Raw genomic sequence first — 57,671 nt, forward strand, 5'->3', positions numbered from 1 at the left:
TCACTAATCTACCCCCTCCTTTTACTCCAAAACCCTCAAAAAACATCCCACATCTCTTTCGTTGCGGGTTGCAAAGGTATGTAAATTCACCATACTACACAACAGTTAACATGAATTAATTCGTCATATTTAGGTAAGTCGCTGGTAACTAAAGACAAAATTATTTAAAGCTGATTCAATACGATCCAATATCAAGTATTCCCGTATTTTTGGATCAATTATGAGCAGCAAACTTCCACCGGCATTTATCCGGTCTTTAATAGAACATTATAATATAGAAGAGGAGGAGTTTATCTCATCCCATGAAAGTGGCGAACAGCTAACTTCGGTCAGAATAAATCCCTTTAAACCGGCGAATCTGTTTAAATCAGATGAACAGGTGCCCTGGTGCGAAAATGGAAGGTATTTAAAAGAAAGGCCATCATTTACTGCTGATCCGCTTTTTCATGCAGGCTGCTATTATGTTCAGGAAGCTTCTTCTATGTTCCTAGAGCAGGTACTGAAACATTCTGCAGATCTTTCTGAAAACCTCAGAGTCCTCGATTTATGTGCTGCTCCGGGAGGAAAAAGTACCCTGATCAGTTCATTACTGAACAAAAACAGTTTATTACTCGCCAATGAGATCATCAAAACACGGGTACCTGTGCTTTGTGATAACCTGAGCAAATGGGGTCCTGAAAATACTTATGTCAGCAATAATGATCCTAAGGACTTTAAACGGCTGGAGGGTTATTTCGATGTAATCGTAGCTGATGCACCCTGCTCAGGCTCCGGAATGTTCAGAAAAGATCCGGCAGCAATTAATGAATGGTCGGAAAGTGCTGTAGAACTATGCAGCCAGAGACAGAAGCGGATACTGGCGGATGTTTATCCCGCATTAAAACAAAACGGAACACTGATCTATTCAACCTGTTCCTATTCAAAACAGGAAAACGAAGAAATATCTGACTGGCTTTGTGAAGAATTTGATCTTTCGCCGATTCAAATTCCGCTAAAACCTGAATGGGGTATTATTGAAACTCTGTCAGATAAGCATAAATGCTTCGGCTACCGTTTTTATCCTCACAAAGTTAAAGGAGAAGGTTTCTTCATTGCAGCATTCCGTAAAAATCAGGTAACAGCATCTCCGCATATTAAAAGAGCAAAAGAAAATTCTGTCAACGCAAAAAGTGAAGACCTGATCAGAAGATGGCTTAAACACACTGAGGATATCAGAATAGTTAACCTGAATGATGAATATTTTGCAATCCCGGGCCGGCATGAGGCAGATCTTCAATATTTACAGTCTAATCTGTATTTGAAAAAGTCAGGTGTCAGAATTGGAAAGATAATGGGCAAAGACCTGGTCCCAAATCATGAGCTTGCAATAAGCCTCTTAGCCGGTTCTGTAATACCAGAAATTAATCTGACCCGGGAACAATCCATTGCTTACCTCAAACGGGATGAACTCCGGATTGAGTCAGATATCCGTGGCTGGGCATTGATGTGCTTCCAAAGCCATCCAATGGGTTGGGCAAAGATTCTGGATAATCGGCTGAACAATTATTTTCCGAAAGAAATCCGGATTACTAATCCAAATGTAGTTTAGTATATTCAAACGATGCTTCTTAAAAAGGTGTTCAAAATAAGGAAGGATAAATTAATATGGTTATAATTCGTCACACAAGGCTCTGGAAATACAATAATTCGATTTTGGAAAGCAAATCCTGTGTATTATAGGCTATTTCAGTCCTTTCCTCCGGTTAGTTCCGGCAAGAAATTGCATTCTACATCAAAGTACCAATAGCCGGAAGCTAGCTCCTCCGGCAAAGTTTATTTTACCCGGAGCTGTTTTTGATCGGGACTGGCAGTACCCTAGATGCACAAGCCCTGCTTTCCAGAACAGAGAAAATCTTTAATTTAACTTAGCCCACCTACATATTATAGTAAACTACGGTTATTAGTATTGCCCAGTAGAAAGAAGTACTAAAGTACAAGCCTCTGTACATTCTATCCCATTAGCTTCAGCCAGTTCTTCCAGTTCGGGGTTTTCTGTTCCGGGATTGAAAATAATGCGCTTGGGTTTAGACTTTATTATATAATCGTAATACTCAGGCTGGTTCTGTGGACTCAGGTATAATGTGATAGTATCCAGATCAGTATGTATCTGTTCAGGTTTTTCGATCGCCACGCCGGCAACTTCACCGGCTTTTAAACCTACATTAACAATCGGGTGGCCATTAGCTACAAGCCGCTGTGCAGCAAGATTTGAATAACGCGCAGGATTGGTGCTTGCTCCAAGTATAAGTGTCTTCTTCATTTCAAGGTTAATAAATTATAATATGTAATGCATTCAGCTATAGTTTCGGTTTAACAGCACAGCCCTGACAGTCATAAACCCGGCTGTAGCGGATACCGGCCTGTGCTTAAGGCCTATGGGGTATAAGCGGAAGACGGGACAACCATTTGAAATTGCACATCAGCACATTTCCACACATAAAAATCTAATAACATCCAAAAAAATATCATAAGCCTTATTTATAAACAATAATTCAGCTTAGTTAATCGCTCTGAAAACTGCATCTGCACAATTCATGCCATCAATTGCAGCCGACACAATCCCGCCTGCATAACCGGCGCCTTCCCCGCAGGGATATAAACCAGCCAATTGGGGATGCTGCATTGATTCTTTATCACGGGGTATTCTTACAGGTGATGAAGTCCTTGATTCAACCCCAACCAGAATTGCCTCATTAGTATAATACCCGTTCATTTTCTTCCCAAATAAAGGAAGAGCCTTCTGAAGCCTTTTAAAAATGAATTCAGGAAGCACAGATCTCAGATCTGCACTTTTTGTGCCGGGAATATAAGAATTGGAAGGAAGATCAGTTGAGAGTCTGTTATTCACAAAATCAATCATCCTTTGGGCCGGAGCTACCAGATTTCCACCTCCTGCCTTAAAGGCCAATTTTTCTATGTTCGCCTGAAACTTTAGCATACTCAGCGCATCCCCTGAACTACCCGGAACATCTTCCAGATTGATCTGGACAACAGTTCCGGAATTTGCATAAGGGTTATTACGCTTCGAAGGCGACCAGCCATTCACCACAATTTCATTATGATCAGTAGAACAAGGAGCAATTATTCCCCCGGGACACATACAGAACGAAAATACGCCGCGGCCCTCCACCTGTTCAACCAGACTATAATAGGATGGAGGCAGATAGGGTCCACGATCACTGCAATGATACTGTGCCTGATCAATTATCTCCTGTGGATGCTCTATCCTGACACCAAGCGCAAAGGCTTTAGCTTCCATTAGAACCTGATGCTTGTCAAGGAGGTAATATATATCCCTTGCCGAGTGACCAGTAGCCAGGATTACATGATCAGCTTCAAACTTTTTATCCCCTGCCAAAACTCCCTTCAATTTCTTAGCCCTTATAATAAGATCTGTAATCCGGCTTTCAAAATGAATCTCCCCGCCGGCATTTAATATGCTGTCACGCATAGATGTAATTATCCCGGGTAATTTATTAGTACCGATATGCGGGCGGGCATCAATTAAAATATCTTCTGTTGCACCATGAGAGACAAATGCCTTTAAAACATAGTTCACGTCTCCACGCTTATTAGATCGGGTATAGAGTTTACCATCAGAATAGGTTCCTGCTCCACCTTCTCCAAAACAATAGTTTGAATCGGGGTCGATACGGCCCTCCCTGTTGATTAAGGCCAGATCTCTCCTTCTTAATTTCACATCTTTACCGCGTTCCAAAATAATCGGTTTAAGTCCGAGCTCAATACATCGTATTGCAGCAAATAAACCGGCCGGTCCGGCGCCGATGATCAAGACCGGCCTTTTGTCGCTGACATTTTGATATTTAACGGTAAAAATTTCAGGCTCAGGAAGCTCATCGATAAAAACATTAACCTTGAGCCTGAAAACGACTTTACGGCCTCGAGCATCAATTGAACGTTTTAAAATTTGGACAGCTACACTATTTTCACGATTGATATTCAGCGACTTACGGGCCAAGTCTCTGATAAAGTCTTCATCATTTGAATGTTCCGGAGGAAGAACTAATTCAATCTCTTTGATCATAATTTTTGCCGGGTATTATCCCGGATGTGTAACAAAGGTATGAAATTTGATTCCTATACTGTAAATTTATAGATTACAGTAAAAGCAAAATCAATTATGAAAAGAATAGTATTGAATATCGTTGCATTATTCGCAGTGCTTTCATTTAGTTCATGCGGATACAATAGTATGGTAAAGCTCGATGAACAAGTGACTTCACAATGGGCGCAGGTTGAAAATGTTTATCAACGCAGGGTCGATCTTATCCCAAATCTGGTGTCTACTGTTAAAGGAGCAGCAAATTTTGAGAAAGAGACCTTAACCCAGGTAATTGAGGCCCGTGCCAAAGCAACTTCGGTAAATGTTGACCCTACAAAGTTAACTCCTGAATCTATTGCACAATTTCAGGCAGCCCAGGGACAACTAAGTCAATCGCTGGGAAGATTACTCGCGACAGTAGAGGCTTATCCTGAATTGAAAGCAAACCAGAATTTCCTGGAACTTCAGGCACAACTTGAAGGAACAGAAAACCGTATCACTGTTGAGCGTCAAAAGTTTAATACAGTTACACAGGAGTACAATTCTACTATCAGAACTTTCCCAAATAACCTTACAGCAGGTATGTTTGGTTTCAAGGCTAAAGGATACTTCCAGGCAGAAGCCGGTGCAAATAAAGCACCAAAGGTTGAATTCTAAAATGCCTTTGCATTTATATTTTTAACTGATCGCCGGAATTTATTTCCGGCGATTTAAATTATGGCCATGTCAATTTTTAGTGAAAAAGAGCAACAACTTATCAGCGAAGCGGTTGAATCAGCAGAGCGCTATACTTCAGGTGAAATCCGCATTTGTGTTGAGAAAACCTGCAGTGAACCGGTTTTGGATCGTGCTGCAAACTATTTCCACAAACTTGGAATGGATAAGACGGCCCAAAGAAATGGTGTACTGATTTATATTGCGACCAATGACCATCAATTCGCAATTATTGGGGATGCCGGAATAAACAGGCTGGTACCTCATGATTTCTGGGACAGTACGAAAGAGGCTATGTTGAACCATTTTAAGAATGGGGAACTCGCCTCAGGTATCATTACAGGAGTAAGACTGGCCGGCAAACAACTTCAAGCCTATTTCCCATACGTAGATGGAGATGTTAATGAATTACCAAATGAGATCTCCTACGGCGATGGTAAATAATGGTATTGAAAAAATATAAGCAAGCTTCAGATGAAATTTAAATATATATTCCCAACGATTGTCCTGGTCTTACTAAGTCTGGTGCTTCGTGCTCAAACCTTTCCGGAAAAACCAAATCGGCTTGTAAATGACTATACGCAAACTCTCTCAGCTGATCAGATCAATCAGCTTGAGCAAAAACTTGTTGCATTCGACGATTCTACCTCAACACAAGTCGCTGTTGTTCTGATTAAATCGCTTGAAGGTTATGATGTAGCCGACTATGCAGTACGCCTTGCAGAAAACTGGGGAATTGGTGGGGCAAAAAATAATAATGGAGTTTTGCTTCTGGTATCCCTTGGCGACAGAAAAGTAACCATTCAAACAGGTTATGGTGTTGAAGGAGCTTTACCGGATGCTATTACAAAAAGGATCATCACCCAGGAAATTACACCTAACTTCAAAGAAGGGAATTATTTTGGGGGACTAGTGGCCGGGACCGATGCAATCATCGCCTATACCAAAGGAGAATATAAAAACGATACAGCCAAGCGTAAAGGCAAAAAGGGCGGCTTAGATATAATCTTTGTTATCATCATAGTCATTGTTATCCTTCTCGCGATTAAGAAAGGCGGCGGAGGAGGAAGTGAAGTTATCGGTGGCCGCGGTAGCGCGAGTCCGTTCTGGTGGCTATTAATGGGCTCTCAATTGGGCAGAGGAAATGGTGGCGGTGGTTTTGGAGGATTCTCAGGCGGTGGTGGCGGATTTGGTGGTGGTGGCGGAGGAGGCTTTGGCGGATTCGGTGGCGGAAGCTTTGGTGGGGGCGGATCAAGCGGAAGCTGGTAATCCTAAGCTAAAAGATTAAAGCTAAGAGCTAAATCCATAAAATTCGAAAATTGTTAATACATGAGCCATCTCAACTGGGAGAAGATCTCAACGAAATATATCATTCAAAAAAATTGGGCAACCTTGCGGGTAGATACCTGCAGGATGCCTGATGGTACTATTATTCCTGATTATTACGTTCTTGAATACCCCAACTGGGTCAATGCAGTTGCCCTGACAGAAGACAATCAGGTTATTTTGTTGCGTCAATACCGGCATGCAGCCGAAGAGGTGGTTCTTGAACTTCCAGGTGGTTGCATTGAGGAAAAGGAAAGCCCTGAACAAGCTCTTAGAAGAGAATTACTTGAAGAAACCGGATACGAATTCGGGGAAGTCGAATTCCTTTCTGAACTCTATGCCAATCCGGCAACTGCAAAAAATAAAACCTTTTGTTTTATTGCCAGAGGAGGCAAACGGGTTGCTGAACAAAAACTGGACAGGGGAGAAGAAATTGATATTGAACTGGTCAGCCCTGAGAAATTAAAGGAACTAGTTTTAAACAATGCTTTTGGACAGGCACTGCATACCAGCGGGATTTTCTATGCTCTCATTAAACTCGGATTAATCTCCTAATCGGGTAAAGCAAAGGCAACATAACTATCTCCCGACTTTACTCCCAGTTTTCCTCCACCACAGGCAATCACCAGAAATTGCTTCCCGTTGACCATGTAAGTCGCAGGACTGGCAAAACCTGCTGCAGGCAGTTTCGACTCCCAAACCATTTTCCCTGAATTCTTATCAAAGGCCCTGATCTTTTCATCAGGAGTAGCTGCAATGAATACGAGTCCCCCTTTTGTAACTACAGGTCCGCCATAATTACGTGAACCTGTTATACCTAATCCTCTATTAATCAATTCTGCGTATTCACCCAATGGCACTTTCCAGAGCAATTTTCCACTGTTCAGATCTACGGCATTAAGTGTGCCCCATGGTGGTTTAATGCCGGGATAGCCATCCTTATCCACAAAGCGGTCGTAGCCTTTCATAATATAAGGAATCTGACTCTTCCTGTTGACCGTTTTAACAGCAACAGCATTTTGTTTTTCCGATATATCCTCAGTCCCGCTTAAATAGGCTGTCAAATTTTTCCTATCCAACTCTGGAACATGCTTAAATGAAGGCATTCTGTTCCGGCCCTGCTGAATTATCTGACTAATCTGCAGCACATTGTACTTCTTACTAATATTCAATAAAGAAGGATATTCAGTACCACTACCTTTCAATTCAGCACCATGACAACTGATACAATATTTATTATAAACTGCTCTGCCAGGAGTAATCCCAGTTCCTTCAGTTTGAGGAGCATCAAGCATTACCTGGGTTGAAGGAACCTCATTACTGTTGACATAAAGAATCTTTGTTTCCATGTCAACGGCAGCTCCTCCCCATTCACCTCCCCCGCCAAAATCAGGAAACATCCAGTTACCTTCCTTGCTTGGCGGACTGAACTGTGTTCTGTTTTTGATCTGAACATATCTTTCCATTAATTCCTTATGAGTTTCGGGGCTGAGATCACTTACATCTTCAGGTCCAAATTTCTGTCTTGAGAAAGGTTCAGGGAGTGTAGGAATTGGCTGGGTAGGCCATGGTTTTTCTCCTGGCAGGGCTTCTTCCTGAGGTACAGGAACTTCGGGAATCGGAAATATCGGCTTACCATTAGTTCGGTCAAGAAGATAGACATAACCATGCTTGGTGATTTGTGCTAATGCATCTATTTTCTTGCCCTTGTGATTTACCGTAATCAGATTAGGTGCGGCAGGAAGATCACGATCCCAAAGATCATGATGCACTACCTGATAATGCCAGATATACTTTCCTGTTAAAGCATCCAATGCAATGATGCTGTTTGCAAACAAATTTGAGCCTTTGCGGGTACCTCCGTAAAAGTCGGGTGAAGCAGTACCTGTTGGGACATAAACCACTCCACGTTCTTCATCAAGTGACATACCAGTCCAGTTATTGGCACCTCCAATATTTTTCCAGGCCTCCTTATCTTCCCAGCTATCATAACCAAATTCACCGGGCTGTGGAATGGTATGAAATATCCACTTACGTTTTCCTGTCCTAACATCAAATGCTCTGACATGCCCTGGCAAAGCATCTGCATCCTCCGAAAGGCTCATCCCTACAATGACCAGATCCTTATAAATTACTCCGGGAGTTTTCAGAATTAAAGATCCATCCTGTGATGCAGGGATATCAAGTCCTTCTTTCAGTTCAATCGATCCATTTGTGCCAAAATCTTTAACAGGACTTCCATCTGCAGCATTCACTGCATAAAGCCTTGAGGCAGCACCATAAAAAATTCGTTTATCGGTTCCCTTTTCATCTTCCCAATACATCAGTCCGCGATTTACTCCAAATCCAATTTTTTCAGCTGAGTTTGTATTAGGATCAAAAACCCATTTTTGTTTTCCTGTAACCGGGTCAAGTGCAAAAAGCTTCAACTTTGAACTTGTAACATATAAAGTCCCGTCGATTACAATTGGATTGCATTGCATCTCACTCCGGTTAGCAGTGTCTTTATCACCGGTATTAAAAACCCAGGCTTCCTTTAACTGTGCAACATTCTCCAAATTGATCTGATCAATAGATGAATAGCGGTTGGCATCCTTGGTCCCGCCATAACTGGCCCAGGTGGAATAGTCATTATATCCTGAATCAGAGCAGGAATTAAATATCAGACCAGTAAGGATTAATAGAACAAGGAATTTTGTTTGGATTGCTTTCACTGGGATGTTGCTACAGGTTAATACTTAAGCAATTAAAGGATTTAAGTGAACAAAAGCAAGGAAGGCTTTAAGATTCAAAGCAGTAGAAATAAAAAATCTCATAAAACCATTTCAAATAAATGGCTCTATGAGATTGACAAAAATTTTAATGGCAAAAGTTTTAGCTCATTTTCAGTTTTTTCTGAATATCAGCTACATAACCTTTGAATTTTTTATCTGTATCGATCAGATCATCAACTGTCTGACAGGCATAAATAACGGTTGAGTGATCGCGGCCACCAAAGAAAGCTCCAATTGATTTAAGGGATGTTTTGGTATGCAGTTTGGCAAGGTACATAGATATCTGACGGGCCTGAACAATCTCACGCTTCCTTGTTTTGGATTTAACCATTTCGATTGGCACTTCAAAATACTCACAAACGAGTTTTTGAATATATTCCATCGAAATCTCCTTGCTTGAATTCTTAATGAAATTCTTAAGCATGGATTTGGCAAGATTCAGGTCAATCTCCTTTTTATTCAGGGTTGATTGTGCAAGCAGGGAAACCATTGCTCCTTCAAGTTCACGAACATTATTGTCAATATTATGAGCAACATATTCAATCACTTCTGAAGGAAGTTCAATTCCATCAGAGTACATCTTTTTGTTCAGAATTGCCATACGTGTTTCCAGATCAGGGATCTGAAGATCGGCCGACAAGCCCCACTTGAAACGGGACAATAATCTTTCTTCTAATCCGGACAAATCTTTTGGCGCTTTGTCTGAAGTAATAATCAATTGCTTGCCCGATTGATGTAAATGATTAAAAATATGGAAGAAAATATCTTGTGTTTTCTCTTTACCGGCGAAATTATGAACATCGTCCATAATCAGGACATCCATTGCCTGATAGAAATTCACAAAATCATTGATGTTATTATTCTTTAGAGCATCTACAAATTGCTGGGTAAACTTTTCGCATGAAACATAAAGTACCAGCTTATCTGTTAGAGTACGTTTGATCTCATTACCAATAGCCTGGGCAAGATGGGTCTTTCCAAGTCCAACCCCGCCATAAATCATAAGCGGATTGAAGGAGGTACCTCCAGGCTTTCCGGCAACTGCATAACCTGCAGAACGTGCAAGTCTGTTACAGTCTCCTTCTATGAAGTTTTCAAAAGTATAATTCTGATTTAACTGTGGATCTACCTGTAATTTTTTCAATCCCGGAATTACAAAAGGATTTTTAATGTCCTTATTCAGGGAAATAGGCATTGGCATCGACTGGTTTTTCCCTTCTGCGCCATTACCATTTGAAGGCATATTGGTTGTGTATGGAATACTGGTTGAAGACTTTTCCACAACGATGTTGTATTCCAGTCTGCCCTCTTCTCCCAACTGCTTCTTCACAGTCTTTCTAAGCAAGCCAACATAGTGCTCTTCGAGCCACTCATAAAAGAACAAACTCGGAACCTGTATAGTTAATACATTACCATCCAGACGCAAGGCTTTTATCGGCTCGAACCAGGTCTTAAAACTCTGGGCCGGGATGTTATCCTTAATAATCAGGAGGCAATTATTCCATACATGTGTACAAGTTTTTTCCATATAATTTTACTAATAATCTGATTTCCAATTGATGCCGAAAGAAATGTTGGTAACTCTTTGGAGTATCGAATATTCGGAAAAAAATCGGATTAAAAAACTAATTTTTGAAATAAGTTTTAACTTTCTGCTAAACAGAAGAATACATTAATTTTTATGGGGTTTAGCCCCAAAAATGATAACAATTCTTTCCAAAAAAAATATTTCCACATTCTGACTGAACCGGCATCCTCAATACTATCAATATCGGGATTATAATGAAATATCTAAGCTTATTACAGAAATAAAATTGACAATAATTCCTTTCGGAACCGATATTAAAGGCTATTACCCATCAGATGCCTAATATTCCCCGAATTCCTTTCTGAAGGTGTCGGCGATTTCGCCAAGTGTAGCATAAACTTCCACAGCCGAGATGATATAAGGCATAGTATTTAATCCCTGCTTCACAGCATCAGTTAATGCAAGCAAAGCCTTTTCAACAGCCATTCTATCCCGTTCAGCTTTGAGGCTGATAAGTTTATCCATCTGTAATTTCCGGATAGAATCATCAACCCTGAAACCTTCAGGCTTGATTCCTTCTGCATCTACATATTTATTCACACCTACCAGAATACTTTCACCATTTTCAATCTCTGTTTGGTATTGATAGGCAGAAGCCGCAATTTCATTCTGAATGTACCCTTCTTCAATTGCGGCAACCGATCCTCCTTTAGAATCGATAATATCAATATATCTCCAGGCTGCTGCTTCAACCTCATCAGTTAGTGCTTCAACAAAATAAGAGCCTGCCAGCGGGTCGACTGTATCTGTGACACCACTTTCAAAAGCAATAATCTGCTGGGTACGGAGTGCAACCTTAGCTGCAGCTTCGGTGGGCAATGAAAGAGCCTCATCAAAACCGTTGGTATGAAGCGATTGTGTTCCTCCAAGTACTGCTGCCATAGCCTGATTGCTAACCCTGATCACATTATTAAGAGGTTGTTGAGCAGTTAATGTTGAGCCACCGGTTTGGGTATGAAAACGGAGTTTTTGCGCAGCCAGGTCAGTTGCACCGAGGCTTTTAGTTAGCTTAGCCCACATTCTGCGGGCTGCCCTGAATTTTGCAATCTCCTCGAAGAAGTTATTATGGCAATTAAAAAAGAAAGAAAGGCGTTTTGCAAATACATTAATATCTAAACCCTTGTCCATCGCTGCCTGGAGATAGGCCTTCCCATTGGCTAAAGTAAATGCCAATTCCTGGACTGCTGTAGAGCCTGCCTCCCTGATGTGATATCCTGAAATGGAAATGGTATTCCATTTTGGAAGTTCTGAACTGCAATATTCGAAAACATCAGTAATTAATCGCATTGAAGCTTTTGGAGGATATATATAAGTACCCCTTGCTGCATATTCTTTTAAAATATCATTCTGAATAGTTCCGGATATCTGCTTCAAATCAGCACCTTGTTTTTTTGCCAGACATATATACATAGCCAGCAGAATCGGTGCGGTTGCATTTATAGTCATTGAACTGGTAACTTTTTGAAGGTCGATCCCATCAAAAAGTATTTCCATATCCTTTAAGGAGTCTATAGCAACCCCGACTTTACCCACTTCTCCCTCAGACATCATGTGATCAGAATCGTAACCGATCTGTGTGGGAAGATCAAAAGCGACAGAAAGACCTGTGGTGCCTTGTGAAAGCAGGTAATGGTAACGTTTATTTGATTCAGAAGCAGTAGAAAATCCCGCATATTGCCGCATTGTCCACATCCTGCCGCGGTACATATCCTTCTGTATACCACGGGTAAATGGAAACTCCCCGGGAAGTTCAATACTTTTCGCTTCAGTATAGACCTCCTTTATTTCAATACCGGAACTCGTTTTTATTTTTTTTTCGCTCATTCCTTTAAAATAAAGACTGCATATCCCCCTTCACAATGTTTAATGCCAGATCATAGGGGTTTTCTGTTTCCAGATTCGCCAAATGGCTAAGAACTGCCCTGCTCAAATCGACAGCAGAAGAATTTTCAGGTAATGCATTCACTGCGCTGTTAATCATGCTGATCGTATCTTCCTTTACCTGCTTTACGGTTGCCCATGCCCGGTCGCTGACATAAATCTGCTGCGAAATATTATGCTGATATTCAGCCCTGATATCTGAAATGATTAAACCTTGCATTTCACGGGCACTCATACCTGGCGTATGCAGCCGAATCAACATATTAGAGGGATTTACTCTTTCAAGAAATAAAACGGTCCTCTCATAAGCCTGAAGTCTGAGTGGCAGGGTGTGTTTGAGTCCGGCTCTTTTAAGTTCCATTCGCTGGAAATTAAGCTTTTCACTCAGGTAGTTCTTTATTATGAACCATCCCGTGAAGAACACGACCAGTCCGGCGAGTGCATATTTCAGTATATCAAGTATAAATTCAGTCTCATTCATGGTTATGCAATTGTTAACAGATAGTCAAAATGCCTGTGGTCAAAACAAAAGTGAGCAATTTCACGTATATTTGTGATAAGATTTTAAAAGAATTATGAGTACAGAAACAGCAAATCTTGTTGCACCGGTCACTTTGACGGATGGTGCTAAAAAAGAAATCATAAAACTCATTCAACAACAGGAGTTAGGTGAAGACTATGGATTACGTTTAGGTGTTGAGGGTGGTGGATGTGCCGGAATGAACTATGTACTTGGCTTTGATCAGCAGAAAGATGGTGATCAGGAGTATTTTATTGATGGGATCAGGGTTTTTATGCATAAAGCCCACGGATTATATCTGGCAGGCATGGAAGTAGATTTTAAAGACGGATTAAATGCCCGTGGCTTCACTTTTAGCAATCCGAATGCCAGTAGCACCTGTGGCTGCGGTACATCATTCTCAGTTTAACAAAAAATTTGTAACATTTCATGAAGTCCTGCTGTCAAACCAGCAGGACTTTTTATATTTATACTATGGCTACAAAAATGAGTTATTCGGAAAATGTCAAAGTGGCTATGCAATCCGTTAAGGGTAACAAGCTAAGGACATTTCTAACCGCTATTATCATTGCCATAGGTTTAACCGCTCTTGTCGGTATTTTGACTTCCATCGATGCCATTGAAGGTTCCCTGAATAATACTTTCTCAAGCATGGGGGCCAATTCATTTACAATCAGAAACCGGGGTATCGGAATTCGTATTGGAGGTGGCGGACAAAGACCAAAACGCTATAAATCAATAGATTACAGACAAGCAACGGAATTTAAAAGCAGCTTTACTTTCCCTGCAATGATTTCTGTAAACGTATTTGCCTCATTCGGAGGCACCGTAAAATATGGTAATGAAAAGACCAATCCAAATATTTCCGTGCTTGGAGCAGATGAAAATTACATTCAATCTGCCGGATATAAACTGGCTTCAGGAAGAAATTTCTCTCAGTCGGAGTTAGAATTCGGTACCAGTGTCGTGATAATTGGGGATGAGATCAAAACACGCCTCTTCCCAAATGTCGATCCAATCAATAGAACAATCAGTATCGGGAATAACAAATTCAGGATCATAGGTATTTTGGCAGCAAAAGGATCTAGTGTTGGTTTTGGGGGTGATAAAATCTGTGTGATCCCGCTTTACAGAGCTAAGCAGGTGATGACTATTCAAAATCCATCTTACACTATTTCGGTAATGAGTGATGATCCTTCTCAGATGGATGCAGCGATCGGTGAAGCTACCTCCCTTTTTAGAAATATACGTAATCTGAAAGTTGCCGATGACAATAATTTTGAGATAACAAAAAGTGATGCCATTGCTCAAACTCTGGTCGATAATTTAAAATTTGTAAGAATCGGCGGTATCGTGATCGGGGCGATTACTTTAATTGGTGCAGCTATTGCCCTGATGAATATCATGATAGTTTCCGTGACCGAACGTACACGTGAAATCGGTATTCGGAAGGCTATTGGAGCGACTCCTATCGTGATAAGGCGTCAATTTCTTATTGAAGCAATCGTTATTTGTCTGATGGGAGGAATAACCGGTGTTTTTCTAGGCATTCTGATCGGCAATCTGCTCTCCATGGTTATGGGCGGGTCATTTATTATGCCATGGGGCTGGACGATTCTGGGTTTAACTTTATGCATTGGAGTTGGACTGGTCTCCGGACTTTATCCTGCAGTAAAGGCAAGTAAAATGGATCCGGTGGAGTCTTTGAGATACGAGTAAAATGAGCAAGGATTAAGGAGTAAAGAGCAAGGAAGCTTATGTTAAACTACCTTTTTCCATACTGTTCTTCGTAGTAAGACTGGTAGCTTCCTGATGTCACACTCTGCAACCATTCCTCATTTTGCAAATACCAGTCAACCGTTTTTTCTAATCCTTCCTCAAATTGTAAACTGGGTTTCCAGTCAAGATCCTTCTGGAGCTTTGATGAGTCGATTGCATACCTAAGATCATGACCAGCACGATCGGTAACATAAGTGATTAGTTTTGCAGATGTGCCGGACTCTCTTCCCAGTTTTTCATCCATAATCCTGCAGAGCAACCGTATCAGGTCGATGTTCTTCCATTCGTTATGTCCACCTACATTATAGGTACTTCCGCTGGATGCCTGATGAAAGATCACATCAATTGCCCGGGCATGGTCTTCAACCCAAAGCCAATCACGTATATTTTCACCCTTCCCATAAACCGGGATAGCTTTGTTATTCTTAATATTATTAATTGAAAGCGGAATCAGCTTCTCCGGAAAATGGAATGAACCATAATTATTAGAGCAATTTGAGATCACAACGTCAATCCCGTAAGTATCATGATATGACCTAACAAAATGGTCAGAACTAGCTTTGGATGCAGAATATGGGCTGTGCGGATCATAGGCAGTTGTCTCGGTAAAAAGACCATGCTCACCCAGACTGCCATAAACTTCATCAGTTGAAACATGATAAAACCGATGAGATTCATAATCATCCTTCCATTGATGACGGGCAGAATTTAAAAGGTTTACCGTTCCAACTACATTAGTCATCACGAATTCAATCGGACTGCTGATGGACCGATCCACATGCGACTCAGCGGCAAGATGAATTACTGCGTCAATTTGCTCATCTGAAAATACTTTATCAATAAATCCGGCATCAACGATATCCCCTTTGATAAATTTATAATTGGGTTTATCCTCAATATCCCTGAGGTTAAGGAGATTACCCGCATAAGTGAGTTTATCTAAATTAACAATCTGATATTCAGGATAATTGATTACAAATCGCCTTACTACATGGGATCCAATGAATCCTGCTCCCCCGGTAATCAATATTTTTTTCATCCCCTGATATTTTTATGTTAAGACGTAAAATCTTTGGCTTAATTCTGAGAATAAAATCCTGTTTACAATGGATTTTGCTTGATATACTTTTCCCACTCCCAGGCAGAGCTCATCATTTCCTCAATACCCAACTCAGCCTTCCAAAACAATTCTTTTTCAGCTTTATTTACATCTCCATAAATCTGTTCAATATCCCCGGCTCTACGTTCTCCTATTGTATAATTCAATTTCTGACCGGTTGCAGATTCAAATGCATGGATTACTTCCAGAACAGAATTTCCTTTGCCGGTACCAATATTATAAATATCAAATTTTCTGGCATTCCGCTCGTTTTCCATCTGCTTGATAGCAGCAACATGTGCTTTAGCGAGATCAACTACATGTATGTAATCTCTTACACAGGTTCCATCGGAAGTATTATAATCATCCCCAAAAACAATAATATTACCACGCTTTCCAATCGCTGCCTGGGTAATAAATGGAACCAGATTTTGAGGAACACCTATGGGCAATTCACCGATGAGGGCAGATGAATGAGCTCCAACCGGATTGAAATAACGCAAGGCGATTACTTTAAGATTTTCACTGACACCTGATACCTCCTCCAGTATTTCTTCGGCGATCTGTTTCGTATTTCCATAAGTGGATTCTGCTTTTTTTACCGGAGCGAATTCGTTGACAGGTAATCTATCTGGCTCTCCGTAAACTGTACAGCTTGATGAAAACACCAGATCCATTTTACGATCCGAGCAGGCATCAAGAAGGTTTATAAGAGGATAAAAGTTGTTTTTATAATACTTGAGTGGTTCCCTTTCAGACTCACCTACACTTTTGAAAGCGGCAAAATGTATTAAGCCGCTTATATCACGATGTTCTTCTAAAAATTCACGGGTTAACTTTTCATCACAAAGATCGAAATTGTAAAATTCCGGCCTTGTACCGGTAATCTTCTCAATCTGATCAATAATCTTCGGACTTGAATTCGAAAGATTATCAATAATTACAGGATCATAAGCGGCATTGATCAATTCCACGACAGTGTGCGAGCCAATATATCCGGTTCCGCCGGTTACTAAAATTTTTCTGCCTGACATTATTTGTTGTTGTAGTAGGTAAAATCTTTATGTTTTATCTCTTGCTCGGGCAATGACTTAAAGTATTCGTAGGTCATTTTTAAACCCTCAGCACGATTAACCTTTGGCTCCCAGCCCAGAATTGTCCTGGCTTTCGTAATATCCGGTCTTCGCTGTTTTGGATCATCGGTTGGCAATTCTTTGAACACCATTTTTTGCCTGGTTCCGGTCAGCTTAATAATCTCTTCTCCGAATTCACGAATAGTGATTTCATCAGGGTTACCGATATTTACTGGCAATGCGTAGTCAGAAAATAATAACCGGTAAATACCTTCAACAAGGTCATCTACATAACAAAAGGAACGCGTTTGCGAGCCATCACCAAATACGGTAAGGTCTTCTCCACGCAAAGCCTGTCCGATAAATGCCGGCAATACTCTTCCGTCATTTAACCTCATCCTTGGTCCGTAGGTATTAAATATTCTTACAATACGTGTTTCTAAACCATGAAATGTATGATAAGCCATTGTCATAGCTTCCTGAAAACGCTTAGCCTCGTCGTAAACACCTCTGGGACCCACAGGATTAACATTCCCCCAATATTCTTCCGGCTGCGGATTTACGGCAGGGTCGCCATAAACCTCTGATGTTGAAGCAATTAAAATTCTTGATTTCTTGGATCGTGCTAATCCCAGTAAATTATGAATTCCCAATGATCCAACTTTTAATGTTTGAATAGGAATTCTTAAATAATCAATCGGACTTGCAGGAGAAGCAAAATGCAGGATATAATCCAATTCTCCAGCCACATATACAAATTTTGAAACATCGTGATGATAGAACTCGAAATTTTCCAGAGCAAAAAGATGTTCTATATTACGCAGATCTCCTGTGATAAGATTATCCATCGCAATCACATGAACACCCTCCTTAATAAACCGGTCGCAGAGATGGGAGCCAAGAAAACCTGCTGCACCTGTTATTAAAATACGTTTACGCTGATTCATTACTCAACAGTTTTTCGGCCAATACTATTATAATAGAAACCGCAATCGATCATCTTTTGCAGATCATACAAGTTGCGGCCGTCAAAAATAACCTTAGTCTTCATTAATTCAGCGATCCTGTCAAAATCAGGGGTTCTGAAAAGAGACCATTCCGTAACGATCAATAAAGCATCTGCATCGTTCAAAGCATCATACTGGTTCTCACTATAAGATATCTTATCTCCTAGCTGTTTCTTTACATTAGCCATAGCTTCTGGATCAAAAGCAGTAATTAAGGCTCCATCCTTAAGCAACTCTTCAATAATATAAAGTGCCGGAGCTTCACGGATATCATCTGTTTCAGGTTTAAAGGCCAGCCCCCATATTGCAATTTTCTTTCCTTTGATATTACCTTTATAGTACTTCCTGACTTTTTCGACCAGCTTTACCCTTTGGGAATCATTAACTTCCATCACTGAGGAGAGGATCTTAAAGTCATAATTATTTTCAGTAGCTGATCTACCCAAGGCCTGAACATCTTTAGGAAAACAACTTCCTCCATAACCAACACCCGGAAATAAAAATCGCTTACCGATACGATCATCCGAACCAATTCCCTTTCTGACTGCATCAACATCTGCACCCACAAGCTCACATAAGTTCGCAATCTCGTTCATGAAGGTTATTTTTGTAGCCAGGAATGAATTTGCAGCATATTTTGTCAGTTCAGAAGAACGGGTATCCATAAAAATAATTGGATTTCCCTGCCTTACATAGGGGCTGTATAATTCTGCCATAAGCTTTTGAGCTCTCAGACTTTGGGTACCAACTACTACTCTGTCGGGCTTCATAAAGTCATCAACGGCAACTCCTTCACGTAAAAATTCGGGGTTTGAGACTACATCCACTTCAACAGAAGTATTTTCATTGAACACCTTGATTACCTTATCTGCAGTACCAACCGGCACCGTTGATTTTGTCACAATGACCTTATATCCCGTAATGATTTTAGCAATATCTTTTGCCGCGCCGAGTACAAAACTCAAGTCAGCTGCTCCATCACCTGCTGGCGGTGTGGGCAAGGCAAGAAATATTATTTGAGCATCCTGAATTGCTTCAGAAAGCACCGTTGTAAATTTCAACCTACCCTGTTCTATATTTCTGTGAAAAAGTATATCCAGACCAGGCTCATAAATTGGTAATTTATATGCCTGCATCATTTTTACCTTTTCCTCATTTATATCCACACAGGTAACTGTATTTCCTGTTTCGGCAAGACAAGTACCGGTTACTAAGCCTACATATCCTGTACCAACTACTGCTATTTTCATCTATTGACGAAGACTATTTAAAAGATTTAACATTAACTTCGACGAAGATAAGAATTATATTCAAAATGCTTTTTTTGTACGATACAGGTATTTATTTATATACACTTTTCATCCGGATCGCTTCCATAAAAAATAAAAAAGCAGCGGCCTGGATTAATGGTAGAAAAGGACTCATTCCGTTCATTGAAAGCAGTCTGCACAAAAACAAAAACTACACTTGGTTTCATTTCGCTTCCTTAGGGGAGTTTGAGCAGGGAAGGCCGGTACTTGAACGATTAAAATCCGAGAATCCTGAAATGCATGTTGTAATCACTTTTTTTTCTCCTTCAGGGTATGAAATTAGAAAGAATTATGCCCTTGCTGATCATGTTTTTTATCTCCCAACCGATACCAGTGCCAATGCAAAAGAGTTTATCAGGATCTTAAATCCGGTGATGGCCATCTTTACAAAATATGAATACTGGTATCATTACTTTGATGAATTACATAAAAATAATATTCCCCTATATGTGATCTCCGGAATATTCAGAAAAGAGCAGGTATTTTTTAAATGGTATGGAGGTTTGCACCGGAAAATGCTAAGTAAGGTTTCACATTTTTTTGTCCAGAATCAAAATAGCAGCAATCTCCTAAATGATATAGGATTTAAAAATGTCACGGTAAATGGCGATACCCGATTCGACAGAGTAGAATACAATGCCACTCACACCGCAGAAATTAAAATTATCCGTGATTTCACTAAAGACAACAAAATATTTATCGCCGGCAGCACCTGGCCTGATGATGAAAAGCTGATTTCAAAATTGGCTTACTCTTTTCCAGACTGGAAATTCATTATTGCCCCACATGAAGTTAAGCCAGAAAGAACTAATGAAATCACTGAGCTATTTCCTAATTCGATCAGGTATTCTGAGATCAATAGCATGCTATCAGAAACAATCGACAATCAAAATATTAGTTCAACTTTTCAAGTCTTAATTATAGATAATATCGGTTTACTTTCATCAGCGTACCAATATGGAGACATCGCCTATATAGGTGGAGGATTTGGAGTGGGAATACACAATACTCTTGAAGCCGCTGCTTTTGGATTACCGGTTATTTTTGGCCCGAATTATCAAAGGTTCAATGAAGCTGTCGAACTCATTACTGCCGGAGCAGCTTTTACTATCAAAGATCAGGAAGAATTAAGGAAATGTATGGAAAATCTGCAAACAGATATTAAAAGGGAAGCATGCGGAAAGGCAGCACTTAATTATGTAAAAACACATACCGGAGCCACCCGCGCAATCCTTAATTTTATTGGTAAATTTAAATAACCTCCCCTTTAGAAAGTTCTTCAAGTGCATCAATCCAAAGCGGGTGATCGTTCAAACTTTCTACAAGCTGGACATGTTCACCACCCAGTTTCTTAAACTCATCACCATATTCAACTGTAACTTCATAGACTGTTTCAAGGCAATCTGCAACAAAAGCGGGACAAAATACAAGCAGCCTTTTAACTCCCTTTTCTGCCAATTGCTCTATAACTACACTTGTGTAGGGCTGAACCCATGGATCTTTACCTAAACGCGATTGAAAACAAACCGAATACTTGTCTTCAGTAAGACCAAGTTTCTTAGCGATCAATCGGGCAGTGTCATGACATTGCGCTGAGTAACAAAATTTATTATTCTCGGTCAATGTAGAACAGCAATTCTCAACCTTGAGGCAATGCTTTTGTGAATGGTCTGATTTAACAAGCTGTCTTTGTGGTAATCCATGAAAGCTGAATAAAACATGATCGTATGTTTCAGGTTTATGCTTTCTGCCATTCTCAGCAAATGCTTCTATCATTAGTTCATTATCATGAAAGGAATTAATGAACGAAATATTAGGAATTGTTTGCCATTTTCTGACCAGCTCCATCACTTTTTCCAGAACTGAACCAGTACTTGCAGAAGCATAATGAGGAAACATTGGAATAACTTTGATGCTTCTGACCTGGGCATCCTTTAATTTATTTAATGCACTCTCAATAGAAGGACTTTGGTAGCGCATAGCAAGTTCTACCTGATACTCATTGCCTAAGCGCTGCTGCAAAAGCTCTCTTTGAAGCAGACTGTAATGCATTAATGGCGATCCGGTGGTATCTGACCATATCTCTCTGTATAATTTAGCAGATTTAGGGCCCCGAAAAGGAACGATAATGCCCTTAACCAGCAATGCTCTCGAAACGGGATTTATATCAATTACCCGTTCATCCATCAGGAATTCATCGAGGTATTTGCGAACATTTGCGTTTGAGGGACTATCAGGAGTTCCTAAATTAACTAATAAAATACCTTGCTTGCTCATATGACTTCTAAAGAGCGTCAAAGATAGTCTTAGGAATCATTTATAAAAAATGCTTCTTTGTATTTGACTTAAGAAAAACATTTTGAGATCAGTGTTTTAGTTTCCAGAGTTTCCACCAGGGAGTTCCGGGTGAATCATGGTGTTCATAATGATAGCCAAAAAAATAACAGCCAAAGAAAGCGAAAAGATGATTTTTCTTTTGGGTACCCGACTGATGCTTGTTCGAATGTTCACCATGGTGAGGAAGCCAGGTGCCAAAATAAAACAGTTGAAGTGTACTAAGTAAGGACGGCAGTACCCAGAATAAAATGAGATTTACTTCAGCAACCCATAGTTTTAGCACATTATAAATCAGAGCCATCAGCACAAGCTGCCACCAGGATAAATATTCTTTGATAAAACTAATATACCAGGTTACAAAGTTCCCTTCGTGATAATCAGGGTCAAGCTCAGTATGCACATGCCTGTGATGTTTATGATGTTTATCATACAATTTACTGAATGGAAAACCAGCGTATAATGCTGTACAAACCTGGCCAATAAAATTATTAAGTGTTGGATTAGGGCTTACTGTACCATGCATTGCATCATGAGCTGTGATAAAGAGCCCTGTATATAAATGCATCTGAATAAGAATCATTAAATAAAGTACCGGATTCTGCAGATTTACCTGCCAGGTCATTAGATTTATAATACTCAAAACCCACAATCCGATTACAATCAGCGCAATTATTAATCCTGTATTCGACTGATGTTTGGGCATAGTATTTTAGTTTCTCAATATTCTTCCAGAACAGCCTTAATTTGTTGCATCAACCATAATGGAGTTGAAGTTGCACCACAAATTCCAACTTTATCTCCGGGCCTGAACATTTCTCTGGACAACTCTTCCTTACTCGAAATAAAATAAGTGTTTGGGTTAACACTCTTACAAACATCAAATAAAACCTTACCATTTGAAGACTTCTTGCCAGACACAAAAACGATATGGTCATAGTTTACAACAAACTTTCTCAGATCTTCATCCCTGCTTGAAACCTGCCTGCAAATGGTATCATTTGCTTTAATATCGTATCCTCGTCTAATCAGTTCATCCTTAATCTCGTAAAACTTCGCAGTACTTTTGGTTGTCTGGCTGTAGAGTGTGAATTTCTGTGGGAGATCCGCATTATCAAGTTCCGATATATCCTGAAATACAAGTGCATCATTATTAGTCTGACCCTGCAATCCTATAACTTCAGCATGCCCGTGCTTACCAAAAAGTAGTACTTTTTCATTATTATCATAGGAGTTCTTAACCCGGTTCTGAAGCTTTAATACAACTGGACAGGATGCATCGATCAGCGTGATATTATTCTCAAGGGCCAAACGGTATGTTTCTGGGGCTTCACCGTGAGCCCGGATCAAAACCTTCTCATTTTTAATGTTATGCAGATCCTCATGAGAAATAATTTTAAGTCCCATCGCCTTTAGACGGTTTACTTCTTCATCGTTATGCACGATATCACCTAGACAATACAGATAACCATCCTCAGCCAGAATGTCTTCAGCCATATCAATGGCATAAACCACTCCAAAACAGAATCCTGAATCCTGATCAATCGTTACCTTCAGATTATAGTCCATTACTTTTACTCAATTGCTAAAATTCAGCGGATTTATTACAAAAATACGAAAATGTTCATCACAAAGCCCATAAATTAAGGGCGAGGAAAAAACCGATCTGTGCAAAAAGAAGCAAAATTGCTGCACTATTCTCCTTTCTGAAATTTAAGCCTGAAAAAAACAGAAATAGAAAAAAAGAAAAAATATACCAGCCCAGGTAGTTTTGAACAGGAATTATGCCCCCAAGCCAAGACCAATAATCAAACCTTATTGCCACAGGCTCGATCAGGAAATCAATTCCCAGCAATATACCTGCGCCTAATGCAGAAAACAACAATCTGCTTTTAAGATTGAACTTCTGTAGAAATACTCCGGTGCAATAGACAAGAATCAACCAGTTTACTCCGATGAGCAGCGGAGTTGCCCATAATTTAATCCCTAAAGCATTTCCATAAGAATAATTTCCAAAGATTTGCCCGGTATTAACACCGATCACTTCAATAAAAAAACCTGCCAGATAGATCCCAATAACAAATTTTATAAGGTCAGGAGATCTGTCATTTACAGTTAGAACCATCAGCAACAGCATCAGCAATAAATGGAATGGAACAAGTTTTATGAAAAGATCTTCAAGCGCCGGACTCAGAAAACCATACAGACCAACGAGATGAAATAATACAATTATCAAACTGCAAAGTAATGTTCTGTTCATTGTCAGTTTCTTATTATCCTACCCTTCCAGAGTATGGTTTTAGTAAAATGTTTTTTCACAGATTGTACCGAAATAAATACCATACATAGTAATTGAAAAGGGTGTAGCAGAAGATTCCGCCAGACACTCTGACCTGAAAGTAAGGAAATCATTATTCTGCTTAACACGATCAGAGATAAGGCAAACATCACCAGTTCTATACCAAGAAAGTAAGTGATAGCTATTGGTCCCAGCACTACAAGGAAGAGGTAGAAAAAAAGGCCGAGAACATTATAGTTAAAGCCTGCAAAAAAGTTTTTACTAAACCCCTCAACGGCCTCCGAAAATGAACGATACATACGGCAATGAATGTATCCGTTTGCGAGTAGTGCCTCCGCTTTGTAGCCATTGACCTTGACCAGCCTCATTATCTCAATATCCTCCACCACTTTGCCTTTCACCTGTTCATGCCATAGATTCGTTTTGTAATTATCTGCATCAAACATCATAAACTGCCCGCTCGCGGCAGAAAAGGAAGGATTAGCGGATAACCTGACCAGTCGGAGTGGAAGCAAATTAAGCAAAAGGAAATGCATAAGCGGAACCACCAATCGCTCACCCCATGTAACTGTCACCTGGTCTGTAAAGATACTGAGAAGACCGAGCTTGTTTAGTTTCATCCTGTGAATAGAATTATTGATCAGCCCATCAGCGATCGTTTCATCCGCATCAAGAAAAATAAGGTACTCGCCTTTTGCCAGGTCGGCAAGCTGAGAACATGCAAAATTCTTTCCAAGCCAGTCTTTGGGGAGATCTTTACCCCTAACTACTTTAAAGCGTTTGTGAATTTCACAGAAATCCGAGCAGAGCTTAAAGGTTTGATCAGAAGAATGATCATCAAGCACAATGACTTCAAAATTTTGATAATCCTGATCCCGGATAGACTCAAGCAGATCTATAATATTTCGTTCCTCATCTCTTGCCGGGATTAAAATTGAAACCAGGTCATTGTACTTTTTTCCGGTCTTGGTCAGCTTCGGATTAGATATGAAGTTAAACAGGGTTACCGTGAACCTCAGAATAAGAAAAAAATAGATGAGGTAAATCAGGGTCATGCTTATACTTGAATCGCGGTTTGCTTTAGCCGCGATGTTTCATAATGTTTATTGAATGCGCTTTTAATTAACTGCAGACTCGTAAACTCCGCACCCTCCCAGTCCTGAAGATAGCAGGTCATAACCGGCTTGCGATGCTCAAAATAATCAACAAAACTGGCAGCAAAAATATACTGAAATTTGCGGCTTGAGCTATTAATCAGATTGATTAAACCCTTTTGGAACTGAATTTCATCCACGTGGCCTGAATAAAGTTTTCCCTGAGGAAAGATAAGCACCAGATTTTCAGGATCATTTAGCAATTTCCCTGCATATTCCAGTGTTTCGATTGCACTCCGGGAATTCTTCTTTACCGAAAAACTTCCCAGATACTTTAAAAACCAAACCTTCCTATAGTTTTCTTCTGTAATCATTACATGAAACTTTTTCCTGAAATAAAGGCGGTTTATCTGAAACATCAAAAAGCCATCCCACCAGGAACAATGGTTAGCAAGCAATAAAATAGACCTGTCTTTATCAAAATCTGTCTTGTTAAATTTCAGTTCTTCGAAGTCCGATTTAATAATTCTATTGATATACCAGGAGAAGAATTGAAAAATAATTTTGTTCCGGCGTGGTTCAAGCATAATTAAAGATATAATTTTTTATAAGCCCTGAAATATTTAAAGACAGAACATCTAAAATATTACTTAATCAGTCCATCAACTATTTTTGCCGAAAGCAATGCAAGGGGTATCCCGCCTCCCGGGTGTACGCTTCCTCCCGCAAAATATAAATCCTTAATACCTGATGAAAAATTAGCATGCCTTAAAAAAGCAGAAAACTGACTGTTAGAACTGCTTCCATACAATGAACCCTGGTATGAAAAGGTCTTCGAATCAATCCCCCTTGGATCCAGAACAGATTCACAAGTAATCAGCTGACTAATATCTCTTCCAAGATTTCTGGAAAGCTTTTCTATAATATTTTTTCTTGAAACCCGAATCAGTTCGTCCCAGTCCTGCCCTGTATCAGAAGGTACATTGATCATTGTAAACCAATTTTCAGTGCTTTCGGGAGCATCATGTGGATTGCTTTTTGAACTGATATTTACATAAATTGTTGGATCAGAACCTATACTTTTCTCCTTCCATATCTGTCTGAATTCTTCCTCATAATCTTCGGTAAAAAATATATTATGCAGGCCTAATTCAGTGAAGGCAGCATTAATACCCCAGTAAAAGATCAGAGCTGAACTGCTGCGTTCCTGAATCTGCAAGCGTGCAGGAGGCTTAATTCCCTTCATCAAACGGGTGTAAGTATACCAAACATCCATATTGGAAACGATCAGATCGGCGGAATGACTTTGCCCTTCACAGATAAGGCCAATTACCTTATTATTTCTTATTTCTATCTCATTAACATAGGAATTGAAATGAAATTTAACCCCCAGGTCAATCGCCAGTTTTGTAAGTGAACTGACGATGGCGTACATTCCTCCAAGCGGGAAATAAGCGCCAAAATGCTGTTCAAAATGAGGAATTATATTAAGTGTGGCAGGAGCCTGATAGGGATTTGAACCATTGTAGGTTGCATAGCGGTTAAACAGGCGAACGGTTCGGCTATCCTTGAACCTGGCCTCATTGGCTTGATTCATTGATCGAAAAGCATCAATCTGAGGAAACCGCAAAAGTGATTTAAGGGTGCCTATGTTCAGGTAACTACGCAACTTATGAAGGGATCTTTGCAGGAATACAGGATTTGTAATTTCATAAATATCCCTGCTTTTACTCAAAAAATCTAAAACAGAATCAGCTGAGTCATTGGTCTTTTCTGCTATTTCCTCCGAAAACTTTTCAGGATCAGCAAATGCATGAATTCTGGTACCATCTTCATAAAAGTAATTGCAAATGGTGTCAAGTTTATCATATTTAAAATAATCCGGAGGATTTTTACCCGCAAGACGAAAAAGCTCATCCACATATTGAGGCATCGTAAATAAACTTGGTCCCGCATCGAAACGAAAAGACCCCAGCCTGATTTCAGAAAGTTTTCCTCCAGCCTGAGCCGAGGCTTCAAAAACCTCAACCTGATGACCTTTTATAGCCAGTCGAATAGCGGCAGCAATACCGGCGATACCCGCACCAATAATAATGGCTTTAGACATGAAGCGAAAATACGCTATTTCATCCCTAAATGAGATTTGGATGAAAATATGACAGGAATATTATTCAATAATACCGCTAATTCCTCCGTAAATAAACTATCTGCCCCTCGAACCTTTTAACCACTGATCTACTGAATATGGACCGGAACCTACAATCCAGAAAAGAATAAGCAGCATCAGGACCAGCACTGATAACCAAAGTTCTGAATTAAGCGGAGAAAATCCCTTTGTCAGATTCACGAAAAATACCGCTCCCAAAAGTATAGGTATCTGAATAACGGCGGCAAAACGGGTCACAAGTCCCAGTGTAATTAAAACCCCTCCTACCAGGTGGGCAAAAGCGATTGTATGCACAAGCGCAAGTGCCATCAGTCCCGAAAATCCAAAAGCACTATTTTGAATAATCCAGTCCTTCTGAGCTTCAGTATCGCTGATAAAAGCTAGCCCTTTACTTAAAATTAAAAGTCCAAGAACTATCCGGATTGAGTCGAGCCACTTCGCGTGATGTACATCGCCCCAGTGCTCTATTTTTTGAACTAAGTTCATAACAACCTCCTTTTTAATGAGTTGAGTATATCAATTTACAAAAAATTGGGGGTTATAGCAAATTAAACTTAGGTTTTGTGACTTACTTAAGGGCATTGAGAACTCTGAACATTTTCTGCCTGATGGCAGAACTGCTTCCATTATAATTATTGATCATAAACGAAAATACCATAGGGGTTCCGGAAGCTGAAGTATGGTATCCGGTATACGCGATTACATCACTGATTGTCCCACTTTTCATTTTCATATTATTATACTGCGGGAGACTATTGAAATAGTTATCAAACCAAATTTCCTTCTTTAGAGATTGAAGTATTCGTGCCATTGCCATAGTTGTGACCCGGTTCGCTGGTGATAAACCACTTCCATCATAAATATTCATTGATGCTGGATCTATTCCGATCTTTTTACTCCAAAAATCCTTCACAAGTTCAGTACCCTGACTTATGGTTACATCTTTCCCTTCTTTCCAGGCTATTGTTTTTATCAGGTGTTCACCAAACAGATTAATACTCTTCTGATTAAACCAGTAAACAATTTCATGAAGCGGAGGAGATATATGAACTGAAATAATTTTTGTTTGAGGCAGTAATGGTTTCCTGTTTGATGCTAATACTCTTGCAGTAATTACACCATTTTCAACCTGAATATCCGATTGCCTTAATTTATTCTGCAAACGATAAGCAAGATCATAAGCCGGATCAGGAACTGAAGCTGAAATTACCTTCTTAAGATCAACTCCATAAGTTCCCCTCAGGTAAACAACAGTTGAAAAAGGGGCAGAATAAGCATAAACATTATCTCCTGTGCCCGGGGCGCCAGTTTTTACTTCATTAACAATCTTAAGGTATGACATTTCGGGATCAGTTCTCAATAGTTCCGCAGGTTCCCCGACTCTGCCAGGTTTAAAATGCATGTCAAATTGGTTTTCGCGCCAGGTTAAAGAAGATGGTCCGGCACCATAATAATTCCCCATATCCTGCCAGGTCCAGCCCCCTGGCATGGTTTCAGTTCCAAATAAGCTATCATCAGCAATAATTTGTCCTGCAATATTTTTAATCCCGGTTCTTGTCAGGGCGTCTACCCATTTCCTGAGTATCATATCAGACCGGCTCTGGTCGTAGCGATCACTTCCCAACGCAGGATCTCCTCCACCAGTAATGATGATATCCCCGTTCAGGGTTCCGTTTGCAGAAATTGAACCTGAATAGCCCAGTGTTGTTTCCCAGGTAAAATCCTTACCCAAAATATGGTAGGCACTTGCTGAGGTAATTGTTTTAAGTGTAGAAGCACTTGCCAGACCTGTATTCCCATTTGCTGAATAAATCACATCTCCGGTTTCGGCGTTCAATACGCTCAATGAGCTACTGGCATACCTCATCTGGGGATCAGATTCAAACGTTTTGTAAGCATTTTCGATCTTTTGTTTCAGACCTTGTGCATGAGCAGATGGAATAAAAAATACAAGAATAAGAAACAGGAAATTTTTCATCTTTATTTGTTAGACTTTATTCAGAATCGATAATTTAACCTGAACAAAAAAATTAAATACCTTTTGATAAAGAAAGGAATCTTCCTACCGATAAAGAAGTACGGATCAGGTTAGAAGCGGTGTATTTCAATGCAGTCTCCAAATCAGTTGGCTGGTTACCAATAGCAAATAGCAGATCAAAATATTTATTCATCTCAGGATGATCATGCAGGGGTACTTTTCCGGCAAGTCCGATAACCGGGATGCCTTTCTCCTTTGCATATTTAGCCACTGCAAAAGGGCCCTTACCCTGCAAAGTCTGCTCATCCAGACTGCCTTCTCCGGTTATCAGCAGATCGGCATTTTTCAAACTTTCTTTAAAACCGGTGATCTGTAAAAAATGTTCCCCCCCATTTACTAATTCAGCATTTAAAAAAGCCCGTAAAGTCGCAGCGATACCACCTGCAGCTCCTCCATGAATAATCTCATTCATTTTGATTCCTGTCGACTTAAATGCAAGATCAGATAAATTGGTCAAAGCAAGATCCAGAAATTTCACATCTTCAGGGCTTGCTCCTTTTTGGGGACCAAAAACTTCGGCAGATCCCTGTTCACCCAGAAGTAAATTATCAACGTCACAGAGTACAGTGATATGACATTTCAAGACCCGTTTATCAAATTCTGCAGCATCAATTTGCCGGAAGCGGGACATATTGAGGGGCAAAGCCGCCAATTCGAGTCCATCAGCATCCCTGAATTTCATACCCAAAGCACTTAGAATTCCAATTCCACCATCAACAGTTGCAGAACCTCCAAGACCAATTATAATCCTTTCGACCTCTCTATCCAGTGCAAATCGGATTAATTCCCCAGTTCCGAAAGAGGACGCCATTAGGGGAGATCTTTCTTCCGGATTTAACAAGCGGATACCTGAGGCATCCGCCATTTCAATTACAGCTGTTTTGCCCAGATCTGTTATACCCAATGAGGCTTTAATCAATCGGCCCAAAGGATCATGAACCTCATACTCATGCCAGACACCTCCGCATCTCTCTACAATCAAATGTCCGGTACCATCCCCACCGTCTGCAATGGGGAAACATTCAGAAGTAAAATTTAAACCGCTGCGTTTTAAACCCTCCTGAATAGCATCAGCAGTCTCATTTGCCGTAAGACTATGTTTAAAGGCATTTGGGGCAATCAGAATATGCATGATGCTGAACTCAGAGCAAATTTAATCTTCAACCTCTACCACCATTTCAATTTCCGTAGCCCAATTTGCCGGAAGCGCTGACATCCCAACTGCTGAACGGGCATGTTTACCTTTCTCTCCAAATACTTCTACCATCAGATCTGAAAATGCATTCATCACTTTAGGCTGATCTTTGAAATCAGGGGTAGATTGCACCAAACCTAAAACCTTGACAATTCGCTTTACTTTATTCAGGTCACCAAGTTCAGCTTTTAAGCTCGAAAGCAATGAAATTGCGGTTAATCGTGCCGCTTCCTGGCCTTGTTCAAGCGTCAGATCATCTCCAAGCCTTCCGGTAACCCTGCTGCCATCCGGCTTATCAGGGCCATGTCCGGCTGTATATACAAGATTACCTACACGAACAGTTTTTACATAGCTTGCCAATGGGGCACTTGGCGCTGCTAAAACAATGTTCAGATCCTTCAATCGCTTATCGAAGTCAATAACTTCAGTTTTTGGTCCCTCATTTACCTGCTTTGTGGATGCAGAATTGCAGCCAATTAAAGCAATAGCGATCATAGATATTAAGAAATACTTCTTCATTATTTTAATTCTGGTAAAATTTAAATTAAATCAATTTCTGTAAAAAATTAATGCTGACCTACTAAATCTTTAAGAAAAGTAAATCAGCATTAAGATTAGAAATGTATGTGTTTAGGGAATTATTAATCCTCTACTTCAACAATCATTTCAATTTCTATGGCAATGTTTCCCGGCAATGCATTCATACCAACTGCAGAACGGGCATGCTTTCCTTTATCTCCGAAAATAGCAACCATCATATCAGAAAATGCATTCATCACTTTCGGCTGATCTTTAAATTCAGGAGTTGATTGAACCATTCCTAAAACTTTAACCACTCGCTTAACCTTGCTCAGGTCGCCGATCTCTGCTTTTAAGCTTGAAAGTAATGAAATACCGGTTAAACGGGCAGCTTCCTGACCTTGCTCAAGTGTTAAATCATCACCAACTCTGCCTGTTAAAGGACCTCCTTCTGCGCGATCAGGACCGTGACCTGAAGTATACACCAGGTTACCTACACGAACGGTTTTTACGAAATTTGCTGTCGGTGGCTTCGGAGTTGTAAGCTCTATATTCAATTCTTTTAAACGAGCTTCAATATTAACTGTATCAGCAGCAGCTGTTTCCTGTTTTGCAGCATCTTCCTGCTTTGGGTTACAACTTAATAAGGCTGCCGAAATAAGAAATAATAGGGAGTACTTTTTCATAATAATTTAATTTTTGGTTTTATTTATTTACAATGTTAATAGGTTTTTGATTCAGGAATGAAGATAAATTATTTTCTGCAATTCCCATCAATCTGGAACGGGCTTCTTTTGTTGCCCATGCAATATGAGGGGTAATTAAACAGTTCTTTGCCTTAAAAAGAGGATTATCTGCAGATGGGGGTTCTACCGACAATACGTCGATCCCTGCGCCGGCTATGATTCCCTCGTTCAAAGCATCCGCCAGATCCTGGTCAACCATCAGCGGCCCCCTGGAGGTATTCAAGAAGAATGCTGTACGCTTCATCAGTCTTAAGCTATCCTTATTAATGATACCCTGTGTTTCAGGGAAGAGCGGACAGTGAACACTAACCACATCCGATTCCTTCAGCAGCTCATTCAGTTCTGCCCATTTAAAGTTTTTACGATGCGATTGATCTGATCTGGTTCTTGAAAATCCAATAATATTCATTCCAAAAGCCGTTGCAATATCCGCTACTTTCTGACCGATGCTGCCGAAACCAATAATTCCAATCGTTTTGCCTTCGAGTTCAATCAAAGGGTAATTCCAGTAACAAAAGTCAGGTGAAGCTGCCCAATCACCCTGACGTACCGAATCGCTATGGCTTTGTACGTGCTGACATAATTCCAGCAATAAGGCAAAGGTCATTTGAACCACTGATGCCGTACCATAACCCGGCACATTCGCAACAGCAATGCCTCTGGATTTTGCATAATCAACATCCACTACATTGTAGCCCGTCGCCAGAACTCCGATATATTTTAGATCAGGGAGCTGAGAAAGTATCGGCTCCCTTAGCGGGGTCTTGTTCGTGAAAATAATCTCTGCTCCCTGGCAGCGTTCCACAATTTGGTTTTCCGGTGTACGGTCATGCACCTCCAGGTCGCCGAATTTTTTTATTCCCTCCCAGTTCAAATCTCCGGGATTTAAGGTGTAACCATCTAAAACAACTAACTTCATGCTTATTTCAATTCTAATATTTCTTTACTTTCTGCTTTAAGCTTTCTACTTTAAGCTTACTAAACTCTTGCCCATGCCAAATTCAATACCCGCTTGGCATTCGCTATCACCACATCAGCATCCTCATCTCCAAAAGGTTTTATCTCAAAACTTACTACCGGTGGGGTTTGGGTATTTAGAAAACCTATGTTAAGCAGCACCTTTAAATATTCCACCACTTCATCCACATCATTCTCCCCATTTGGGAAGCCAAATCTTGGGTGAACATCTCCGTATGCAGCCATATCCGGACTTTTCACCACGCAGTTTCCAATATGAGCATGCACAATATAGTCCTTTACAGGAAGAATTGATTCTTCAATTGTTTCATGTATCAATGGAATATGGCTCAGGTCTACCATCAGACCAAAATGATCATGTGCTTTACGAATCTCTTTGGCATAACGTAAGGCCAGATCTGCAGGACCAATCAGGCTCCTTTTATCCACATCATAATCAAAAACCTCTAATGCAATTTTCATATCTCCTTTACTCTTTGCATAGGCACAAATTTCATTGGTTGATTTTACCAGGGCCTGAAAGGCTTCTTCCTTTCTACGTTCTTCATAGTTCCCACTCAGAAAAGCAAAACTGGCTGCTCCAATTTCATAGGCCTCATCAATACCCTGCTTCAAATTATCCAGTGCTTTCTGTCGTTCCTCCTCCACCAAACTGTTGATATTCATTCCTGTGGTTAACAGTCTTGGCTGAGCTCCATAAGCTACCGTCATATGAGAAGTTTCCAGCATCTTCTTTACAGCCAGACGGGTTTCAGGATCCTTGATTGTGGTAATTTCAATTGCACTGAAATAATCATCCACTGCAATTTTTCGGATCGTTTCAAGTACCGGTCCTTCACCTTTGATTGTTGCCGGGAAGGCCATAAAGTGAACCAGGCCAACACGCATGTATTTGTATAGTGATTCGTTCATTTTGGTATTTTGTATTAATAATTTCGTATTCTATTAGCTTTAATTTCTCTGATCTATATACTCTCCCGAATCGTTTTAATCAGGTTCAGTGCACGCTGACATTCTTTACTCAAATAATCATACAACTGATTCTCAATCACTGTTTTGGTAATCATTTTACTTCCGCCTACAGCACAAACCCCTACTTTAAACCAGCCCCTAAGGTTGTCCTCATTCAGTTCAATGCCCCCTGTTGGTAAGAAGGTCATATCAGTAAACAATGCCTGAACTGCCTCAATATAAGAAGGACCCAGGGTATTTGCCGGAAAAAGTTTTACCAAATTCACTCCACAGGATTCGGCACGGATGATCTCACTTGGGGTCATGCAACCCGGCACACAAAGTAAATTATGCTTATCTGAAAGTTCAATTACTGATTCCAACATACCCGGGCAGACCAGAAACTCTGCACCTTCATCAATATATTCCTTCGCCGCCTCAGCATTTTTTATAGTACCAATGCCCAACCGCATACCCGGCATTTCTGCATCGCAAGCCTTGCGCATTTCCTTGAAATTTTTCATTGCCTGCTCACCACGATTGGCATACTCGGTTGTCCGAATCCCTCCCTGGTACATTGCACGCATTAATTCAATACTTACACCGGCATCGGCAGCATAATACAAGGGAACAATCCCCTGTTCTTTTATGAGAGACTTCAGCTCTGCTTTCTTATCCATATTATATAATTTGTATTCTGATCAATAGTCCCTGAGGGCATATCCTACTGTTTGTATTTTACTTAGGTTATGTTAAAGTTTATACCCCTGACGGGCCAGAAGCCTCCATTTACCCTGCTTTTTTTGCCAGATCATGATATTGCCAAATCTGATCTCAACGGGATTACCCTTGTTTACGGCCTGGGCTATTGCAATATGCCTCACAACTGCATTTTTGCCTGAAACCTTAATCGTTTGATTTTGAAGTTCAAATTTCCTGAAAAAATTAGGGCCATTCATCACACCGGCGATAAATGCCGCCTTATCCTGAATCAGGCCGGACGAATGTCCATAACTCAGATCTTCCCATACCAAGTTTTTTAAGACTGTACTGTCAGTGCTGATAATGGCCTGATTAAATTCATTGACCAGTTGCACGAAACGTTCTTCCTTTTTAGTCTGAGCATTTAAACTAAAACTGATTGATGTTAATGCGATAAAAATGTAGAAATATTTTGTCTTCATATTTTACTTAGCAGAATTTAATTCGGTTTCATATTCATTTTCAGCACCCAGGGGTGGTCTATTCTGCCAGTAGGATGCCAGGATAGACCCACTGATATTCATCATCGGTCCATAGATCATAGGTGCCAATCCAACAGTACCCAGTTTGCCCATACCATGAGCCAGGCCCTTTGAAAGTCCCGCATTCTGCATACCCACATTTATTGCTATCGTCCGGCAATCCCTTTCATTCATTCCAAATAATCTTGCCGACCAGTAGCCCAGGGTATATCCCATTAAATTATGGATCAATACCAGCAAGATTAGCAGAGGTCCAACAGTTAGCAGACTCTCCCTACCTACTGCAGTTACAATGATGATAATGAAAGCAATCCCAAACATTGATACCATTGGCATTACTGAATTCAGCCATTTGATCTTATCCTTGAGTAATTCATTCAGCACGATGGCCAGTGTAATCGGCAGAATGACCATTTTCATAATATCCCACATCATATCTAGCACATTGATTTCAATAAAGGAACCACCCAATAGCTTCATTAGTAAAGGAGTAAGGAATGGTGCCAATAAAGTTGCTATTGAGGTCAGGGTGATCGAAAGAGCCAGATTTGCTTTGGCCAGATAAGAAATCACATTAGCAGCAACCGCATTCGGGGCACAGCCAATTAAAATCATTCCGGCAGCAATTTCGGGTTCAAAACTGCTCATACTTGCCAGAGCAAAACCGAGCAGGGGCATGATTGTAAAATGACTTAGGATACCCACAAAAACTCCTTTGGGAGCTTTAAATACCCCAAGAAAATCTTTATAATTCATCGTGATGCCCATCCCGAACATAATCAGCTGAATCAGCGGGGTAATCAATCCCGAAAGCTTATATCCATTGATCTCTACGAAATACTGCGGAAAGATCAGGGCAGTTGAAACCACACCAACAATCATGATCGGATAGGCAAATCCTTTTAAAGCAGAAACTCCCCTGACACCCAGGGCAACACAAACGATCCCAGCAATTAAGAAAGGTTCTGCTGTTTTTGGACTATTGGTCAGATAAAGGATCAGCGCTGCCAGGAGGCAAATTGCCCCTAGCCCCATTACGATTTTGAATATTGGCTTCATAAGTTATTTAATAGGTTCTTTTCGACATAAACTGATCCAATTGAGCACGGCTAATCTTCTTTTCATTCGGATTACGATCGAGCCACTTCAGATATTCAACCTTGATTGGATCAGTCCACTGAGTATCGACCTCATTTGCCTTATAAGTCCCATTCCTGATCATCTCATGTCCAAAACGATCTTTGGAAGCAATAAACTCTGCGGTAGAAACAACCAGCTCAGCCATATGAGCCGGAATGAAAACTACCCCTGCCCTTCCAGCAATAACCAGGTCGCCGGGAAGTACAATCGCCGCGCCAATTGTAATCGGTGTATTCAATCCCATAAGCACTACACCCTGTAAAAACTGTGGAGCAAAGTCTCTAACATGAGCGTTAAACCCCTTGATATCGGCCAGTCCATCAATATCCCGTGCAAATCCATCGAAAACAACTCCATTACCTGAATTTTTATAGATTACATTACCAAGGTTATCACCCATCAATGATCCTACTCTGCCCTTATTATCAGCTACATACACATCCCCTTGAGTCAGCATATTTATTGGCCAATGTAAATGTCTTCCGGCACGGCCCTCCTTTGCTGCACGATCTACAATATTCTTTTCCACATCAGGACGGATCGGCATAAACTGAGCCGTTAATGCCCGGCCTACTACTTTAACCTCTTCATGAAGTATTTTCCAGTTCCGCTCATACTGGTACAGGTATCCCTCATTATTCAGAATCTGCCAGGCTTCTTCAATCCCTATTTCACGGGCACGTTTCACAAGGTCATCCGAAATCCTTGGGCGGCCGTCTGCAAAGCGTTCCCCCTTCCAGGCTGAAGTCAGAAATATCAATTCATCTTTGGGTATTGCCTGCGCAAATACAGTGGAGACTGAACCTAAAAAACAAACAAAAATAAGAGATAGATAAAATCTATAGTTTTTTGAAAACATATAATTAAATTTGATACTAAGTTAATTTAAGAAAAATAATGCTTAAAACTGAGAAAATTTATGCCTTCTTCGGAAACTTCCAGATCTCCAGGGCATTTTTACCCATAATTAAATCCAGATCCTTTTCGGTATAAAAATCACAGTACTTGTACATAAACTCGAGTTCTTTATCCATTGGAAGTTCCCATCGTGGGAAAGGATATCCAGTTCCCCAGATGATCTGCTTTGCACCGAACTCCTCATAAATTGCTTTATAGAAGGGCAGCGTATCTTCATAAGGGTACTTTTTTATCTCCGACATTTCATAGGGTTCTGAATTACTGATCCACACATTTTTGAAATGACTGAGTTTAAACATTTTTTTAAATTCAGGCCAGCAATCAGCGGCTTTAAGATCCGGTTTACCGGCATGGTCAACTACTATTTTCACACCCGGGAAACGTTCTGCCATATCTTCAAGCATCGGCATTTGATGTGGCAGAATATAATAATTGAAACAAAGTCCAAGTTTTTCGGCTTCTTTCCACAATGGATAATGTGCTTCTGAATTTAGCCAGGTTTCTTTAGGATGGTAAATCGGACTGAAACGCATCCCCTGAAAACCATGCTCATTGACCCAATACCTCAGATTATCAACAATTTTAGGATCATGCGGATTCAGTAAGCCATGAGCTACAAAATGATTGGGATAGGTTTTAAGGCAATGAGCTTTGTAGGAATTATCCCATCCATAATAACGTGGATTTATTAATACCCCATATGTTATATTAAAATCCTTCATCTGCTTCACCTGATTTTCGATAGGTGCTTCAATTGCAGCTTTTGCATTTGGATTTTCGGGATGTTTGAATGGAAAACGAGTATCAAAATTCCAGGTTTCGACATGGGTATCGATCACCAGACGCTTTTTCTTAAATTTTTCCGGCATTGAAGCCAGTACTGAATCAATAGGATTAATCAAGCCCAACAAAGGCATTGCTGCCATACCTTTAATGATGTCTCTTCGTTTCATATTACAATGCTTTTTAATTGTTAAAAATCATCTTATCAGGTTGCCAATGGCTGACCACCCGGAATCATTACTTTTTGTTTCGGAAGTTTAGTAGTGTTACGTCTGGCCGTGAATTTAGCAGTCAGGTATTCGCCCATATGGATATCTCCGGCGATGATATCTCCATCCACTTTTCCTGAGAAGAGATAAATAATGATGTTCCCAACAATTGGGATTGTACTTCTGATCTTTACCTCATTTCCATCTATGGTACCCACCATGTTTTTTGTATCGAGATCTCCTTTATGAGTTCCCTGAATCCAGTTTCCATCCTGCTCAATAACAAAGGAATGCATACTGGTACTCAAAGCATATTGTACTTCAACATCCCAGCGTCCGCTAAGATTAGCAGCAGGTGCAGCCATTTCAGGTTTGAAACTTCGTTTTTTTGACAACACCTCATAAAGCCGATCAGCAACTATTTTCTCCTCACCCGGCTGCATATGTCCCGGTGTAATTTGTATTGAAGTAGTTCCATCAGCTTCGTCACGATTCCCTAATGCGATTCTGGGCTTATTCCTTCCTACTTCTTCAGCGATCTCATAACCCGTCACAGGATACTTTGCGAGATCCCAGATAATATGAAGGACCGGATATTTATTATTCAGATTTACCGGCTCAATAATTTTTGTGCTTATTCCGCTGATACCTGATACCCGTTTCGAAATTACATCAAGCCAGGCAAGCCATCTCTTCCATTCCGCATCATGATCACGCACGAGCCAATCTTCAACTGCAGCCACCATACCAACTATCTCATCACGATCCAGCTTATTATCACGGCCGGGCCCATGGTGCGGTGCACTTGCCTGCCAGGCTGCAAGTAAGATATTTTTTTTGCCAAGCATCAAACCTGCCGACTGAGGTCCGCGAATAGTTTTACCCCCGCTGTAAGCAACAATATCCGCCCCTCTTTTCAAATGTACAGGTGGAATTGTAAGACTTTCAGCAGCTGCGTCCATCAGAATTGGAACATTCATTGGTTTCGCAATTGCTGCGATAACTTCGAGTGAAAGTGGCTGACCGGTATCCGAAGCAGCTCCTGGAGTTCCGGAGGTCAGATAGATCATAGCCGTTTTGGGATTGATTGCTTTTTCAAGCTCAGCTGCCGTAGAAACTGTTATGATCCTGACTCCAATATTCCTTACCGCATGATCATAGTGCTGACGAGAATATCTTGGTATGATCACCTCAGTTTTCTCAAATCCGGTAAGATCAGGGATTCGGATCAGCCTTTCCGGGCTTCCACCGGTAACACAGGCTGCTGTAATGTGTTTAACTCCGGCTGCACATCCTGATGAAACCATTCCCCACTCTGTTTTTGTAAGTTCTGAAAGTCGCTTACCGGCTGCTTCTGCAAGTTCGTCGAGCTGAACAAAATTATTACTGGCCGCATCGAGTGCCGCTTTTACTTTTGGAAGTTTAATTGAACCACCAATAATAGTAAATGAACCTCTGCAGTTTATAATGGGTTCAACACCCATCGATCGATAAATATTCTTCTCGTCCAGGAATGAACTTAATGTTGTTTCTGCTAAACTTTCCAAAGATCCTTGCAAATCAACTGATTCTGCTGCTTTAACAGAAAGAATATTCCCGGTTACCGGAAGTAAAGCAAGGCCTTTGATCAAACTTCTACGCTTCATTTTATTTATATGTATTTGCTGCCAGTCCGTTCAGATCCCAAACTATCCTTCCGGCGCGTACAGTAAGTTCTGCCTCAAGTTTACGATCCCCCTGAATCCTGTTTTGTCCTGAGTCCACAAAACCAAACTTGCCATTAATTATGCTCAACACCGCAATATCTGCTACTGAGCCCTCCGATAAATTTCCAAGATCTTCCCTTTTAATTGATTTGGCAGCATTCCAGCTTCCACGGGCTATTACTTCAGGAATACTCATGCCAATATTCAGATATTTTGACATCACATTCAGCATATTCTTCATACCTGAGTTCATACTTGTGCGATGCTCATCAGTTCCAAAAGAATTTGGCCAGAGTCCCTGATTAAATGCCGGAATTGCCTGATTGAACCAGAATCCTGCTCCTCCATGTCCCACATCAAAAAGCACACCTCTTTTCTGTGCATCCAAAACAAAAGGCCTGACTTTCCCCTGTTCATCAACTACGGTCATACGCTCAGAGACATTCTCAAATGAATGGGTAATAATATCTCCCGGACGCATATGATCCAATTGTTCCTGGAGTGTGTATTGAGGCATATGACATTCCACAAAAAGGGGGGTATTAGCAATTTTTGCGGCCTCAGAAGCACGCTCAAAAGGGAGCCAGCTTTTCCCCTTATAATGGCCAACCCTGGTACCTACAATATATTCTTTATATTTCTGAATGGATTCTACAGTTTTTTGAACACTTAATGTACCCATATCAGGTTCAAAACCAGAACCAGAACTAAATCCGGTTTCGAAAATATTGATCCAGGCAAGCACACGGGTTATTGAGGGATCAATTACTTTCGCTTTAAATTCAGGAAATGTTCTCCAACCGGTAGTACCCGCATCAACAACTGTAGTTATGCCAGAGCGTATTGCAAAAGCATCAGGCAGCTGACTCGATTGTCCGTCAGAAAAGCCAGGGTTACTGCCAGCAAAAACATGAGTATGGATATTGATCAAACCAGGGGCGACTATAAGTCCGCTTACATCAAGCACCTTCTTTGAAGCAGAAGCAGGGATATCAGCAGCCACCCTGGATATTTTCCCGTCTTTTACGGCAACATCCATTTTAGCATCAATTTTATTTTTTGCATCAATTAGCCTTCCGCCCTTAAGCAATAAATCATAATCCTGAGCCCGGGATAAAAACGGGCTTAGAACGAAAAATAGAATAAGTGATGCCCTTTGAAGAGACATCATAACCCGGTTCCTGATTTCAAAATAGAAAAAGTTCATGAACCTGTATTCTTCAGTTTGCAACAAATTATTTTCCATGATAATAAATTTCTTAATCTTAGTTTTTCCAGGGCTGCCCACTGATTCCATTTAAATCCCACATAATTTTCCCAGCCCTTAAAGTTAGTTCAGCCTCCAGCTTTTTTGAGCCTTCCACACTGACTTTGCGGACATCAGTAAAACCAAACTTTCCTTCACGCAAATTAAAAACTGCAATATCCGCTTCAGCACCAACACTTAAATGTCCCAGATCTGTACGCTTAATTACTTTGGCCGGTGCCCATGTTGAGCGCTCAATCACATCCTTTAATTGCATACCCAAAGCAAGAAACTTGGACATCACATTTGTCATATCTTTCATTCCGGCATTCATACTTTGATCGTGCAGATCTGAACTGATCACATCAGGCAAAAAACCCTGTTTGAATGCAGGGATAGCCTGCGACCATGAAAATGCTCCACCACCATGCCCTACATCGAAAATAACACCCCGCTTTTGAGCCTCTAAGATAAAGGGCTTTAATATTCTGCTTTTCTCGTCTACAATTGATTCACGGCCTGAACTGATCTCAGAGTAGGTGTGTGTAAAAATATCTCCGGGACGAAAATGCTTTAAAAAAAGCGACTCAATCGAGTTTGTTGGCATATGCTCTCCAAAATCTACCATAATAGGCACATCTGCGAGCCTGCCCGATTCAACTGCCTTATCCACCGAAGTAAACTCTCCCCAATAATGTGCTGATTTAATACCTACCAGAATTTCAGGAAATAGCTTCTTAATCATATAGGCGTTCATTTCAGGATTCATATCATTTATATCCTGCTCTTCAAAGCGGCCTATCATTCCGTTTCCGATCACATTCAAAAAAGCCAGAATTCGGGTTTGGGATTTGTCAATTGACTGAGCTTTAAATGTTCTGAAATTTCGCCAACCTGAAGTTCCTGCATCCACCATCGTAGTTACTCCTGATCTGAATGAGAAAGCATCTGCCTGCTGACTACGGGAAGAGTTGGCAACTGATGTACTGTATTTGTCGGTACCCTGAAATACATGCACATGCATATCAATTATTCCGGGGCTTATATACAGACCGCTAACATCTACAGTTTTTTTAGCTGAGGATTCCGGAATGTTTGCTGCCACCCTGAATATTTTACCATCCAAAATCGCCACATCCATTTTGGCATTAATATTATTTTTAGGATCAATCACATGACCACCTTTCAAAAGAATATCAATTTCCTGGGCATTCACAGTTTGAATAACCAGAAGAAAAAGAACTATCAGACTAACTCTCTGATAGTGAAACAAACATGAATTAAACTCTTTTAATGATGTCATTCTATTTATCTGTGATTTTATTTTATTCGGTTATACCTGCAAATTTTAATATTTCAATAGACCAAAGCCCGTACAAGCTGCTTATTGAAATTTAAGAATCCCAAAAAACTGAGGTAAATGAAACTGAGGCTTGTCATTTTTAACTTCATTCCATGTGATATAATGAGGGTTGGAGTTAATTTCAGCGATTTTATAGAAATTCGCTCTCCAGGCAACACCTGGTTTAGGACGAACCACGTTTGTATATTTTTCAAGCATCTCCAATGGGATCTTAAAAGACATGGTCCAGGTTACAGGCTCAGTAATCTCTGTATCGACTACCTTAGGCAAAGAAGCCTTGATCTGAATTTTCTGAATATCCTCGACGGTAGGCCTGTTCTTTTTGTGATGAAGTAAAGGAGTCCCTCCGCAATTGATCTCGAGATTAAAATAATTGATAGGATTATCTGCTTCAGGTGAGAAAAAGAACTCAACAGCTGAGTCTCTCCATACAGGTCCGTTTATTTTCTCAGTAACACTCTTTACATAGCGATCCTTAACTCTATAAATAACATAGATAAAATCATCATCATAGGTCATTTTAACATCCGCCTTAGGTTTGAATGCAGGAATTTTACCCATGTAATTCCGAATCTTAATAGATTTAATCCCTTTCCATCCGGATTCATTCCATTTGTCATTCACATCAACCGATTTAGCCGATCTTTTAACATTATAAACAAGAAAATCTGACGTATTGTTTGCAGAACCTTGCTGAGCGCTTATTGTATTGACAAAAAATAGTAAGACTAAAAGAAAAAGGGTGGCAATTTTTAATTTTTTCATCAATTTGATTGTTATTTATTGTAAGGGGTTTAAATCAGATAGTTCATATTTAATTAGTCAGACAAAATTGTCTGATATAACCTGCCGGCTTCTTGCAATCTGAAAGTACCCGGCAGGATAAAATGGCATTAAGTTGCCAAAGGCGGACCAGCAGGGATTTGAATTCTTTTCCTTGCTGGTGTTGATTTTCTACGGTTTGCAGTAAAAGTAGCTGTACGGTATTCGCCCAAATGAATATCTCCCGACATCGAATCACCGCTCACAGTACCCTGGAACAGGTAATTGATATTATCAGCAATGATCTTAATCGTGCTTTCGAACCTCACCTTATTGCCATCAATTGTACCTGCAAGAGCTCTGGTATCAAAATCTGCTTTATGAGTACCTGAAAGCCAGTTACCATCCTGTTCAATGTTTAATGTATGCATGCTGGTACTGCTGAAAAACTTGATGTTCAAATCCCAAAGGCCGGCAAGATTTGCTGAAGGGGCAGACATTTCGGGTCTTGGACTGCGCTTTTTTGAAAGAACTTCAAAAAGCCTGTCGGCTATAATTTTCTCTTCTCCGGCTTGTATTTGCCCGGTAGTTATACTGACAGAACTAATACCATCAGTTTCACCACGACTGGCCAATGCAATTCTTGGTTTGTTTCTACCCAACTCTTCTGCGAGCTCAAAACTATTGATATTGAGCTTATTAGTATCCCACCTTACATATAATACAGGGGACTTATTGGAAAGGCCTGCAGGTTCATAAACTTCTGTTTTCACTCCTTCGATCGGAGCAATTTTCTTAGAAATTGTATCAAGCCAGCCCAACCATTTCTTCCAGTCGGCAGCATGATCCCTTTTAACCCAATCTTCAACTGCTGCCATCATTCCGATCATCTCTTCACGGCCTACCTTATTATCCCGTCCCGGACCATGGTGAGGAGAACTTGCCTGCCATGCAGACATCAAAATTGACTTATCCCCTAACATTAATCCGGCGCATTGCGGCCCGCAGATAGCTTTTCCTCCGCTATATGCAACCAGAGTAGCTCCACGCTTCAGGTGTACTGGTGGAATAGTCAGATTTTGAGCTGCAACATCAATCAAAACCGGAATATTTTTTGGTTTAGCAAAAGATGAAATCACCTCAAGCGATAATGGTTGACCTGTTTCTGAAGCAGCTCCTGCGGTCAGGTATATCATTGCAGTCTTTGGATTAATGGCCATTTCCAACTCTTCGGGGGTGGAAACATGAACTATCTTCACCCCGATATTCCTGATTCCGTGATCATATGCGTTACGTGAGTATCTTGGAATAATAACTTCATCCTTATCAAAACCGGTGAGGTCAGGGATACGGATCAGTTTTTCCGGATTACCCCCTGTTACACAGGCAGCGGTGATATGTTTAAGCCCCGCCGCACAACCTGCCGAAACCATACCCCATTCTGCTCCTGTCAGATCAGCAAGGCGCTGACCAATTCCATCAGCCAGCTCATCATACTGTACAAAGTTATGCGCTGCAGCCTCCATTGCTTCACGAACTGCCTGACGCTCGATCGATCCTCCAATGATCGTGTATGTTCCCATACAATTTATCACCGGCTCTACACCTATTCTACGAAAAATATTGTTATCCGCCATGAATGAGGCTGCTATTGTTACAGCTTCCGGTCCTGTCAAAGCAGTGGATCCGTTTTCGGCAAGTGAATTCCCCAGGACTGATTGTGCCGGAAGAACTGCTCCTGCAACAGGCAGCATCGCTAAACCCTTGATTACATTTCTACGTTTCATTTTATTTGTTTTAATTTCTATGTTTTTCTATTTATAAGTATTTGCTGCAAGACCATTGAGATCCCATATAATACGACCTGCCCGTACAGTTAGCTCTGCTTCCAGTTTCTTATCCCCTTCAATCTTATTATTTCCTGAATCTACGAAACCAAACTTACCCTTAGAGACACTCAATACAGCAATGTCTGCGACAGATCCTTCTGACAAATTCCCCAGATCTTCACGCTTAATTGATTTGGCAGCATTCCAGCTACCTCTGGCAATGATTTCGGGCATGCTCATTCCTATATTCAAATATTTAGACATAACATTCAGCATTGTTTTCATACCTGAGTTCATGCTTGTGCGATGCTCATCAGTACCAAATGAATTTGGCCATAAACCCTGTTTAAATGAAGGAACCGCCTGATTAAACCAAAATCCACCACCACCATGGCCAATATCAAATAGTACACCTCTTTTGTAAGCTGCTAATACAAAAGGCCTGACTTTTCCCTGTTCATCCACTACGGTCATACGTTCAGAAACATTTTCGAATGCATGTGTGATAATATCTCCTGCACGCATTTTATTTAACTGATCTTCGAGAGAATACATTGGTAAGTGGCACTCTACAAAAAGTGGCTTATTCACTAGTTTGGCAGCTTCTGAAGCACGGTCAAAAGGGGTCCACTCAGTTCCATCATATCGTCCAATACGTACACCTACCAGGATTTCCGGATACTTTTTGATAGTCTCAGCAGTCTTTTGAACATCCATCTCAGCAATATTTTCCTGAGCTTTGTCTACTGAATAACCTGATGCAGCGATGCTCAGAAAGGCCAGTACACGGGTCATTGAATTATCAATTATTTTAGACTTGAAATCAGGGAAAGTACGCCAGCCTGAAGTACCAGCATCCACAACAGTTGTTATTCCTGCACGTGGGGCAAAGGCATCTGGCAACTGACTTGAAGTTCCGTCGGTAAATCCGGGATTACTGCCCGCATAAACATGCGTATGCATATTGATCAGGCCCGGTGCAACAATCAAACCGCTTACATCCACAACTTTTTTTGCAGAGCTTGCAGGAATATCGGCTGCAACACGAAATATTTTACCTGCTTTAATGGCAATATCCATTTTGCGGTCAATACTATTTTTTGCATCAATTACATGGCCGCCCTTTAATAAAAGATCGACATCCTGTGCATTCACCAGAGTGGCACAGGTAAGGAACATAAGTGCCATCAATAATGGCACTGCCGCAAGCAATGACTTTGACCCTTTGAAATTTAATAGCTTATTCATATTACTTTAATTTTATGATTGTATTCAATAAAAATCAATTAGTAACTACCGGCATTTGCCATTCCGGAACACTGATTCCATTCAAATCCCAGACTACACGTCCTGCTCTGAGAGTCAATTCTGCTTCAAGTTTTTCTGTACCAGTGATTTTTGTACGCCTGACATCCATATAGCCAAAATTTCCCTTTTTCAAATTGAAAACTGCTATATCGGCCTCAGAACCAACACTTAAATGGCCCAAATCCGGGCGTTTAATTACTTGTGCAGGATTCCAGCTTGATCGCAAAATGACATCCTGAAGACTCATCCCCATTGCGAGAAATTTGGACATCACATTAGTCATATCTTTCATTGCTGCATTCATACTTAAATTATACAGGTCTGTACTAATTGTATTTGGCATGAATCCCTGCTTCATGGCCGGAATTGCCTGATTGAAATTGAATGCTCCTGCACCATGGCCAACATCGAAAATAATACCTCTTTTTTGTGCAGCAAATACGAAGGGTTTCACTTTCCTGGACTTTTCGTCGACAATAGATTCACGACCTCCATTAATTTCCGAGAACGTATGTGTAAAAATATCACCCGGACGGAAATGCTCCATGAATAAAGATTCAATTGAATTGGCAGGGGTATGTTCTCCGAAATCAACAATAACCGGAACATTGGCCAGTTTACCAGATTCAACTGCCTTATCCACAGAGGTAAAATCACCCCAAAAATGTGCAGACTTTAATCCGACGATCAGATTTGGATAAAGTCGTTTGATCATATAGGCATTCATTTCCGGATTCATGTCTGTCACATCCTGCTGATCAAAACGGGAGAGCATTCCGTGACCGACAACATTCAGAAAGGCTAATACTCTGGTCTGAGCCCGATCAATTGACTGTGCTTTAAACAATGGGAAATTCCTCCAGCCTGAAGACCCTGCATCAACTACAGTAGTCACCCCTGCACGGAAAGAAAAGGCATCTGCCTGCAAGCCCCCGTAAGAGTTTGCTGTCATACTGTTTGGATCGGTACCGTGAAAAACATGGGTATGCATATCAATAAGGCCCGGAGTAACATACAAGCCACTTATATCAACTGTCTTTTTTGAAGCATTAGCCGGAATATCCTTTGCAACACGAAATATTTTATCACCCACAATGGCAACATCCATTTTTGAGTTGATATTGTTCTTTGGATCAATTACATGACCGCCTTTCAGTAGAAGATCTATTTCCTGAGCCTGAACCGTTGCTGTTATCAGGATGAGAACTAAAGCAGCGGCAATTCTATGTGCAACTTGGACAAATTTGTGCTGAATAAATTCTGAAATACCTGCTGTTTTAGTTCTCATGGTTGTTTATTTAATTACAATTAATTATCTGTTAACTGCATCCCATTGAGGTCCGCTGAGACCATTCAGATCCCATGCAACTCTACCGGCACGAAGGGTTAACTCTGCTTCTATTTTTTTGGTTCCATTAAATACTGAACCACGTGCATCCATAAATCCGAATTTGCCCTCTCTAACATTGAATACTGCAACATCTGCTTCTGCTCCAACACTCAAATGTCCAAGTTCAGTATGCTGAATAACATTTGCAGGGTTCCAGGTTGAACGTAAAACTACATCCTGAATAGACATTCCCATATTTAAGAATTTGGACATTACATTTGCCATGTCTTTCATACCTGCATTTCTACTGTTTCTGTAGAGGTCAGTGCTGATAGTATTTGGATAAAAACCTTGTTTTAATGCATTAATAGCTGTACTCCATACAAAAGCACCACCACCATGACCAGTGTCAAAGATTCTGCCTTGTTTCTGAGCCTCGAAAATGAAAGGCTTTACTTTATTATTGCCATCTACAATTGGTTCACGACCATTTGGAGTCACTGCTGAAGCAGCATTTCCTGAAAAAGTGTGCGTAAAAATATCACCCGGACGGAAATGCTTCATAAAAAGCTCTTCAATAGATAACTTAGGTGTGCTTGATCCGAAATCCACCATAATTGGCTTGTTGGTTAATCTTCCGGTAGCAATTGCACGATCAACCGGGCCGAAATCGTGGCCCTGATAATGATGCGCCTTAATTCCTACAATGATGTCCGGATATTCCTTCATTATAAAGGCAGTGGTAACCGGATTCATGTCCGTAGTGTCCTGAGCATGAACGGTACCCAGCATACCATGTCCTGCCATGCTAATAAATGCAAGAACACGGGTTTGAGAATTGTCTATAGTCTGTTTTTTGAATTGATGAAAATCTCTCCAACCTGCAGAACCTGCATCAACAACTGTAGTTACTCCTGAACGGAAGGTAAAATCATCAGGGGCAACACTGCCAAAACCGTTTGTGATTCCAAAGCCAGTAAAGCCAGGTTCTTCGGCACCTGCAAATACATGGACATGCATGTCAATAAATCCTGGAGAAACATATAATCCGGTTGCATTAACTGTTTTCTTCGCACTGCTTGCCGGAATATCAGCCGCAACACGAAAAATTTTACCATCCTTAATAGCAACATCCATTTTACCATCAATTTTATTTTTGGGATCAATTACATGACCACCTTTAATCAGCATATCAATTTCCTGTGCCTTTACAGCTGACTGAGCCATCAAACATGCGGCAAAAACGAGAATTCCTGCATATTCTCTGATTTTTACAAATACATTTTTATTCATTATTTAGTAGTTTAAGTGTTAAAAATTCAATTTAGGTAATTTCGATTAACTAGCAAGCGGAGCCCCTGAAGGAACAAAAATCTTTTGCTTTGGACCCATCTTTTTATCCCTTACTGCCGTAAACTTTGCACTTCTGTATTCTCCCATAAAAATACTTCCGGTCATCTGATCACCGGAAACAGTACCTGTAAAAGTATAAGGCACATGATCTCCGATAAGCCTGAGCGAACTTTGAAGTCTGATCTGATTCCCTTCGATACTTCCGGTTAAATCACTCACAGCAAAAGTTGTCTGATGTCCGCCCTTAATCCAGTTTCCATCCTGTTCTATAAAGAGTTTGTGTTTTGCCGTACTGCTTGAGAATTTCACATCCACATCCCAACTACCTGCCAAACTTTGGGCAGGAGCTTGCATTTCTGTTATAATTGGAGACCGTTTAGCCGTTAAAATTTTATAGATTTTATCTGCAGCTATTTTTTCTTCACCAGCTTGCATACCTATGGTTGTAACTGCAATCCCGTTAACATTTGGATCCTTCCCTCTTCCACCACCTGCAGCTACTGCAATCCTTGGTTTTGTTCTGGCTAGTTCATCAGCCATTTCAAGTCCGGTGATGTTAAGCACATCCTTATCCCAGCTTATGACAACTTCCGGCGACACATTTGACAATCCGGATTGGGTTGACGGAACATGAATCATTGTTTGAACACTTTTAATACCTGAGACTTTTTTAATTATATGATCTAGGTAGGAATACCATTGTTTCAGTATCGCATCATGATCAATTTCTTTCCAGGCCCTGACTGCCGCCACCATACCAAACATTTCGTCGCGATCTACTTTATTATCCCTGCATGGACCATGGTGTGGAGAGCTTGCCAACCATGCAGAGGTTAGAATATCCTTATTTCCAAGTATCAATCCACAAGATTGTGGCCCGCAAATTGCTTTTCCACCACTATAAGCAACAATCGTTGCACCACGCTTCAAATGAACCGGAGGAAAAGTTAGTATCTCATTGGCTGCATCAAAAAGTACCGGTATATTTCTGGGTTTAGCAACGGCAACAATATTCTCAAGTGACATTGGAGCACCAGTCCATGACCGGTCTCCATTCACTAAATATATCATGGCTGTTTTGGGATTTATTGCATTCTCTAATTCTTCCATTGATTCTACATTAACCATAGTCACACCAATATTTCTGATGGCATGATCATACGCATTGCGTGAAGTGCGGGGAACAATTACCTCTGTTTTTTCAAGCCCTTCCAGGTTTGGAATACGAACCAGTTTCTCAGGATCACCTCCCGACACAACAGCTGCTGTTACAAGTTTTAGTCCTGCAGCACAACCAGCTGATACGACCCCCCATTCTGCACCTGTCAAATTGGCAAGTTGTTGACCGATGCCATCAGCTACTTCATCCATTTGAGCGAAGTTTTTGGATGCCAGTTCCATTGCGGATTTAACTTGAGGACGCTTCAATGAGCCTCCAATAATTGTAAAAATCCCACGGCAATTTATTACTGGCTCAATACCGTGAGTTCTGTAAATATTGTTTTTATCCAAAAACGACTCTAATGTAACTTCAACAGGACTACCTGTGTTGAACGGTGCAGCAGTCAAATTTTCGGCATGCGGTGATGCAAGCGACGAATTAAATGGAATGGCGCTGCCTGCCAGTGGCAGAAGTGACAAGGTTTTAAGAACATTTCTACGTTTCATTTTTGCTGTGTTATTAGTTTAAGGATTTGTATAAAACCCTGTAATAATTTCTCTTAATTGGTTTAATTTATAAAATTTAATTCACCCAAATCATCCATTAGAATTCCCTTTATCACCCATTTTCTGTCACCTGCCGTATTACACGCAGCCAGTTTAATCCGAGAATCTTACGAATGCGCTTCTCGGAATACCCCAGCTTCTGCATTGCATAAGTCATTTGAGGATAATCACTTACATCCTTTATTTCTCTTGGCAAAGGTGGACCACCATCAAAATCAGAGCCCAGGGCAATATGATCTTCACCAACCAGACGAACTCCATAATCAATGACTCTTGCAAGCTGGTCGACACCCATCCAGACCTCGTCTGGAATTACTTCTTTATAAACAAAGGGAAGACCTTTTGAGAGTCCCCGATCAACTTCCTCAATGCTTAACGGCTTTCTTTCTTTTGGAGCCACTTTGGTAACCGATCCTGGTTGACGTTTTGAGTCCACCCATTGGGCATATTTAGGATTATTGAAACTGCTCCCGAATTGTATTCCGATTACTCCCCCTTTTGCGGCTAAAGCTTTTGCACATTCATCTGTAATACACCTTAAACTATTCACAATACCGCGAAACCCTCCATGGCTATAAATCACAGGCTGGCTACTCGCTTCAACAGTTTGAAGGATGGCATCATCTGATGCATGAGCTACATTAATGAGCATCCCCAGCTTATTCATTTCAGTCACAATATCACGTCCATGGGCATTTAATCCGCCCCAGCGTTTCTCACCATAACATGAATCAATAAATGCATTTGTTTCGTTATGAGCGGTAAGCTGCACAGATCGAAGTCCTAAGCGATAAAGAGCCCTTAATAAGTTCAGATCTCCGTCAAGATCAAAACCACCCTCAAGATCCAGAAAAGCTGCCATCTTACCTCTACGGTTTATTCTGACAATATCTGATGCATTATGAGCCAATTCAATAAGATCATTGTTCTTCTCTATCTGCGCAAGAGCCAGTTCAACAACTCGAAAAGTGTTTTTTACTTCATGACGGTCGGAATAATATGGCTCCGGAGTATAACAGGAGAAGAACATTGCATCCAATCCACCATCAATAGCTCTTGGAATATCAACATGACCATCAGTATAGCGATCTCCGATATCAAGTCCCTCTAATAACTGCCTGGTCATCATATGAATATGACCATCCATAACAAAGGCCTTTTTATGCAGATCAGGATTAAATGAATTAGCCGATGAGGGATTCAATAAAGATCCGTATTCATCAATAATTGAATTTTCCCCAATTTTAAAAGGAGAAAATTCAGCTATTGGCAGAATAGTTAAGCACTTTATGACATCCCTGCGTTTCATGTATCTTATTCCAAATTAAATCCAAATAACAGGTAATCGCTTTCTGTATATGAAGATGAGCTTCTACCTCAGTGATAGCCCTTCAAATATGCTCCTGATATGAGAGAAAGAGCTTGTTTATTTTCCTTTTTCAATATAGAAAAAAACAAAATAAGCCATGCACATATGTGAATCATGATAAAATTTTACATGACCCAGCCAGGCTTCGATTTTAGAAATCCGGCATTATAATGTTAAAATAAGGGATACTGTGAAAATTTTATTCACAGTATCCCTTTATCCTTCTAAAGCTAAATTTATGCCTTATAAGGCAGATTACCAGCTTGGATTCTGTGTCAGTTTTGGATTGATATCTATTTCAAGCTGAGGTATTGGGAATAAAGCGTGTTTAGCTGTATAACCCAATGGACCTAATTCCTGCAAAGCAAGTCCCCATCTTCTCAAATCATTAAAACGGATGAATTCAAACATCAATTCCACTTGTCTTTCCTTATTGATGGCATTGAACATGGTTGCTTTTGTACCTGTATCGGTAGCGGTTAATGCTGGCATATTCACTGACGGTCTGGCACGAACCTGGTTTACAGCAGCTCTTGCCTCAGTTAACTTGTTTAGCTCGTTTGCTGCTTCAGCATACATCAATAATACGTCAGCATAGCGAATGATAGGATAATTTATACCATTGCTATTGACATACATAATTGGCCACATACCCTTCTTTACTGCATAGCCGGTTGCTGACCAAACCGCACTAAATGTAGTTAGGGCTGCACTAACATTCGGAGCGAAAGTATCACCTGGCTTGAAGATTGACATACCACGCCTTGGATCTGCCGGATCAAAAGCATCAAATGCTCTTTTAGTAGCCAAACCTGAACCAGTAGCTCCGTTCACTGCCGGAAGATAACTTCCGTTTCGACCATTTGTACCAGTACCACCAATATCAGCAAATTGAACCTCAAAAATTGATTCCTTATTGTTTTCGAAACTGCGGTGCCATACTTCCTGGAAATTATCCATCAAACCATATTTTCCTGAATTGATTACCAGTAAAAAGTACTTCTCAGCATTGGCATAATCCTTATTGTACAGATAAACTTTACCAAGTAATGCCTGAGCTGACCCCTTGGTGGCTCTTCCCAAATTAGCACCGCTATGGGAAACTGGCAAACCAGCTTCTGCTGCCAATAAATCGGCAATTATAACTTTATAAACATCGGCAGCAGGTGTTCTTGCAACCAGTGCTGCATCTGTATTCGGTAATGGTTGTGTGATCAATGGAACTGCACCGAATATATTAACGAGATCAAAATAGAAAAGTGCTCTTAAAAATTTGGCTTCACCTACATATTGATTCTTTAAGGCATCTGCCATATTAATTGAAGGAATATTCGCAATGGCAAGATTTGACCTGTATACACCTTCATACAATCCTCTCCAGGTATCATGAATCTGATTCAGTGCCGGAAAGTAAGTGAAATTATTATACTCCAAAGGAACTGTATTGGAAAGTAAAACCTCACCGGATGGCACATCATAAATCCGCTGGAGATTAATACTCCAGGCACTTTGAAGTGAAACATATATCGCATTTACTCCTAACTGAGCTCTTTCTGCGGAATTATAAAAACCATCTTCGGTCAATGCATCCGGTGGTGACTTTTCTAAAAACTCCTTTTTACAACCTGCAAACAACAACAGCATTAACATGGTTGATATACCTAATTTTAGATTTTTCATATTCTTGTATTTTTAATTTCTTAATGAACTGATTAATAAGATAATTATGCGATCTAAAAGATTAGAAAGTCAAATTAACTCCGAATGAATAAACACTAGGGATAGGAGTTGAACCTGTATCTACTCCAAAAGCTAGTGGACTCATCGAGTCATCATTGAAACCTACTCCTCCCAGGGTATCCGCATTGTAGTTAGGATACTTGGTAATAGTAAATAAGTTTTGTCCATTAAAATAAATTCTTGCATTTCTGGCACCTACCCTCTTGATCAAACTTTGAGGAAGTGTATAGCCGATCTGGAAATTCTGCATTCTTAAGAAATCTGCATCCAATACATAGTCAGACTGACTACGGTTATTCTGGTTCGTATCCCCACGCACTGCACGTGGAAGCGTGTTGGATGTTCCAGGTCCTTTCCAGCGATTTAAAACAGTGGTCTTATTATTCCATTCGCCCTGCATGGTTTCAAGATATACACCCTGAGAATCATATAATTTCTTACCGCTGGTTCCATAAAAACTCATATTGATATCAAAACCTTTCCAACTGGCATCCGCAGCAAACCCGTAATCAAAATCAGGCCATGGATCACCAATATTGGTTCTGTCATTCGCATCAACCTTACCATCGCCATTAATATCTCTGAATCTTCTGTCACCCGGCTTGGCACCAACCTGCGTTGGATGTGCATTAATCTCAGCCTGCGTCTGGAAGATACCATCATTGATATGACCATAGAAGTGGGACATTGGCAGTCCTGGCATGGTGCGGGTAAAGGTTCCAGAATAGTATACATTCTCAACCAGGTTGATAATACTTGTACCGGCACCCAGTGAAATTACCTTGTTTTGCACATTAGATAAGTTCCCCGAAACACCGTACTTCAAATCACCAGTTCCTCCCCTATAGCCTAACAAGAACTCCAAACCCTTATTCTGCAATTGAGCAGCATTTTGGAAAGGTCCGGAATCACGGCCAAATCCGGTTACGGTTGAAATTGGTGTACGAACCAAAATTCCATCTGTATCCTTTATCCAGTAATCGGCAGTGAAATAAATTTTATTCTGAAGAAAGCTTAAATCTACCCCTATATTGGTTTGAGTAGTAGTTTCCCAACGAAGATTTGGATTTCCTAAGTTGTTAACCACGGCTGCAGGAGCTAATTGGTCAGCACCAAAGAAATATCTGGCACTGGTTGAAACAACAGTCTGGTTACTGTAGTTACCTATATCCTGATTACCCAGCTTTCCCCAGCTGGCTCTGACTTTTAAACCACTGATCAGCTTGGAATCCTTCAGGAAATTTTCCTGATCCACATTCCATCCCACAGCTAGAGATGGGAAGTTTCCATATCTATTGTCGGCACCAAATCGTGATGAACCATCACGACGTATCGTAGCAGTGATTAAATATCTGTCGAACAAAGTAATATTTGCTCTACCCAGGAAAGATCTGATAGCCCACTCCTGCTCATTTCCACCAACTGTAAATACACCGGTACCAGCACTCAAAACCTGAATATCATTACTTGGGAAATCTCTTCTGGTACCATTAATACCATTTCCGAAAAAATTCTGCTGAGTAAAACCACCCAATAAATTAAGCCTGTAGTTTTCTTTAATAACCTTATTATAGGTAAGTGTATTTTCAACAAGGTATTCGTAAGACTCATTCATACTTGTATTTAAAGATCTTACGTTACTTCCCCTGTTATTCATCTGAAACTGAGGCACATAGTTTTTAAATCTTCTCTGCCCCATGTTCATACCTCCATTTAACTTATATTCCAGATCAGGAAGAATTTTAAAGGAAGCATATGCACTACCAATTATTTTATTGTTAAAGGTATATGCCCTGTTCATATCACGACGGCCAAGAATATTATCCCTGTTATTCACACCGGTTGTTGCTGGTGATGGACCGGCATAACCGCTATCATTATTTGGATCATAAATAGGCATAGTTGGAGCTGCACCCATCATATAAGCCAAATCCAGGTTATTACCGAAATTTAAATTCAGACCCTCATCTTTACTGGCGATTAAGGATTGACCGATAGTTAACTTTCCGATTTTAAATTCAGTTTTTACCCTAGAATAGTAGCGCTTATAGGTACGGAATGCCAGGACGCTCTCCTGATCAAAAATACCACCGGAAATAGAATAACTTGCATCTTTAGTACCTCCAGAAACTGTGAGCGAGTGATCCTGTATTGGAGCTGGATTAATTGCAGCATCCTGCCAGTCAGTATTCGTCTGTAAATTCACAGGGTCATTCATTGCAGGTTGTAAAGGATAGAAGTTACCATTTACGTGAGCCTCATTAATTACATCTGCCATTTGCTGAGAATTCAGCAATGGAATGAATTTATTGAAAGACTGAATACCATAATAAGAATTAAAACTAATTGAAGGAGCACGATTTGTGCCACTTTTCGTAGTTAACAAAATCACACCATTTGCAGATCTGGCACCATAAATTGCTGCAGCAGATCCATCCTTTAATACAGTTGTAGTTTCAATATCATTTGGGTTAATACTATTGATATCTGCTGCCTCCATTGGCATACCATCCACTACATAAAGTGGTCCGGAACCTCCAAATGTATTTAATCCCCTGATCCTAACGTTCACATTCTCACCCGGATCACCCGAAGTACTGGTAAAAGCCACACCGGCAACTTTACCTTGCAAAGCCTGGTTAATGTTTGAGAATGCCTGATCTTTAATATCCTTTGATGTAACTGAAACAACTGAACCGGTTAAATCACTTTTCTTTTGAGTACCGTAACCAACTACCACCACTTCCTGAAGTGCCTCGGTATTTTGCTCCAGAGTAACATCAAGACTTGTGCGGCCTGTCATGGGAACCTCTTTGGTAGTGTAACCGATATAGGTAAACACTAATACACTTGAACCATCAGGAACATTAATAGTATATCGACCGTTTGCGTCGGTACTTACACCAATGGCAGTTCCTTTCACTTTAACACTAACACCAATCAATGATTCTCCCTTTGAATCCGTAACCTGACCTCTCACTTCCGTAGGAGGTGCCTTTTCTGAAAGTTTCTTGATATCAATAAGTGCAGCCGATAAAAAAGCCGATGACTTTTGCTGTACAATAATGGTGTTATTACTAATAGTATAGGTGAGGGACTGATTTGAAAAAGATTTTTCAAGTACCTCTTTTAAAGGTGCATTATTCACATTGATACTCACCGGTTTGGCTTCGTTTATCAATGGTGTAATGTACACCAGATCGTAACCTGTTTGGGTTCCAATCTCTTTTAAGACCGTCTCAAGTTTGGCATTCTTAAATCTTAAGCTCACCGTTTGAGAGAATGATGCAGCACTGCTTATTTGAAGTAGGGCTGTGACCAATAAAACAAAAGTTAGTTTTATCATCAACAAGAGTTTTATTATGTAATCAGATGGCCTACATATGGTTAATGAATAGAATTTCATATCTTTGCGCGTTTGGGTTTAGTTAATACTTGTTCACAACAATTAAATTGGTAACCCGAATATGGTCAGGGGCGTTGCAACCGCTCCTGACTTTTTTTATAAGATTACCATTAGCTTTTCAGGGTCTATCTCATCGCATAACAGTAATCCTCCTTCCTTCAACTTTAAAATGAACGGCATTAGTTAACTGAAGTACATTTAATACTTCATTAATATCTTTGGACCTGGAAATGTTTCCTCCAAAGCCAACATCCGGAATATTTCCCGAATAATTAACTTCAACATTGTACCACCTTGATATTTTCCTCATTATACTCCTGATGTCTTCATCCTTAAATAAAAAATATCCGTTCTTCCAGGCGGTTACTCCTTCTGTATCGGCCTCTATCACTTTGGAAGATTTCATATTGGGTTGAAATTGCTGCCCCGGACTTAACAAAACAACTCTATCCTTGTAAATAATCTTTACTGAGCCTTCAATTAGTGTTGTTTTAAAGGTTTCCTCATCCGAATATGAATTGATATTAAATTGAGTACCTAAAACTTCCACAATCTGATCCTTAGTGATTACCTTGAATGGCTTATTTGGATTTTTAGCTACATCAAAATAGGCTTCACCATTCAACTCCACTTCACGTGTATTTCCGGAAAACAAGGCAGGAAAGCGCAAAGTTGAAGCTGAATTCAACCATACTTTACTTCCATCAGGCAAATTAATCTGATACTTCCCACCAAAAGGAGTT

50 protein-coding genes (1 of these 50 running past the window's edge) are annotated in these 57,671 nt (G+C 40.4%); 8 read left to right on the plus strand and 42 right to left on the minus strand.

The features are described 5' to 3' along the window. The first annotated feature begins 220 nt into the window (after positions 1–220). Positions 221–1,588, plus strand: coding sequence for a methyltransferase RsmF C-terminal domain-like protein (locus VGE44_RS13320; RefSeq protein WP_331079879.1), 1,368 nt, complete (start codon positions 221–223; stop codon positions 1,586–1,588). A 351-nt stretch (positions 1,589–1,939) separates the two neighbouring features. Here VGE44_RS13320 and VGE44_RS13325 read toward each other — a convergent pair whose 3' ends face one another. Beyond that, positions 1,940–2,299: a CoA-binding protein gene (locus VGE44_RS13325; protein ID WP_331079881.1), complete on the minus strand. Its 360-nt coding sequence runs from the start codon at positions 2,297–2,299 to the stop codon at positions 1,940–1,942. Positions 2,300–2,536: 237 nt separating this feature from the next. After that, entirely contained in the window at positions 2,537–4,084 is a 1,548-nt protein-coding gene (locus VGE44_RS13330; RefSeq protein WP_331079883.1) for an NAD(P)/FAD-dependent oxidoreductase, read from the minus strand. Positions 4,085–4,180: 96 nt separating this feature from the next. Between VGE44_RS13330 and VGE44_RS13335 the strand changes: the two genes are divergently transcribed. The 4 genes from VGE44_RS13335 (at position 4,181) to VGE44_RS13350 (ending at position 6,697) form a co-directional block, all read left to right on the plus strand. Beyond that, positions 4,181–4,759 (plus strand): LemA family protein, encoded by a 579-nt coding sequence (locus VGE44_RS13335; RefSeq protein ID WP_331079885.1) that lies wholly within the window; start codon positions 4,181–4,183, stop codon positions 4,757–4,759. A gap of 66 nt (positions 4,760–4,825) precedes the next feature. Continuing rightward, positions 4,826–5,260, plus strand: a complete 435-nt coding sequence (locus VGE44_RS13340) for a TPM domain-containing protein (RefSeq protein ID WP_331079887.1) — start codon at positions 4,826–4,828, stop codon at positions 5,258–5,260. 30 nt (positions 5,261–5,290) lie between these two features. Further along, entirely contained in the window at positions 5,291–6,085 is a 795-nt protein-coding gene (locus VGE44_RS13345) for a TPM domain-containing protein (RefSeq protein WP_331079889.1), read from the plus strand. 60 nt (positions 6,086–6,145) lie between these two features. Next, positions 6,146–6,697, plus strand: a complete 552-nt coding sequence (locus VGE44_RS13350) for an NUDIX hydrolase (protein WP_331079891.1) — start codon at positions 6,146–6,148, stop codon at positions 6,695–6,697. On the opposite strand, the gene VGE44_RS13355 is transcribed toward VGE44_RS13350, so the two are convergent. From VGE44_RS13355 to VGE44_RS13370, 4 genes are all read right to left on the minus strand, one after another. Then, positions 6,694–8,856 carry a PQQ-binding-like beta-propeller repeat protein gene (locus VGE44_RS13355; protein WP_331079893.1) on the minus strand — a complete coding sequence of 721 codons (2,163 nt, stop codon included), beginning with the start codon at positions 8,854–8,856 and terminating at the stop codon, positions 6,694–6,696. The genes VGE44_RS13350 and VGE44_RS13355 overlap by 4 nt on opposite strands. A gap of 160 nt (positions 8,857–9,016) precedes the next feature. Further along, positions 9,017–10,444, minus strand: a complete 1,428-nt coding sequence (gene dnaA, locus VGE44_RS13360) for a chromosomal replication initiator protein DnaA (RefSeq protein ID WP_305366529.1) — start codon at positions 10,442–10,444, stop codon at positions 9,017–9,019. A 339-nt stretch (positions 10,445–10,783) separates the two neighbouring features. Further along, positions 10,784–12,328 carry an acyl-CoA mutase large subunit family protein gene (locus tag VGE44_RS13365; RefSeq protein ID WP_331079896.1) on the minus strand — a complete coding sequence of 515 codons (1,545 nt, stop codon included), beginning with the start codon at positions 12,326–12,328 and terminating at the stop codon, positions 10,784–10,786. Positions 12,329–12,332: 4 nt separating this feature from the next. Then, a complete protein-coding gene (locus VGE44_RS13370) occupies positions 12,333–12,866 on the minus strand; it encodes a hypothetical protein (RefSeq protein WP_331079898.1) in 534 nt (177 codons plus the stop codon). A gap of 94 nt (positions 12,867–12,960) precedes the next feature. Here VGE44_RS13370 and VGE44_RS13375 point away from each other — a divergent pair, with 94 nt between their 5' ends. Beyond that, positions 12,961–13,314: a HesB/IscA family protein gene (locus tag VGE44_RS13375; RefSeq protein WP_324485736.1), complete on the plus strand. Its 354-nt coding sequence runs from the start codon at positions 12,961–12,963 to the stop codon at positions 13,312–13,314. A gap of 77 nt (positions 13,315–13,391) precedes the next feature. Continuing rightward, a complete protein-coding gene (locus VGE44_RS13380; RefSeq protein WP_331079901.1) occupies positions 13,392–14,624 on the plus strand; it encodes an ABC transporter permease in 1,233 nt (410 codons plus the stop codon). Between the two features lie 46 nt (positions 14,625–14,670). Here VGE44_RS13380 and rfbB read toward each other — a convergent pair whose 3' ends face one another. The 4 genes from rfbB to VGE44_RS13400 all read right to left on the minus strand — a co-directional run bounded on the left by rfbB (position 14,671) and on the right by VGE44_RS13400 (position 19,113). Beyond that, the gene (gene rfbB, locus VGE44_RS13385; RefSeq protein ID WP_331079903.1) at positions 14,671–15,723 is read right to left on the minus strand and encodes a dTDP-glucose 4,6-dehydratase; all 1,053 of its coding nucleotides are present in this window, start codon (positions 15,721–15,723) and stop codon (positions 14,671–14,673) included. Between the two features lie 62 nt (positions 15,724–15,785). Next, positions 15,786–16,817 carry a UDP-glucose 4-epimerase GalE gene (galE, locus tag VGE44_RS13390; protein WP_331079905.1) on the minus strand — a complete coding sequence of 344 codons (1,032 nt, stop codon included), beginning with the start codon at positions 16,815–16,817 and terminating at the stop codon, positions 15,786–15,788. Continuing rightward, positions 16,817–17,803 carry a UDP-glucuronic acid decarboxylase family protein gene (locus VGE44_RS13395; RefSeq protein WP_331079907.1) on the minus strand — a complete coding sequence of 329 codons (987 nt, stop codon included), beginning with the start codon at positions 17,801–17,803 and terminating at the stop codon, positions 16,817–16,819. Before VGE44_RS13395 ends, galE begins: the two co-directional genes overlap by 1 nt. Next, positions 17,803–19,113, minus strand: coding sequence for a UDP-glucose/GDP-mannose dehydrogenase family protein (locus VGE44_RS13400; protein ID WP_331079909.1), 1,311 nt, complete (start codon positions 19,111–19,113; stop codon positions 17,803–17,805). The genes VGE44_RS13395 and VGE44_RS13400 overlap by 1 nt, the downstream gene beginning before the upstream one ends. Positions 19,114–19,178: 65 nt before the next feature. Here VGE44_RS13400 and VGE44_RS13405 point away from each other — a divergent pair, with 65 nt between their 5' ends. Then, positions 19,179–20,432: a 3-deoxy-D-manno-octulosonic acid transferase gene (locus VGE44_RS13405; protein ID WP_331079911.1), complete on the plus strand. Its 1,254-nt coding sequence runs from the start codon at positions 19,179–19,181 to the stop codon at positions 20,430–20,432. Here VGE44_RS13405 and hemH read toward each other — a convergent pair. From hemH to VGE44_RS13565, 32 genes are all read right to left on the minus strand, one after another. After that, a complete protein-coding gene (hemH, locus tag VGE44_RS13410; RefSeq protein WP_331079913.1) occupies positions 20,425–21,450 on the minus strand; it encodes a ferrochelatase in 1,026 nt (341 codons plus the stop codon). The two genes, VGE44_RS13405 and hemH, sit on opposite strands and share 8 nt — an antisense overlap. An 88-nt stretch (positions 21,451–21,538) precedes the next feature. Then, positions 21,539–22,213: a fatty acid desaturase gene (locus tag VGE44_RS13415; protein ID WP_331079915.1), complete on the minus strand. Its 675-nt coding sequence runs from the start codon at positions 22,211–22,213 to the stop codon at positions 21,539–21,541. Between the two features lie 14 nt (positions 22,214–22,227). Beyond that, the gene (locus VGE44_RS13420) at positions 22,228–23,076 is read right to left on the minus strand and encodes a 4-hydroxy-3-methylbut-2-enyl diphosphate reductase (protein ID WP_331079918.1); all 849 of its coding nucleotides are present in this window, start codon (positions 23,074–23,076) and stop codon (positions 22,228–22,230) included. 58 nt (positions 23,077–23,134) lie between these two features. After that, positions 23,135–23,767, minus strand: a complete 633-nt coding sequence (locus VGE44_RS13425; RefSeq protein ID WP_331079920.1) for a carotenoid biosynthesis protein — start codon at positions 23,765–23,767, stop codon at positions 23,135–23,137. 2 nt (positions 23,768–23,769) lie between these two features. Continuing rightward, entirely contained in the window at positions 23,770–24,861 is a 1,092-nt protein-coding gene (locus VGE44_RS13430; protein ID WP_331079922.1) for a glycosyltransferase family 2 protein, read from the minus strand. A 2-nt stretch (positions 24,862–24,863) separates the two neighbouring features. After that, a complete protein-coding gene (locus VGE44_RS13435; protein WP_331079925.1) occupies positions 24,864–25,487 on the minus strand; it encodes a lysophospholipid acyltransferase family protein in 624 nt (207 codons plus the stop codon). A 59-nt stretch (positions 25,488–25,546) separates the two neighbouring features. Continuing rightward, positions 25,547–27,007 (minus strand): 1-hydroxycarotenoid 3,4-desaturase CrtD, encoded by a 1,461-nt coding sequence (crtD, locus tag VGE44_RS13440; protein ID WP_331079927.1) that lies wholly within the window; start codon positions 27,005–27,007, stop codon positions 25,547–25,549. Between the two features lie 96 nt (positions 27,008–27,103). Further along, positions 27,104–27,553, minus strand: coding sequence for a DoxX family protein (locus tag VGE44_RS13445; RefSeq protein ID WP_331079929.1), 450 nt, complete (start codon positions 27,551–27,553; stop codon positions 27,104–27,106). A gap of 82 nt (positions 27,554–27,635) precedes the next feature. After that, the gene (dacB, locus tag VGE44_RS13450) at positions 27,636–29,045 is read right to left on the minus strand and encodes a D-alanyl-D-alanine carboxypeptidase/D-alanyl-D-alanine endopeptidase (RefSeq protein WP_331079932.1); all 1,410 of its coding nucleotides are present in this window, start codon (positions 29,043–29,045) and stop codon (positions 27,636–27,638) included. Positions 29,046–29,097: 52 nt separating this feature from the next. Then, positions 29,098–30,237, minus strand: coding sequence for a glycerate kinase (locus VGE44_RS13455; RefSeq protein ID WP_331079934.1), 1,140 nt, complete (start codon positions 30,235–30,237; stop codon positions 29,098–29,100). Between the two features lie 21 nt (positions 30,238–30,258). Further along, on the minus strand, positions 30,259–30,819 hold the full coding sequence (locus VGE44_RS13460) for a RidA family protein (RefSeq protein ID WP_331079936.1): 561 nt from the start codon (positions 30,817–30,819) through the stop codon (positions 30,259–30,261). A 122-nt stretch (positions 30,820–30,941) separates the two neighbouring features. After that, positions 30,942–31,505 carry a RidA family protein gene (locus tag VGE44_RS13465; RefSeq protein ID WP_331079938.1) on the minus strand — a complete coding sequence of 188 codons (564 nt, stop codon included), beginning with the start codon at positions 31,503–31,505 and terminating at the stop codon, positions 30,942–30,944. Positions 31,506–31,524: 19 nt separating this feature from the next. Beyond that, positions 31,525–32,484 carry a D-2-hydroxyacid dehydrogenase gene (locus tag VGE44_RS13470; RefSeq protein ID WP_331079940.1) on the minus strand — a complete coding sequence of 320 codons (960 nt, stop codon included), beginning with the start codon at positions 32,482–32,484 and terminating at the stop codon, positions 31,525–31,527. A gap of 59 nt (positions 32,485–32,543) precedes the next feature. Then, on the minus strand, positions 32,544–33,455 hold the full coding sequence (locus VGE44_RS13475; RefSeq protein WP_331079942.1) for a sugar phosphate isomerase/epimerase family protein: 912 nt from the start codon (positions 33,453–33,455) through the stop codon (positions 32,544–32,546). A gap of 53 nt (positions 33,456–33,508) precedes the next feature. After that, positions 33,509–34,174, minus strand: a complete 666-nt coding sequence (locus VGE44_RS13480; protein ID WP_331079944.1) for a bifunctional 4-hydroxy-2-oxoglutarate aldolase/2-dehydro-3-deoxy-phosphogluconate aldolase — start codon at positions 34,172–34,174, stop codon at positions 33,509–33,511. Positions 34,175–34,246: 72 nt separating this feature from the next. Further along, positions 34,247–34,678 carry a nuclear transport factor 2 family protein gene (locus tag VGE44_RS13485; RefSeq protein ID WP_331079946.1) on the minus strand — a complete coding sequence of 144 codons (432 nt, stop codon included), beginning with the start codon at positions 34,676–34,678 and terminating at the stop codon, positions 34,247–34,249. 3 nt (positions 34,679–34,681) lie between these two features. Beyond that, positions 34,682–35,797 carry a bile acid:sodium symporter family protein gene (locus tag VGE44_RS13490; protein WP_331079948.1) on the minus strand — a complete coding sequence of 372 codons (1,116 nt, stop codon included), beginning with the start codon at positions 35,795–35,797 and terminating at the stop codon, positions 34,682–34,684. A 7-nt stretch (positions 35,798–35,804) separates the two neighbouring features. Next, positions 35,805–36,737 carry an RraA family protein gene (locus VGE44_RS13495; RefSeq protein ID WP_331079951.1) on the minus strand — a complete coding sequence of 311 codons (933 nt, stop codon included), beginning with the start codon at positions 36,735–36,737 and terminating at the stop codon, positions 35,805–35,807. Between the two features lie 58 nt (positions 36,738–36,795). Beyond that, positions 36,796–37,749 (minus strand): amidohydrolase family protein, encoded by a 954-nt coding sequence (locus VGE44_RS13500; RefSeq protein ID WP_331079953.1) that lies wholly within the window; start codon positions 37,747–37,749, stop codon positions 36,796–36,798. A gap of 35 nt (positions 37,750–37,784) precedes the next feature. Continuing rightward, positions 37,785–39,434 (minus strand): aminotransferase class V-fold PLP-dependent enzyme, encoded by a 1,650-nt coding sequence (locus VGE44_RS13505; RefSeq protein WP_331079955.1) that lies wholly within the window; start codon positions 39,432–39,434, stop codon positions 37,785–37,787. Between the two features lies 1 nt (position 39,435). Next, entirely contained in the window at positions 39,436–40,740 is a 1,305-nt protein-coding gene (locus VGE44_RS13510) for an amidohydrolase/deacetylase family metallohydrolase (RefSeq protein WP_331079957.1), read from the minus strand. 19 nt (positions 40,741–40,759) lie between these two features. Further along, positions 40,760–42,043 (minus strand): amidohydrolase/deacetylase family metallohydrolase, encoded by a 1,284-nt coding sequence (locus VGE44_RS13515; RefSeq protein WP_331079959.1) that lies wholly within the window; start codon positions 42,041–42,043, stop codon positions 40,760–40,762. A gap of 81 nt (positions 42,044–42,124) precedes the next feature. Next, positions 42,125–42,868: a carbohydrate-binding family 9-like protein gene (locus tag VGE44_RS13520; protein WP_331079961.1), complete on the minus strand. Its 744-nt coding sequence runs from the start codon at positions 42,866–42,868 to the stop codon at positions 42,125–42,127. 128 nt (positions 42,869–42,996) lie between these two features. After that, entirely contained in the window at positions 42,997–44,652 is a 1,656-nt protein-coding gene (locus tag VGE44_RS13525) for an aminotransferase class V-fold PLP-dependent enzyme (RefSeq protein ID WP_331079964.1), read from the minus strand. A gap of 27 nt (positions 44,653–44,679) precedes the next feature. Continuing rightward, positions 44,680–45,942 carry an amidohydrolase/deacetylase family metallohydrolase gene (locus VGE44_RS13530; RefSeq protein WP_331079966.1) on the minus strand — a complete coding sequence of 421 codons (1,263 nt, stop codon included), beginning with the start codon at positions 45,940–45,942 and terminating at the stop codon, positions 44,680–44,682. A 34-nt stretch (positions 45,943–45,976) separates the two neighbouring features. Next, positions 45,977–47,290, minus strand: a complete 1,314-nt coding sequence (locus VGE44_RS13535) for an amidohydrolase/deacetylase family metallohydrolase (protein ID WP_331079968.1) — start codon at positions 47,288–47,290, stop codon at positions 45,977–45,979. Positions 47,291–47,314: 24 nt separating this feature from the next. Beyond that, a complete protein-coding gene (locus VGE44_RS13540; protein WP_331079970.1) occupies positions 47,315–48,625 on the minus strand; it encodes an amidohydrolase/deacetylase family metallohydrolase in 1,311 nt (436 codons plus the stop codon). 45 nt (positions 48,626–48,670) lie between these two features. Further along, on the minus strand, positions 48,671–50,353 hold the full coding sequence (locus tag VGE44_RS13545; protein WP_331079973.1) for an aminotransferase class V-fold PLP-dependent enzyme: 1,683 nt from the start codon (positions 50,351–50,353) through the stop codon (positions 48,671–48,673). A 112-nt stretch (positions 50,354–50,465) separates the two neighbouring features. Then, the gene (locus VGE44_RS13550; RefSeq protein ID WP_331079975.1) at positions 50,466–51,722 is read right to left on the minus strand and encodes a dipeptidase; all 1,257 of its coding nucleotides are present in this window, start codon (positions 51,720–51,722) and stop codon (positions 50,466–50,468) included. 315 nt (positions 51,723–52,037) lie between these two features. After that, the gene (locus VGE44_RS13555) at positions 52,038–53,462 is read right to left on the minus strand and encodes a RagB/SusD family nutrient uptake outer membrane protein (RefSeq protein ID WP_331079977.1); all 1,425 of its coding nucleotides are present in this window, start codon (positions 53,460–53,462) and stop codon (positions 52,038–52,040) included. A gap of 61 nt (positions 53,463–53,523) precedes the next feature. Beyond that, positions 53,524–56,868: a TonB-dependent receptor gene (locus tag VGE44_RS13560; protein WP_331079980.1), complete on the minus strand. Its 3,345-nt coding sequence runs from the start codon at positions 56,866–56,868 to the stop codon at positions 53,524–53,526. A 190-nt stretch (positions 56,869–57,058) separates the two neighbouring features. Then, positions 57,059–57,671, minus strand: partial view of a FecR family protein gene (locus tag VGE44_RS13565; RefSeq protein WP_331079982.1) — the 3' portion only. Its footprint extends 605 nt past the window's final position; 613 of the gene's 1,218 nt are visible here — the last part of the coding sequence; its start codon lies beyond the right edge, outside the window; its stop codon occupies positions 57,059–57,061.

It is taken from the genome of Daejeonella sp., assembly GCF_036405355.1.
Classification (GTDB): Bacteria; Bacteroidota; Bacteroidia; order Sphingobacteriales; family Sphingobacteriaceae; genus Daejeonella.

Excerpts from the sequence above, each read along its gene's own strand:
- VGE44_RS13320 (WP_331079879.1), top strand. The coding sequence starts at position 221 with ATGAGCAGCAAACTTCCACCGGCATTTATCCGGTCTTTAATAGAACAT.
- VGE44_RS13325 (WP_331079881.1), bottom strand. The coding sequence starts at position 2,299 with ATGAAGAAGACACTTATACTTGGAGCAAGCACCAATCCTGCGCGTTAT.
- VGE44_RS13330 (WP_331079883.1), bottom strand. The coding sequence starts at position 4,084 with ATGATCAAAGAGATTGAATTAGTTCTTCCTCCGGAACATTCAAATGAT.
- VGE44_RS13335 (WP_331079885.1), top strand. The coding sequence starts at position 4,181 with ATGAAAAGAATAGTATTGAATATCGTTGCATTATTCGCAGTGCTTTCA.
- VGE44_RS13340 (WP_331079887.1), top strand. The coding sequence starts at position 4,826 with ATGTCAATTTTTAGTGAAAAAGAGCAACAACTTATCAGCGAAGCGGTT.
- VGE44_RS13345 (WP_331079889.1), top strand. The coding sequence starts at position 5,291 with ATGAAATTTAAATATATATTCCCAACGATTGTCCTGGTCTTACTAAGT.
- VGE44_RS13350 (WP_331079891.1), top strand. The coding sequence starts at position 6,146 with ATGAGCCATCTCAACTGGGAGAAGATCTCAACGAAATATATCATTCAA.
- dnaA (WP_305366529.1), bottom strand. The coding sequence starts at position 10,444 with ATGGAAAAAACTTGTACACATGTATGGAATAATTGCCTCCTGATTATT.
- VGE44_RS13365 (WP_331079896.1), bottom strand. The coding sequence starts at position 12,328 with ATGAGCGAAAAAAAAATAAAAACGAGTTCCGGTATTGAAATAAAGGAG.
- VGE44_RS13370 (WP_331079898.1), bottom strand. The coding sequence starts at position 12,866 with ATGAATGAGACTGAATTTATACTTGATATACTGAAATATGCACTCGCC.
- VGE44_RS13375 (WP_324485736.1), top strand. The coding sequence starts at position 12,961 with ATGAGTACAGAAACAGCAAATCTTGTTGCACCGGTCACTTTGACGGAT.
- VGE44_RS13380 (WP_331079901.1), top strand. The coding sequence starts at position 13,392 with ATGAGTTATTCGGAAAATGTCAAAGTGGCTATGCAATCCGTTAAGGGT.
- rfbB (WP_331079903.1), bottom strand. The coding sequence starts at position 15,723 with ATGAAAAAAATATTGATTACCGGGGGAGCAGGATTCATTGGATCCCAT.
- galE (WP_331079905.1), bottom strand. The coding sequence starts at position 16,817 with ATGTCAGGCAGAAAAATTTTAGTAACCGGCGGAACCGGATATATTGGC.
- VGE44_RS13395 (WP_331079907.1), bottom strand. The coding sequence starts at position 17,803 with ATGAATCAGCGTAAACGTATTTTAATAACAGGTGCAGCAGGTTTTCTT.
- VGE44_RS13400 (WP_331079909.1), bottom strand. The coding sequence starts at position 19,113 with ATGAAAATAGCAGTAGTTGGTACAGGATATGTAGGCTTAGTAACCGGT.
- VGE44_RS13405 (WP_331079911.1), top strand. The coding sequence starts at position 19,179 with ATGCTTTTTTTGTACGATACAGGTATTTATTTATATACACTTTTCATC.
- hemH (WP_331079913.1), bottom strand. The coding sequence starts at position 21,450 with ATGAGCAAGCAAGGTATTTTATTAGTTAATTTAGGAACTCCTGATAGT.
- VGE44_RS13415 (WP_331079915.1), bottom strand. The coding sequence starts at position 22,213 with ATGCCCAAACATCAGTCGAATACAGGATTAATAATTGCGCTGATTGTA.
- VGE44_RS13420 (WP_331079918.1), bottom strand. The coding sequence starts at position 23,076 with ATGGACTATAATCTGAAGGTAACGATTGATCAGGATTCAGGATTCTGT.
- VGE44_RS13425 (WP_331079920.1), bottom strand. The coding sequence starts at position 23,767 with ATGAACAGAACATTACTTTGCAGTTTGATAATTGTATTATTTCATCTC.
- VGE44_RS13430 (WP_331079922.1), bottom strand. The coding sequence starts at position 24,861 with ATGACCCTGATTTACCTCATCTATTTTTTTCTTATTCTGAGGTTCACG.
- VGE44_RS13435 (WP_331079925.1), bottom strand. The coding sequence starts at position 25,487 with ATGCTTGAACCACGCCGGAACAAAATTATTTTTCAATTCTTCTCCTGG.
- crtD (WP_331079927.1), bottom strand. The coding sequence starts at position 27,007 with ATGTCTAAAGCCATTATTATTGGTGCGGGTATCGCCGGTATTGCTGCC.
- VGE44_RS13445 (WP_331079929.1), bottom strand. The coding sequence starts at position 27,553 with ATGAACTTAGTTCAAAAAATAGAGCACTGGGGCGATGTACATCACGCG.
- dacB (WP_331079932.1), bottom strand. The coding sequence starts at position 29,045 with ATGAAAAATTTCCTGTTTCTTATTCTTGTATTTTTTATTCCATCTGCT.
- VGE44_RS13455 (WP_331079934.1), bottom strand. The coding sequence starts at position 30,237 with ATGCATATTCTGATTGCCCCAAATGCCTTTAAACATAGTCTTACGGCA.
- VGE44_RS13460 (WP_331079936.1), bottom strand. The coding sequence starts at position 30,819 with ATGAAGAAGTATTTCTTAATATCTATGATCGCTATTGCTTTAATTGGC.
- VGE44_RS13465 (WP_331079938.1), bottom strand. The coding sequence starts at position 31,505 with ATGAAAAAGTACTCCCTATTATTTCTTATTTCGGCAGCCTTATTAAGT.
- VGE44_RS13470 (WP_331079940.1), bottom strand. The coding sequence starts at position 32,484 with ATGAAGTTAGTTGTTTTAGATGGTTACACCTTAAATCCCGGAGATTTG.
- VGE44_RS13475 (WP_331079942.1), bottom strand. The coding sequence starts at position 33,455 with ATGAACGAATCACTATACAAATACATGCGTGTTGGCCTGGTTCACTTT.
- VGE44_RS13480 (WP_331079944.1), bottom strand. The coding sequence starts at position 34,174 with ATGGATAAGAAAGCAGAGCTGAAGTCTCTCATAAAAGAACAGGGGATT.
- VGE44_RS13485 (WP_331079946.1), bottom strand. The coding sequence starts at position 34,678 with ATGAAGACAAAATATTTCTACATTTTTATCGCATTAACATCAATCAGT.
- VGE44_RS13490 (WP_331079948.1), bottom strand. The coding sequence starts at position 35,797 with ATGAAGCCAATATTCAAAATCGTAATGGGGCTAGGGGCAATTTGCCTC.
- VGE44_RS13495 (WP_331079951.1), bottom strand. The coding sequence starts at position 36,737 with ATGTTTTCAAAAAACTATAGATTTTATCTATCTCTTATTTTTGTTTGT.
- VGE44_RS13500 (WP_331079953.1), bottom strand. The coding sequence starts at position 37,749 with ATGAAACGAAGAGACATCATTAAAGGTATGGCAGCAATGCCTTTGTTG.
- VGE44_RS13505 (WP_331079955.1), bottom strand. The coding sequence starts at position 39,434 with ATGAAGCGTAGAAGTTTGATCAAAGGCCTTGCTTTACTTCCGGTAACC.
- VGE44_RS13510 (WP_331079957.1), bottom strand. The coding sequence starts at position 40,740 with ATGGAAAATAATTTGTTGCAAACTGAAGAATACAGGTTCATGAACTTT.
- VGE44_RS13515 (WP_331079959.1), bottom strand. The coding sequence starts at position 42,043 with ATGACATCATTAAAAGAGTTTAATTCATGTTTGTTTCACTATCAGAGA.
- VGE44_RS13520 (WP_331079961.1), bottom strand. The coding sequence starts at position 42,868 with ATGAAAAAATTAAAAATTGCCACCCTTTTTCTTTTAGTCTTACTATTT.
- VGE44_RS13525 (WP_331079964.1), bottom strand. The coding sequence starts at position 44,652 with ATGAAACGTAGAAATGTAATCAAGGGTTTAGCGATGCTGCCTGTTGCA.
- VGE44_RS13530 (WP_331079966.1), bottom strand. The coding sequence starts at position 45,942 with ATGAATAAGCTATTAAATTTCAAAGGGTCAAAGTCATTGCTTGCGGCA.
- VGE44_RS13535 (WP_331079968.1), bottom strand. The coding sequence starts at position 47,290 with ATGAGAACTAAAACAGCAGGTATTTCAGAATTTATTCAGCACAAATTT.
- VGE44_RS13540 (WP_331079970.1), bottom strand. The coding sequence starts at position 48,625 with ATGAATAAAAATGTATTTGTAAAAATCAGAGAATATGCAGGAATTCTC.
- VGE44_RS13545 (WP_331079973.1), bottom strand. The coding sequence starts at position 50,353 with ATGAAACGTAGAAATGTTCTTAAAACCTTGTCACTTCTGCCACTGGCA.
- VGE44_RS13550 (WP_331079975.1), bottom strand. The coding sequence starts at position 51,722 with ATGAAACGCAGGGATGTCATAAAGTGCTTAACTATTCTGCCAATAGCT.
- VGE44_RS13555 (WP_331079977.1), bottom strand. The coding sequence starts at position 53,462 with ATGAAAAATCTAAAATTAGGTATATCAACCATGTTAATGCTGTTGTTG.
- VGE44_RS13560 (WP_331079980.1), bottom strand. The coding sequence starts at position 56,868 with ATGATAAAACTAACTTTTGTTTTATTGGTCACAGCCCTACTTCAAATA.